The 47,712-nt window shown below is 66.4% G+C and carries 42 protein-coding genes and 1 pseudogene; 9 read left to right on the top strand and 34 right to left on the bottom strand.

Annotated features, from left to right (window positions below; genetic code table 11):
- Positions 1–52 precede the first annotated feature (52 nt).
- The 3 genes from A5636_RS22475 to A5636_RS22465 all read left to right on the top strand — a co-directional run bounded on the left by A5636_RS22475 (position 53) and on the right by A5636_RS22465 (position 3,584).
- Positions 53–1,021: an alpha/beta hydrolase gene (locus A5636_RS22475; protein WP_065160841.1), complete on the top strand. Its 969-nt coding sequence runs from the start codon at positions 53–55 to the stop codon at positions 1,019–1,021.
- 22 nt (positions 1,022–1,043) lie between these two features.
- Positions 1,044–2,006: an alpha/beta hydrolase gene (locus A5636_RS22470; RefSeq protein ID WP_065160840.1), complete on the top strand. Its 963-nt coding sequence runs from the start codon at positions 1,044–1,046 to the stop codon at positions 2,004–2,006.
- A 69-nt stretch (positions 2,007–2,075) separates the two neighbouring features.
- The gene (locus A5636_RS22465; RefSeq protein WP_065160839.1) at positions 2,076–3,584 is read left to right on the top strand and encodes a flavin-containing monooxygenase; all 1,509 of its coding nucleotides are present in this window, start codon (positions 2,076–2,078) and stop codon (positions 3,582–3,584) included.
- Positions 3,585–3,588: 4 nt separating this feature from the next.
- Here the strand turns inward: A5636_RS22465 and A5636_RS22460 are convergent, their stop codons facing one another.
- On the bottom strand, positions 3,589–5,244 hold the full coding sequence (locus A5636_RS22460; protein WP_065160838.1) for a GMC oxidoreductase: 1,656 nt from the start codon (positions 5,242–5,244) through the stop codon (positions 3,589–3,591).
- A 99-nt stretch (positions 5,245–5,343) separates the two neighbouring features.
- Between A5636_RS22460 and A5636_RS25805 the strand changes: the two genes are divergently transcribed.
- Together A5636_RS25805 and A5636_RS22455 are read left to right on the top strand one after the other, a co-directional pair.
- Positions 5,344–6,681 carry an alkane 1-monooxygenase gene (locus A5636_RS25805; protein WP_253900670.1) on the top strand — a complete coding sequence of 446 codons (1,338 nt, stop codon included), beginning with the start codon at positions 5,344–5,346 and terminating at the stop codon, positions 6,679–6,681.
- The gene (locus A5636_RS22455; RefSeq protein ID WP_253900669.1) at positions 6,597–7,103 is read left to right on the top strand and encodes a pyridoxamine 5'-phosphate oxidase family protein; all 507 of its coding nucleotides are present in this window, start codon (positions 6,597–6,599) and stop codon (positions 7,101–7,103) included. Before A5636_RS25805 ends, A5636_RS22455 begins: the two co-directional genes overlap by 85 nt.
- A gap of 5 nt (positions 7,104–7,108) precedes the next feature.
- On the opposite strand, the gene metK is transcribed toward A5636_RS22455, so the two are convergent.
- The 17 genes from metK to A5636_RS22370 all read right to left on the bottom strand — a co-directional run bounded on the left by metK (position 7,109) and on the right by A5636_RS22370 (position 25,975).
- Entirely contained in the window at positions 7,109–8,320 is a 1,212-nt protein-coding gene (gene metK / locus A5636_RS22450) for a methionine adenosyltransferase (RefSeq protein WP_065160836.1), read from the bottom strand.
- Between the two features lie 125 nt (positions 8,321–8,445).
- On the bottom strand, positions 8,446–9,705 hold the full coding sequence (gene coaBC, locus A5636_RS22445; RefSeq protein ID WP_065160835.1) for a bifunctional phosphopantothenoylcysteine decarboxylase/phosphopantothenate--cysteine ligase CoaBC: 1,260 nt from the start codon (positions 9,703–9,705) through the stop codon (positions 8,446–8,448).
- A 17-nt stretch (positions 9,706–9,722) separates the two neighbouring features.
- On the bottom strand, positions 9,723–10,055 hold the full coding sequence (gene rpoZ, locus A5636_RS22440; RefSeq protein ID WP_065160834.1) for a DNA-directed RNA polymerase subunit omega: 333 nt from the start codon (positions 10,053–10,055) through the stop codon (positions 9,723–9,725).
- A gap of 54 nt (positions 10,056–10,109) precedes the next feature.
- Complete coding sequence (gmk, locus tag A5636_RS22435) at positions 10,110–10,703, bottom strand: guanylate kinase (protein ID WP_065160833.1); 594 nt, start codon at positions 10,701–10,703, stop codon at positions 10,110–10,112.
- A gap of 12 nt (positions 10,704–10,715) precedes the next feature.
- Positions 10,716–11,030, bottom strand: coding sequence for an integration host factor, actinobacterial type (mihF, locus tag A5636_RS22430; RefSeq protein WP_036355303.1), 315 nt, complete (start codon positions 11,028–11,030; stop codon positions 10,716–10,718).
- 397 nt (positions 11,031–11,427) lie between these two features.
- Positions 11,428–12,312: an orotidine-5'-phosphate decarboxylase gene (gene pyrF, locus A5636_RS22425; protein WP_065160832.1), complete on the bottom strand. Its 885-nt coding sequence runs from the start codon at positions 12,310–12,312 to the stop codon at positions 11,428–11,430.
- Positions 12,305–15,661: a carbamoyl-phosphate synthase large subunit gene (carB, locus tag A5636_RS22420; protein WP_065160831.1), complete on the bottom strand. Its 3,357-nt coding sequence runs from the start codon at positions 15,659–15,661 to the stop codon at positions 12,305–12,307. Before carB ends, pyrF begins: the two co-directional genes overlap by 8 nt.
- 94 nt (positions 15,662–15,755) lie before the next feature.
- A complete protein-coding gene (carA, locus tag A5636_RS22415) occupies positions 15,756–16,883 on the bottom strand; it encodes a glutamine-hydrolyzing carbamoyl-phosphate synthase small subunit (RefSeq protein ID WP_065160830.1) in 1,128 nt (375 codons plus the stop codon).
- A 204-nt stretch (positions 16,884–17,087) separates the two neighbouring features.
- Positions 17,088–17,585, bottom strand: a complete 498-nt coding sequence (locus tag A5636_RS22410; RefSeq protein ID WP_065160829.1) for a PH-like domain-containing protein — start codon at positions 17,583–17,585, stop codon at positions 17,088–17,090.
- 49 nt (positions 17,586–17,634) lie between these two features.
- A complete protein-coding gene (locus A5636_RS22405; protein WP_065160828.1) occupies positions 17,635–18,939 on the bottom strand; it encodes a dihydroorotase in 1,305 nt (434 codons plus the stop codon).
- Complete coding sequence (locus tag A5636_RS22400; RefSeq protein ID WP_065160827.1) at positions 18,936–19,880, bottom strand: aspartate carbamoyltransferase catalytic subunit; 945 nt, start codon at positions 19,878–19,880, stop codon at positions 18,936–18,938. Before A5636_RS22400 ends, A5636_RS22405 begins: the two co-directional genes overlap by 4 nt.
- Positions 19,877–20,449 (bottom strand): bifunctional pyr operon transcriptional regulator/uracil phosphoribosyltransferase PyrR, encoded by a 573-nt coding sequence (gene pyrR, locus A5636_RS22395; RefSeq protein ID WP_065160826.1) that lies wholly within the window; start codon positions 20,447–20,449, stop codon positions 19,877–19,879. Before pyrR ends, A5636_RS22400 begins: the two co-directional genes overlap by 4 nt.
- 269 nt (positions 20,450–20,718) lie before the next feature.
- Complete coding sequence (locus A5636_RS22390; RefSeq protein ID WP_065160825.1) at positions 20,719–21,144, bottom strand: cellulose-binding domain-containing protein; 426 nt, start codon at positions 21,142–21,144, stop codon at positions 20,719–20,721.
- A gap of 90 nt (positions 21,145–21,234) precedes the next feature.
- A complete protein-coding gene (locus tag A5636_RS22385; protein WP_065160847.1) occupies positions 21,235–22,179 on the bottom strand; it encodes a sulfotransferase domain-containing protein in 945 nt (314 codons plus the stop codon).
- A 50-nt stretch (positions 22,180–22,229) separates the two neighbouring features.
- On the bottom strand, positions 22,230–23,423 hold the full coding sequence (locus A5636_RS22380; RefSeq protein WP_065160824.1) for a type III polyketide synthase: 1,194 nt from the start codon (positions 23,421–23,423) through the stop codon (positions 22,230–22,232).
- Entirely contained in the window at positions 23,420–24,892 is a 1,473-nt protein-coding gene (locus tag A5636_RS22375) for a cytochrome b5 domain-containing protein (RefSeq protein ID WP_155763953.1), read from the bottom strand. Before A5636_RS22375 ends, A5636_RS22380 begins: the two co-directional genes overlap by 4 nt.
- Positions 24,893–25,102: 210 nt before the next feature.
- Entirely contained in the window at positions 25,103–25,975 is an 873-nt protein-coding gene (locus A5636_RS22370) for an LppX_LprAFG lipoprotein (RefSeq protein WP_065160823.1), read from the bottom strand.
- A gap of 370 nt (positions 25,976–26,345) precedes the next feature.
- On the opposite strand from A5636_RS22370, the gene A5636_RS22365 reads away from it, so the two are divergent.
- On the top strand, positions 26,346–27,551 hold the full coding sequence (locus A5636_RS22365; protein ID WP_065160845.1) for a serine hydrolase domain-containing protein: 1,206 nt from the start codon (positions 26,346–26,348) through the stop codon (positions 27,549–27,551).
- Positions 27,552–27,555: 4 nt separating this feature from the next.
- Positions 27,556–28,746 (top strand): FAD-dependent monooxygenase, encoded by a 1,191-nt coding sequence (locus A5636_RS22360; protein ID WP_065160822.1) that lies wholly within the window; start codon positions 27,556–27,558, stop codon positions 28,744–28,746.
- Positions 28,747–28,892: 146 nt separating this feature from the next.
- On the opposite strand, the pseudogene A5636_RS22355 reads toward A5636_RS22360, so the two are convergent.
- The 5 genes and pseudogenes from A5636_RS22355 to A5636_RS22335 form a co-directional block, all read right to left on the bottom strand.
- A pseudogene (locus A5636_RS22355) lies at positions 28,893–31,643 on the bottom strand (aminotransferase class I/II-fold pyridoxal phosphate-dependent enzyme); the annotation flags it as partial.
- A gap of 194 nt (positions 31,644–31,837) precedes the next feature.
- Positions 31,838–32,248, bottom strand: a complete 411-nt coding sequence (locus tag A5636_RS22350; RefSeq protein WP_065160821.1) for an antitermination protein NusB — start codon at positions 32,246–32,248, stop codon at positions 31,838–31,840.
- On the bottom strand, positions 32,245–32,748 hold the full coding sequence (gene nusB / locus A5636_RS22345) for a transcription antitermination factor NusB (RefSeq protein WP_065160820.1): 504 nt from the start codon (positions 32,746–32,748) through the stop codon (positions 32,245–32,247). The genes A5636_RS22350 and nusB overlap by 4 nt, the downstream gene beginning before the upstream one ends.
- Position 32,749: 1 nt before the next feature.
- Positions 32,750–33,313, bottom strand: coding sequence for an elongation factor P (gene efp, locus A5636_RS22340; RefSeq protein ID WP_065160819.1), 564 nt, complete (start codon positions 33,311–33,313; stop codon positions 32,750–32,752).
- 15 nt (positions 33,314–33,328) lie between these two features.
- On the bottom strand, positions 33,329–34,447 hold the full coding sequence (locus A5636_RS22335) for a M24 family metallopeptidase (RefSeq protein ID WP_065160818.1): 1,119 nt from the start codon (positions 34,445–34,447) through the stop codon (positions 33,329–33,331).
- A 33-nt stretch (positions 34,448–34,480) separates the two neighbouring features.
- On the opposite strand from A5636_RS22335, the gene A5636_RS22330 reads away from it, so the two are divergent.
- Positions 34,481–35,266, top strand: coding sequence for a B-4DMT family transporter (locus tag A5636_RS22330; protein ID WP_065160817.1), 786 nt, complete (start codon positions 34,481–34,483; stop codon positions 35,264–35,266).
- Here the strand turns inward: A5636_RS22330 and aroQ are convergent.
- From aroQ to A5636_RS22280, 10 genes are all read right to left on the bottom strand, one after another.
- Positions 35,256–35,693 carry a type II 3-dehydroquinate dehydratase gene (aroQ, locus tag A5636_RS22325; RefSeq protein WP_065160844.1) on the bottom strand — a complete coding sequence of 146 codons (438 nt, stop codon included), beginning with the start codon at positions 35,691–35,693 and terminating at the stop codon, positions 35,256–35,258. The two genes, A5636_RS22330 and aroQ, sit on opposite strands and share 11 nt — an antisense overlap.
- The gene (aroB, locus tag A5636_RS22320; RefSeq protein ID WP_065160816.1) at positions 35,690–36,778 is read right to left on the bottom strand and encodes a 3-dehydroquinate synthase; all 1,089 of its coding nucleotides are present in this window, start codon (positions 36,776–36,778) and stop codon (positions 35,690–35,692) included. Before aroB ends, aroQ begins: the two co-directional genes overlap by 4 nt.
- A complete protein-coding gene (locus A5636_RS22315; protein WP_065160815.1) occupies positions 36,775–37,299 on the bottom strand; it encodes a shikimate kinase in 525 nt (174 codons plus the stop codon). The genes aroB and A5636_RS22315 overlap by 4 nt, the downstream gene beginning before the upstream one ends.
- A gap of 6 nt (positions 37,300–37,305) precedes the next feature.
- On the bottom strand, positions 37,306–38,514 hold the full coding sequence (gene aroC, locus A5636_RS22310; protein WP_065160814.1) for a chorismate synthase: 1,209 nt from the start codon (positions 38,512–38,514) through the stop codon (positions 37,306–37,308).
- 33 nt (positions 38,515–38,547) lie between these two features.
- Positions 38,548–38,970, bottom strand: a complete 423-nt coding sequence (locus A5636_RS22305; protein ID WP_065160813.1) for a prepilin peptidase — start codon at positions 38,968–38,970, stop codon at positions 38,548–38,550.
- 373 nt (positions 38,971–39,343) lie between these two features.
- Complete coding sequence (locus A5636_RS22300) at positions 39,344–40,159, bottom strand: shikimate dehydrogenase (protein WP_065160812.1); 816 nt, start codon at positions 40,157–40,159, stop codon at positions 39,344–39,346.
- Positions 40,137–41,372, bottom strand: a complete 1,236-nt coding sequence (gene mltG, locus A5636_RS22295) for an endolytic transglycosylase MltG (RefSeq protein WP_065160811.1) — start codon at positions 41,370–41,372, stop codon at positions 40,137–40,139. Before mltG ends, A5636_RS22300 begins: the two co-directional genes overlap by 23 nt.
- Entirely contained in the window at positions 41,365–41,871 is a 507-nt protein-coding gene (ruvX, locus tag A5636_RS22290; RefSeq protein ID WP_065160843.1) for a Holliday junction resolvase RuvX, read from the bottom strand. The genes mltG and ruvX overlap by 8 nt, the downstream gene beginning before the upstream one ends.
- Positions 41,872–41,988: 117 nt before the next feature.
- The gene (gene alaS, locus A5636_RS22285) at positions 41,989–44,685 is read right to left on the bottom strand and encodes an alanine--tRNA ligase (protein WP_065160810.1); all 2,697 of its coding nucleotides are present in this window, start codon (positions 44,683–44,685) and stop codon (positions 41,989–41,991) included.
- Positions 44,686–44,802: 117 nt separating this feature from the next.
- Complete coding sequence (locus A5636_RS22280; protein ID WP_065160809.1) at positions 44,803–45,204, bottom strand: secondary thiamine-phosphate synthase enzyme YjbQ; 402 nt, start codon at positions 45,202–45,204, stop codon at positions 44,803–44,805.
- Positions 45,205–45,342: 138 nt separating this feature from the next.
- Between A5636_RS22280 and A5636_RS22275 the strand changes: the two genes are divergently transcribed.
- On the top strand, positions 45,343–45,963 hold the full coding sequence (locus tag A5636_RS22275; RefSeq protein WP_065160808.1) for an antibiotic biosynthesis monooxygenase: 621 nt from the start codon (positions 45,343–45,345) through the stop codon (positions 45,961–45,963).
- A gap of 91 nt (positions 45,964–46,054) precedes the next feature.
- On the opposite strand, the gene A5636_RS22270 is transcribed toward A5636_RS22275, so the two are convergent.
- Positions 46,055–47,410, bottom strand: coding sequence for a replication-associated recombination protein A (locus tag A5636_RS22270; protein WP_065160842.1), 1,356 nt, complete (start codon positions 47,408–47,410; stop codon positions 46,055–46,057).
- Positions 47,411–47,712 lie beyond the last annotated feature (302 nt).

Genomic DNA, 47,712 nt, shown 5'->3' with positions numbered 1-47,712 from the left:
GCAGGCGCCCACCCACCCGACAACCATCAGACGAGATGCGTACGGTACCTGCATGCCCAGTTTGGACAACACCGCCGGTGCGCGCCCAGGAGTCGATCCCATCCTGCTGAAGGTACTGGATGCGGTTCCGTTTCGGCTATCAACCGAGGACGGAATCGACGCCGTTCGACAACGGCTGCGCGACCTGCCGCGCCGGCCGTTGCATCCCGAACTGCGCGTCGAGGACCGCACCATTGCCGGTCCGGGCGGGCCTATCGACATCCGGATCTATTGGCCGCCAACCGCTTCCGAGCAGAATAATCCTGCGCCGGTGGTGCTGTTCTTCCACGGCGGCGGATTTGTGATGGGCGACCTGGACACCCATGACGGCACCTCGCGCCAGCACTGCGTCGGCGCCGACGCCATCGTCGTGTCCGTCGACTACCGGCTGGCTCCCGAGCACCCCTACCCCGCCGCCGTCGAGGATGCTTGGGCCGCAACACGATGGGTCGCCGAGCACGGCCCAGAAATCGGTGCCGACAGCTCCCGGATCGCAGTCGCCGGAGACTCGGCCGGTGGCACCATCTCGGCGGTGATCGCCCAACTGGCCCGCGACGAGGGCGCACCACCGATCGCCTTCCAATTGCTGTGGTACCCCTCAACTATGTGGGACCCGTCGCTGCCGTCGTTCAGCGAGAACGCCACCGCACAGATCCTGGACGCGAGGGCGATTGCCGACTTCTCCCGTTGGTACGCAGGCGAAGTCGACATGTCCAACCCACCGGCAGGCATGGCGCCGGGACGCGCGGAGAGCCTCGCCGGACTGCCCGCCGCGTACATCGCCGTCGCCGGCTACGACCCGCTGCGTGACGACGGTATCCGCTACGGTGAGTTGCTGGCCGCTGCCGGTGTGTCAACTGAGGTGCACAACGCCGAAACTATGGTGCACGGCTATCTCGGTTATGCCGGTGTGGTGCCGGCCGCCACGACCGCGATGGATCGAGGGTTAACGGCGTTGCGCGTTGCTCTACACGGACAGTGACCGGAGTGCGTACGGTATTTGCATGACGGAATCCCGAACCGCCGGCGCGGAAATCGACCCATTCCTGAAGATGTTGCTCGACGCCATTCCGATGACCTTCACCGCATCCGACGGTGTCGAGGTGGCCCGCGCGCGGTTGGCCGCATTGAAGGCACCCCCGGAGTTGTTGCCCGATCTGCGGATTGAGGACCGCACCATCCAATACGGCGAGCATGACGACATTCCGGTGCGAATCTATTGGCCGCCCACCGCGGCCCAGGACGGCCTGCCGGTAGTCGTCTTCTACCACGGCGGCGGTTGGTCACTCGGCAGCCTGGACACCCACGACCACGTCGCGCGCGCCCACGCCGTCGGTGCGGACGCCATCGTGGTGTCCGTGGATTACCGGCTCGCTCCCGAACACCCGTTCCCCGCGGGAGTTGAGGATTGCTGGGCCGCCTTGCGTTGGGTGGGGGAACACGCCGCGGAGTTCGGCGGTGACCCGAATCGCATTGCCGTCGCCGGTGATTCAGCGGGCGGCAATATTTCTGCGGTGATGGCCCAGCTCGCTCGGGACGCCGGCGCACCGAAGCTGGCGTTCCAGCTGTTGTGGTATCCGTCCTGCATCGGCGACCGGTCGCTGCCGTCGTTCACCCAGAATGTGTCCGATCCGATCCTGGATGCCGACGTCATCGACGCGTTCCTGGCCTGGTACATCCCCGACCTCGACCTGAGCGACTACACCACGTTGCCGCCCAATCTCGCACCGGGCAACGGGGAGCTGGCCGGCCTGCCGCCGGCCTTCATCGGCACCGCCGAGCACGACCCGCTGCGCGACGACGGTGCCCGGTACGCGGAATTGCTCACCGCGGCCGGGGTTCCGGTGGAGTGGAGTAACGAGCCAACCATGGTGCATGGCTATGCGAGCTTCGCCTTGGTTGTCCCCGCCGCCGCCGAGGCGTTGAACCGCGGACTGGCGGCGCTGAAGAAAGCGCTGCATCCGTAGCAAATGGCGCCATCCAGCGCGCACGGTCGACGCCGTATCCTGCGGTAAACCGTCTGGAGGAATTCCGCCATGCCTACCGCACCCGACCATCAGGTCGTCATCGTCGGCGCCGGATTCTCCGGCATCGGCAGCGCCATCAAGCTTGATCAGGCCGGGCTCACCGACTACCTGGTCATCGAGGCCGGCGACGGCGTGGGCGGGACCTGGCACTGGAACACCTATCCGGGTATCGCGGTGGACATTCCGTCGTTCTCCTACCAGTTCTCGTTCGAACAGAGTCCCAACTGGTCACGCACCTACGCCCCCGGTGGCGAGTTGAAGGCCTATGCCGAACATTGTGTGGACAAGTACGGCATCCGCTCGCGGATCCGGTTCAACACCAAAGTGATCTCCGCTGAGTTCGATGACGAGCACGGCTGGTGGCGGGTGCGGACGGATCCGGGTGTGGGGGCACCTCCAGGTGGTGGGGAGGTGATCACCGCCAGGTTCCTGATCAGCGCCAGCGGGGTGCTCACCGTGCCGAACCTGCCCGATATCGACGGCGTCGATTCCTTCGACGGCATCACCATGCACACCGCGCGCTGGGATCACAGCCAGGACCTGTCCGGCAAGCGGGTCGCGATCATCGGCACCGGCGCGTCGGCGGTGCAGGTCATCCCGGAGATCGCGCCCATCGTGGACCAGCTCACGGTGTTTCAGCGAACCCCGATCTGGTGCTTCCCGAAGTTCGACGTGCCGCTGCCTGCCGTGGCCCGCCGGGCGATGCGGATTCCCGGTGGCACCGTGCTGCAGCGGCTGCTCAGCCAGGCGTTCGTCGAGTTGACCTTTCCCATCTCGGCCCAGTACTTCACGGTGTTCCCGCTGGCCAAGCGGATGGCCGACGCGGGTCGCCGCTACCTGCGTCAGCAGGTAGACGATCCGGAGGTACGCGCGAAGCTCACCCCGCAGTACGCCGTGGGCTGCAAACGTCCCGGCTTCCACAACACCTATCTGTCCACGTTCAACCGCGACAACGTCCGTCTGGTGACCGAGCCGATCGACAAGATCACGCCCGGCGCCGTGGCCACGACCGATGGTGAGAATCACGAGATCGACGTGCTGATCTTGGCGACCGGCTTCAAAGTGATGGACACCGACAATGTGCCCACCTATGCCGTCACCGGTAGCGGCGGCAGGTCGTTGAGTCGCTTCTGGGATGAGCATCGTCTGCAGGCCTACGAAGGCGTCAGCGTTCCCGGATTCCCCAACCTGTTCAACGTGTTCGGCCCGTACGGCTATGTCGGATCCTCTTATTTCGCGCTCATCGAGACCCAGACGCATCACATCGTGCGCTGCCTCAAGCGGGCCCGCCGCGAGGGAGCCACCCGCGTCGAGGTCACCGCGGAGGCGAACAGTCGGTACTTCGACGAGATGATGCGCAAGCGCCACCGGCAGATCTTCTGGCAGGACAGTTGCCGGCTGGCCAACAGCTACTATTTCGACAAGAACGGCGATGTCCCGCTGCGGCCCACCACGACGGTCGAAGCGTATTGGCGCAGTAGACGATTCGATCTCGACGACTACCGTTTCAGCGCCTGACCGTTCACTTGCGCCCCTGCAGGATTCCCTCGATATTGCGTTCGGCCAGTGCGGTGATCGTCATGAACGGGTTGCAGCCGAGATACCCCGGCAGCAGCGACGCGTCGTTGACGTACAACTTGGGATAACCCTTGACCCTGCCGTAACTGTCAGTCGCTCTACCCCGTACCACCCCGCCCAACGGGTGAACGGTGTTGGGCGCCAACGCTTTCCCTTCGAACAGGTCGTCACGGTAGTCCACACCGTTGGCGTGCGTCACCTTGTCGAAGACTTTTCGGGCCCGGACCCGCAGGTGTTCGGTGTAATCCTCGGGCCAGTCGATTCTGACTGTGTTGGAGGCACGGTTGTAGACGATGTTTGCGCGGTCGCCGGTGCGCACCATCGCGTAGTAACCCAGCGCATAGGTTTCCACCGGCAAGGGTAGCGAGAACATGCTGGCGTACACCGGGTTGTCGGGATCGTCGCGTCCGTCCAGGTTGATCATCCCCATCAGGGATTGCCGGGTCCCGGCGGGATCGCTCGACTGGAGCATATGCGCGACCATGATGTCCCCGTTGTTGCCATAGCCGCGGCCGATCTCTTCGTTCAAATCCGGTAGTGTCCCCGTCTCGCGCGCCCGCAGCAACAGCTCCGTGGTACCGAGCACTCCGGCGCTGAGATACAGTTCGTCGCAGCCGATTTCATCGCGTCGCAGCTCCGTGCCGAACCGGTCGATCACGCGAGTAGACACCACGTACTCGCCGGAGGGCTCACGCCGGATCCCGGTGACTTCCGTCAGCGGCTGCAAGGTGACCTTGCCGGTCGCCAGCGCCGCGGCGATATAAGTTTGATCGACGCTGCCGATTCGGCCGTAGTTGTTGCCGTACTGCTGCTCGAAGTCCAGCGCCGAGCGCGGAACCTGGCCCGTCTCTTCTCGTCTCATGTAGTCGAACGAGTACGCGCTGGCGTTGTAGTCGACGCGGTAGCCAGCTGCTGCCGCGTACTGCCGCCCTACCCGTGCGTATTGGAACCACGGCGTCTGTTCGAACCAGTCCATGTCGCGATAGCTGATGCGCAGCATCGCCTTTGCGCGTTCGATGTATGTGCCGAAGAAGGCGGCGGGGTCGATGTCCGGGAGCGCGGCGCGCATTTGCGCAGCGGTAGGTATAGCCGCAATCGCCGCGTTGACCAGTGATCCCCCACCGACTCCCATGCCACGAAACACGGTGTGCGCGCCGTGCACGACTTTGTCGCAGACGCCGGCCTGGACCGGCAGTTGCGATGGCGCATGCTTGGCCACCTCTTCCATCGACACGCCCCGGAAGGACGGCACCAAACTCGGCGGCACATCGGTGAACCAGCCCGCCCTGTTGTCGGCGGGGAGCATGCGAGAGAAGCGTTTACCGTCGTTGTCGGCGGCATCCCATAATCTGCCCCGCTCCAGAATCAAGGTTTCGATGCCGGCTTCGCCCAGCCGCAATGCGGACACCCCGCCCCCGTAGCCGCTACCGACAACGATGGCCCGATAGTGGGTATTGGGCCGGGACGAGCCCTCGTCGCGGCGCATTCCGAGTTCGATCGCTCCAGCCCCGACCGCACCCGCGGCGATCCCGGCGGCCGCCCCCAGAAAGCGCCGCCGGGAAAAGGTCGTCCGCTGAGGTCCCCGATGCCTCTGGCTCATCTGTCCCACCCCCGAACTAGCCAACTCTTAGTAATCTAACGTAGGTTTAGCCATACCGGAAGTATGGGAATAGCCAGTTTTATGGGTGGGGATACTGCTATGTTACTCAAAGAGCAACCATACGAAAGGCGCGAAGGGCGAGCCGCGCCGACATCACACGAGGGTTGGCGAGATCCCAAGCGGTACCTCTGGCTATTGGCCGCGGCCGTTCCAGGGTTGGTCGTGGTGTCCTGGTTGCTGGTCCGAGCCACCGGACTGGGCGTGTTCTGGTGGACCGGCCCGCTGCTGGCATTCGGGGCGATACCCGTCCTCGATCACCTGATCCGGCCCGATTCCAGCAGCCCTCCGGACACCGTCTTGGCACGGCTGGAGAACGATCGCTATTACCGCTGGATTACCTACCTCTACCTGCCCAACCAATATGGCTCGGTGCTGCTGGCGTGCTGGCTTTGGAGCGGGGGCGGTTGGGTCGCAATGACTTTCGTCGACAAACTCGGTCTGATGTTGACCGTCGGTCTTATCGGTGGGTTGGCCATCAACGCCGCCCACGATCTCGGTCACACCCGCGAGCAAACGGAGCGACACCTCTCGAAGATCGCGCTGGCGCAGACGTGTTACGGACATTTCTACGTTGAGCACAACCGCGGGCACCACGTGCGAGTCGCCACACCGGAAGACCCGGCCAGCGCGCGCTTCGGCGAGAGCCTGTACGCCTTCATTCCCCGATCGGTAGCCGGCGGCGTGCGCTCCGCGTGGCATCTCGAGGCCGGACGGTTGGCCAAGATCGGGAGGTCCCGCTGGAGTCCGCGCAACGAAGTGCTCAACGCATGGCTGATCAGCGCCGTCCTGTTCACCGTGCTGGCCATCTGGTTTCGTCCCGTCGTGCTGCCCTGGCTGTTCGGGCAGGCTGTGGTGGGGTTCGGTCTGCTGGAGACGGTCAACTACACCGAGCACTATGGTCTGCGGCGCCGACTGCTACCCAGCGGACGCTATGAACGGGTGCGGCCGTCGCACAGCTGGAACAGCAACACGGTGATCGCCAATGTGTTCCTCTTCCACCTGCAGCGCCACTCCGACCATCACGCCAACCCGTTGCGCCGGTACCAGGCACTGCGCGGTATGGACGAGGCGCCACAGTTGCCGAACGGCTACAGCGCGATGGTGCCGTTGGCCATGGTGCCGCCGCTGTGGCGGCGCGTGATGGATCCGCGAGTCCTCGACTTCTACCAGGGCCGTGTCGAGTTGGCCGCACTGAAACCGGATCGGCCGCCGGCCAACGCTACGCTCACACGGTGGCGAAGGAATTTTCGCAAATCGACGAGTCGCTCCGCGACTTCATTGCTGAGCAGGCAATGTTCTTCGTGGCGACTGCGCCTAGCGAGGGTGGCCGAGTCAACCTCTCCCCCAAGGGATACAGCGACACCTTCGCCGTACTAGACGACCACACCGTCGCCTACCTCGACCTGTTCGGCAGCGGCGTCGAGACGATCGCGCATCTGCGCGACAATGGCCGCATCACCATCATGTTCATCTCGTTCACCCGCAACTCGCGCATCCTGCGGTTGTTCGGCACCGGCCGGGTGGTCCGTCCGGACGACGACGAATTCCAGCGTGTGCGAGCGCATTTCGAGCGGCTACATCCAGGCGTCCGCGCCGCCATCGTGGTCGATCTGGAGCGAATCGCCGATGCGTGCGGGTTCTCGGTGCCCTACTACGAGCTCGTCGACGAGCGTCCCGTGCTGGACACCTATCACGCCAAGCAGCCCGACGAGGGCTACCAGCGCACCGTTGTCCGCAACCGGCACAGCATCGACGGCCTACCGGGGTTGGACCCGGACCATCCGCTACCGCCCGAGTAACACGCCTAAATGGCGCTCTTGAGGTCGTCGACCTTGTCCAGCTGCTCCCACGGCAGCTCCACATCGGTGCGACCGAAGTGCCCGTATGCCGCGGTCTGCGCATAGATCGGCTGCAGCAGGTTCAAGTCGCGGATGATGGCGCCCGGGCGCAGGTCGAACACCTCGCCGATGGCCTTCTCGATCTTGACCGGGTCGACGGCCTCGGTACCGAACGTCTCGACGAACAGGCCTACCGGCGCGGCCTTGCCGATGGCGTAGGCCACCTGCACCTCGACCCGCTCCGCCAAGCCGGCAGCGACGACGTTCTTGGCCACCCAGCGCATCGCGTATGCGGCCGACCGGTCAACCTTCGACGGATCCTTGCCGGAGAACGCACCGCCGCCGTGGCGGGCCCAGCCGCCATAGGTGTCGACGATGATCTTGCGGCCGGTCAGTCCGGCGTCACCCATCGGTCCGCCGAGGACGAATTTGCCGGTCGGGTTCACCAGCACCCGAGTTGTCGACGAGTCCAGCGTCTCGTGGGCCAGGTCCTGCAGCACCGACTCCAGCACGTGCTGGCGGATATCGGGGTCCAGCGTGTTCTCCAGGTCGACACCGTCGGCGTGCTGCGTCGAGACGACGACCGTGTCCAGCCGGACCGGAACGTTGTCCTCGTAGGCGATGGTGACCTGCGTCTTGCCGTCTGGGCGCAGGTAGGGCAGCGTGCCATTCTTGCGGACCTCTGTGAGCCGCCGCGACAACCGGTGCGCGAGGGCGATGGGCAACGGCATCAGCTCGGGGGTGTCGTTGATCGCGTAGCCGAACATCAGGCCCTGATCGCCGGCGCCCTGGGCGTCCAGCGGGTCGGCCGCGCCCTCGACGCGGGCCTCGTGGGCGGTGTCGACGCCCTGGGCGATGTCGGGCGACTGTGCGCCGATGCCGATGTTGACCCCGCAGGAGGCGCCGTCGAAGCCCTTGTCGGAGGAGTCGTAGCCGATATCCAGAATTCGTGCGCGCACCGTGTTCGTGATGTCGGCGAACGCCTCCTTCGCCGAGGTGGTCACCTCCCCCACCACGTGCACCTGCCCAGTGGTCACCAACGTCTCGACCGCCACCCGGGAGCGCGGGTCGCCCGCCAGAAGCGCGTCGAGGACCGAGTCGCTGATCGCGTCGCAGATCTTGTCTGGATGCCCCTCGGTCACCGACTCACTGGTAAATAGCCGACCCTTCTCGCTCACCCTTTACGTCCTTCCAGATCCTGCCCGCCCAAGATGTTAGTTAGGCGAATTATTTTCTTCAGTCTTACTCAACCGGCTGTGCCTGGTGTTTGCAAATTTGGTCGGGCAACGCTGCCCGACACACGTTATCCGACGTCCCCGTGCAGAAACGTGGAGATCGCATCAACGATACGGCTTGCCATCAGCGTCTTGGACCCGTGCTGTAACGCCGACTCGGTCCCGTCGGCCGAAAGCAGCCAGCCATCGTTGCTGTCCACCTCGAATGCCTTGCCCTCACCGACGGCGTTGACCACCAGCAGGTCGCAGCCTTTTCGCTGCAGCTTGGCGCGAGCGTGGAAGAGCACGTCCCCGTTGGCGTCACCGGTCTCCGCCGCGAACCCGACGATGGCCCGCATGTTGGGCAACTGCCCGTGCGAGCGGGCCTGCACCGCGTTGGCCAGCACGTCGTCGTTGCGCACCAGCTCGATCGGGGGCGGCCCGTCCTGGTTGTCCGGGTTTTTCTTGATCTTGGCGGTGGCGACCTGAGTGGGACGGAAGTCGGCCACGGCTGCGGCCATCACCAGCACGTTTGCCTCCGGAGCATGCTTGGACACCGCGTCGCCGAGCTGCTCGGCAGAGCTGACATGGACGACATTGACACCGGCGGGGTCGATCAGTCCCGCGGTGTGTCCCGCAATCAAGGTGACCTCCGCGCCACGCTGGGCGGCGACCCGCGCGACGGCGTAACCCTGCTTGCCGGAGCTGCGATTACCGATGAAACGCACCGGGTCGATCGCCTCCCGAGTACCGCCGGCGGTCACCAGGACCCGGTACCCCGAGAGGTCGAACGGCAGCGCATCCTGACGCTCGAGCAACAACTGGGCCAGCGTGGTGATCTCCTCGGCCTCGGGCAGCCGGCCAGCGCCGCTGTCGGTGCCGGTGAGACGCCCGGATGCGGGCTCGAGCACCACGGCGCCGCGCCGGCGCAACGTGGCGACGTTGTCGACGGTGGCCGGGTGCAACCACATCTCGGTGTGCATCGCCGGGGCGAACAACACCGGACACCGGGCGGTGAGCAGGGTGGCGGTCAGTAGGTCGTCGGCGCGGCCGGCCACGGCGCGGGCCAGCGTGTCGGCGGTGGCGGGTGCGACCACAACCAGATCAGCCTGCTGGCCCAAGCGAACGTGCGGCACCTCGGGAACGTCTTCGAAGACCCCAGTGCGCACCGGCGCACCGGACAACGCCTCGAAGGTGGCTGCGCCTACGAAGCGCAGCGCGGACTCGGTGGGGATGACCCGCACCGAATGACCGGCTTCGGCGAGCTGACGGACAACGGTGCAGGCCTTGTAGGCCGCGATACCGCCGGAGACCCCGACGATGATCCGCTTAGTGCGCTCACTGTCCATGCCCGCGCCGGACCCTGTTACTCGCCCTCGGTGTGTTCGAGCAGGTCAGAGTGGATTTCGCGCATGGCGATGGACAGCGGCTTCTCTTGCAGCCCCGGCTCGACCAGGGGCCCGACGTACTCGAGGATGCCCTCACCCAGCTGGTTGTAGTAATCGTTGATCTGCCGGGCCCGCTTGGCCGCGTAGATCACCAGCGCGTACTTGCTCGAGACGCGGTCCAGCAACTCGTCGATGGGCGGGTTGGTGATGCCCAGCGGGGTGTCGTAGGCGCTTGCGCCTCCGGCCGCAGGATCGAACTGGTCCACGGCGGGAACGGCGGCCAACGAGGCGTCGGACGGCGAAATACTCACGAAAAAAATCTCCTGGCGGCATAGAGCGGGTTTACGAGTAAGAACCTGAGGGGCTTACGCCGGCTGCGGCGCGTTTCCCACCAGCAAGGATACCAATTCGGCGCACGCAGACTCTAATCGGCGATTTACCACGACCACGTCGAAGTCGTCCTGGGCTGCCAGTTCGATGCGCGCGGTATCCAATCGACGCCGGATGACCTCGGGCGTCTCGGTTCCCCGGCCCACCAGCCTGGCCTCCAGATCCTCCCAGCTGGGCGGGGCCAAAAAGACGCTGGTGGCCGCGGGCATGGCCGCCTTGACGGCCCGGGCTCCGGCCAAGTCGACCTCGATGAGCACCGGAAGACCGGACCCGGTAGCGGTGCGTACCGGCTCCGCCAGAGTGCCGGACCGGTGTAATCCCCCGTGGATGTCGGCCCATTCCAGCAGTTCGCCCTCGTCGATCAACTGCTGGAAGCGGGCCGGGCTGACGAAGTGGTAGTCGACGCCGTCGACCTCCCCCGGACGCGGTGCCCGAGTCGTGGCCGACACGCTGAAGTGCAGATTCGGAATCCGCTCGCGCAGACACCGCACCACTGTCGACTTACCGACCGCGGAGGGACCGGACAGCACGACGACACGTCCTGTGTCCGGTCCCTTGCCGGCGCTCACCGGCGCTCCGGGTTAGGAGCCGAACTTTTCCAGCAGGGCCTTGCGCTGACGGTCGCCCAGGCCGCGCAAGCGCCGGGTCGGCGCGATCTCGAGCTCGGTCATGATTTCCTGCGCCTTGACCTTGCCCACCTTCGGCAACGCCTCCAGCAGCGCAGACACCTTCATCTTGCCCAGGACTTCGTCGCTCTCGGCGTCCTTGAGCACCTGAGTCAGGTTGGTGCCGCCACGCTTGAGCCGATCCTTGAGCTCAGCTCGTGCTCGACGTGCGGCAGCAGCCTTCTCCAACGCGGCCGCGCGCTGCTCGTCGGTCAACTGGGGAAGGGCCACGATTCCTCCGTCTCTCATCGATAACCATCGATCGTTGATTGTCTCGGCCGGATACTCCAGCCAGCGCAGACGACCGTACTCACGCTTCCTGACGAAATCTAACCCGACCCCCCGGTTTCGGGGTCATTTGTCCAGGTGAGTCCCGCGTCGACGCGCTTGGCTACGCGGTTCGGCGGCCCGCCCGGCAACCTCGACTGCGACTCGTCGAGCAGGCGCGCCAGTCCGGCCGTTTCCGGTTTCCCGCTTGAGATAAGCCGCCTATCTGCGGTTTTAGTTACTCACCGGCTGCTGGTGCGGCGGCGGGACCAGTGATCGACGGCGCGAGGGCGGCCCACCGCGGCGGGCAGTGCCACGAATCACGAAACCGCGCGGCGAGTCGCGCGTGTCGCGCGGCGCGTCACGCCAGGTAGGCGACCGCTTCGAGCAGGCGTTGAGCGGCGGCGCGAAGTGCCGGCACGTCCGGTCCGGCCCGCAACACCTCGCGGGCCACGGCCGGCAGCAGCTGCTGGGACGTCGCGCCCCCCAGACCGGCCAGCGCCTCGGGACGGCCGCCCTGCGCCCCCACTCCGGGCACCAGCACCGGACCGGCCAGGGCGGACAGATCGGGGGGATCCAGGACGGTGGCGCCGACGACCACGCCGACGGAGCCGGGCTGCGCAGCCCCGGTGGCCCGCTGATCGAGCGCCTGATTGGCCGCCTGATTGGCCGCCTGATTGGCCGCCTGATTAACCGATGCCACGTGGTCCACGATCAGTTGCGCCACCGTGCGGCCGCCGGTGTCGGCGCGCTGCACCGTCGACCCCTCCGGGTTGGATGTGGCGGCCAGCACGAATACGCCGCGGTTGTGCGCGGCGGCGACCTCGAGCAGCGGTCGCAACGAACCGAAGCCCAGGTAGGGCGAGGCGGTCACGGCGTCCGCGGCCAGCGGCGAGTCGCCGGCCCAGGCGGCGGCGTAGGCGGCCATCGTCGACCCGATGTCGCCGCGCTTGGCGTCGGCCAGCACCAATACACCGTTGGCTTGCAGAGCGGCGATTGTGCGTTCCAGCACCGCCAGCCCCGCCGACCCGTAGGCCTCGAAAAACGCCACCTGGGGTTTGACCACCGCGAAGTCGGCGAAAGCCTGCACGCAGACATCACAGAAGGTCGCCAGGCCGTCAGCGCAGGTCGGGAGGTTCCAGGCCCGCAGCAACTCGGGGTGCGGATCGATACCCAGACACAGCGGCCCCCGGCTCGACCTGGCCTCGGCCAGCCGGGCACCGAAGCTGGGCCCGGAACTAGTCAACGTGCCCGTCTCGGGTGCCGATGGAGCGGTGCAATTCCTGCAGCGATAACACCCCTATGTCGCCACGAATACCCGCCTCGATGCCCTGCACCGCGGCCGAGGCGCCCTGAACCGTTGTGATGCAAGGGATATTCTCGTTCACCGCCACCGAGCGGATCTCATAGCCATCGATGCGCGGACCGGAGTTGCCGTACGGGGTGTTGATCACCATGTCGACCTCACCGGCGCGGATCGCGTCGACCGCCGACAGAGCCGGTCGCCCTTCGGTCGGCGACTCGAAATGCTTGCGCACCTCGTCGCACGGAATACCGTTGCGGCGCAACATCTCTGCCGTCCCCTCCGTAGCCAGAACACGGAATCCGAGGTCAGCCAGCCGCTTGACGGGAAACACCAGCGACCGCTTGTCCCGGTTGGCGACGGACACGAACACGGTGCCCCGCGCCGGCAGCGACCCGTACGCGGCGGTCTGGCTCTTGGCGAAGGCGGTGCCGAAATCACGGTCGATGCCCATCACCTCGCCGGTGGATTTCATTTCCGGCCCGAGTAGTGAATCGATGGCGTCACCGTTGGCGCGCCGAAACCGGTGAAACGGCAACACTGCTTCCTTGACCGCGATCGGCGCGTCCGGCGCCGCGTTCCCGCCGTCCCCGGATGCGGCGAGCATGCCCTCTTTACGCAGCTGGGAGATGCTGGCCCCCAACATGACCCGGGCACAAGCTTTTGCCAGCGGGATCGCCGTGGCTTTGGACACGAAAGGCACCGTGCGACTTGCCCGGGGGTTGGCTTCCAGAACGTAGAGCACATCGTCCTTCAGCGCGTATTGCACGTTGAGCAGACCCACGACCCCGATACCGTGGGCGATGGCCTCGGTCGCTTGGCGGACCTTCTCGATGTCGCTGCGGCCCAGCGTCACCGGCGGCAGGGCGCACGCCGAGTCGCCGGAGTGCACACCGGCCTCCTCGATGTGCTCCATGATCCCGCCGATGTAGACCTCGGCGCCGTCGCACAGCGCATCCACGTCGATCTCGACCGCGTCTTCCAGGAAGCGGTCGACCAGCACCGGGTGCTCGGGTGAGAGCTCGGTGGCCCGGTTGATGTAGCCCTCGAGGGTGTCCTCGTCGTAGACGATCTCCATGCCGCGACCGCCGAGCACGTAGGACGGACGGACCAGCACGGGGTAGCCGATGTCGGCGGCGATGCGCCGGGCCTGCTCGAAAGTGGTCGCCATGCCGTACTTCGGTGCCGGCAGTCCCGCGGCGGTCAGTACGTCACCGAAAGCGCCCCGATCCTCGGCCAGGTCAATGGCTTCCGGCGGCGTCCCGACGATCGGCACCCCGGCGTCGTAGAGCCGCTGAGCCAACCCCAGCGGGGTCTGGCCGCCGAGTTGGACGATGACGCCCACCACGCCGGGGCCACCGGCACCCGACTGGTCCTCGGCGTGGAACACCTCCAACACGTCTTCGAACGTCAGCGGCTCGAAGTACAACCGGTCCGCGGTGTCGTAATCGGTGGACACAGTCTCGGGGTTGCAGTTGACCATCACGGTCTCAAAACCGGCCTGGCTCAACGTGGTTGCCGCGTGCACGCAGCTGTAGTCGAACTCGATGCCCTGCCCGATCCGGTTGGGGCCGGAACCCAGGATCAGCACCTTGGGCTTCTCGGTTTGGGGGGCCACCTCGGTTTCGGCGGCCGGGTCGATCTCGTAACTGCTGTAGTGGTACGGCGTTTTGGCCTCGAACTCGGCCGCGCAGGTATCCACGGTTTTGTACACCGGGTGGATGTTCAGCCGTTCGCGCAGCGACCGAACGCCACCTTCGCCCGCTAATTCCGGTCGCAGCGCTGCGATTTGGCGATCCGAGAGGCCACTGTGCTTGGCGTGGCGCAGCAGATCGGCGTCCAGTACCGGCGCATCGACGAGTTCGGCGCGCAGAGCCACCAATTCGTCGATCTGCGCCACGAACCACGGGTCGACGCCGCTGGCCTGGGCGACCTGCTCCACCGATGCGCCCAACCGCAGCGCAAGTTCGATGTCGTACAACCGGCCCTCGGTCGGAGTCTCCAAGCGGGCCAGCACGTCGTCGACATTGCCGGCCGGGTCCGGTTTGGTCCAGAACCCAGCTCGGGTGGTTTCCAGTGATCGCATCACCTTGCCGAGCGCCTCAACGAAGTTGCGGCCCAGCGACATTGCTTCGCCGACGGACTTCATCGTGGTGGTCAGGGCGGGATCCGCGCCCGGGAACTTCTCGAAGGCGAACCGGGGCGCCTTGACGACGATGTAATCCAGGGTGGGCTCGAAGCAGGCCGGCGTTTCCTTGGTGATGTCGTTGACGATCTCGTCCAGGGTGTACCCGATGGCCAACTTCGCGGCGATCTTCGCGATCGGGAAACCGGTGGCCTTGGAGGCCAGCGCACTCGAGCGGGACACCCGCGGGTTCATCTCGATGACGATGAGCCGCCCGTCGTCCGGATTGATGGCGAACTGGATGTTGCAGCCGCCGGTGTCGACGCCGACCTCGCGCAGGATGTCGATGCCCAGGTCGCGCATCTGCTGGTATTCCCGGTCGGTCAGGGTGAGCGCGGGCGCAACGGTGACCGAGTCACCGGTGTGCACACCCATCGGGTCGACGTTCTCGATCGAACAGACCACCACCACGTTGTCGTGGCCGTCACGCATCAACTCGAGTTCGAATTCCTTCCAGCCGTAGATCGATTCCTCGATGAGCACGTTTGCGCTCGGGCTGGCGGCCAGGCCCGCACCGGCCATGCGTTCGACATCCTCGACCGACCGGGCCATACCCGAGCCCAGGCCACCCATGGTGAAGCTGGGCCGCACCACGACCGGCAGCCCAAGGTCCTCGACCGTCTCCCGAACCTCGTCCATGGTGAAACAGACACGGCTACGGGCGGATTCGCCGCCCACCTTGGTGACGATGTCCTTGAACCGCTGGCGGTCCTCGCCACGCTGGATGGCATCGATGTCGGCGCCGATGAGTTCGACTCCGTGGCGCTCCAGTGCGCCGTTCTCGAACAGGGCGACCGCGGTGTTGAGCGCGGTCTGGCCACCCAGGGTGGCCAGCAGCGCGTCGATCTTGTTGCCACGCTCCGCCTGCTGAGCGATCACCTTCTCCACGAATAACGGGGTGATGGGTTCGACATAGGTGAAGTCGGCGTACTCCGGGTCGGTCATGATGGTGGCCGGGTTGGAGTTGATCAGGCTCACCTGTAGGCCCTCGGAGCGCAGCACCCGACACGCCTGAGTGCCCGAGTAGTCGAACTCGGCCGCCTGGCCGATGATGATCGGCCCAGAGCCGATCACCAGCACGTGGTTGATGTCATTCCGCCGGGGCACTAGCGACGTCCTTTCCGGGCACGAGGGTGCGCAGATGCACATTCGCTACGGCGCGGCGCCGTACCGCTGCGCACGCTCGCGGTGGGGATGGTGATCATTTCTCCCCTTCCATCAGGTCGACAAACTGGTCGAACAGGTAGTTCGCATCGTGCGGGCCCGCCGCTGCCTCGGGGTGGTACTGCACCGAGAAAGCGCGTCCGTCAGTGAGCCGCACGCCCTCGACCACGCCGTCGTTGGCGCAGGTGTGACTGACCGCCGCGGTGCCGAATGGCGTGTCGAAGGACTGACCGGCCTCGCCTTCGAGGGCGAAACCATGGTTCTGCGCGGTCACTGCCACCCGTCCGGTGGCGTGGTCGATGACCGGGATGTTGATCCCGCGGTGACCGAACACCATCTTGTAGGTCGAAAGTCCCAGCGCCCGGCCCAGGATCTGATTGCCGAAACAGATGCCGAACAACGGGATTCCGGCGCCCAGCACCTCGCGGGTAAGGGCGACAATGTGGTCGGCGGTGGCCGGGTCGCCGGGACCGTTGGACAGGAAGACACCGTCCGGCCGGATCTCGCTGATCTGATCGAACGTTGCCGAAGCGGGCAGGACGTGGCTGCGAATTCCGCGACGCGCAAAGTTGCGGGGTGTGTTCGTCTTGATCCCGAGGTCCAGAGCGACCACGGTGAACCGCGGCCGGTCTTGTCCGTCTTCGGGTTCGACAACATAGGGCTCCGGGGTGCTGACCTCGCCGGCCAGATCGGCGCCCAGCATCGGCTGCTGCCCGCGTACCCGCTCGACCAGCTCGTCGGGTTCGGCCAGTGCCGCTCCGGAGAACACGCCCGCCTTCATCGACCCGCGGCTGCGCAGATGGCGCACCACCGCCCGGGTATCGATGCCGGAGACCCCGACGATGCGTTGACGCATGAGTTCGGCCTCCAGCGAGCCGGTGGCCCGCCAGTTGGAGACCCGAGGTGACGGATCGCGCACCGCGTAACCGGCGACCCAGATCTTGTCTCCGCGGCTTTCCGCGTCTTCGTCGTTCCACCCGGTGTTACCGATCTGTGGGGCGGTGGCCACCACGATCTGGCGGTGATAGCTCGGGTCGGTCAGCGTCTCCTGGTATCCGGACATGCCGGTGCTGAACACGGCCTCCCCCAGCGTCTGACCGACCGCCCCGAACGGTGTGCCGGTGAAGACGCGCCCGTCCTCAAGCACCAGCAGGGCCTTACTCATAGGCGCCGCTCCTCCCCATCGCTTCGCTCTGCATCGTCGTGGCGCGACTCATAGGCGCCGCTCCTCCTCATCGCTTCGCTCTGCATCGTCGTGGCGCGACTCATCAGCTCGACTCCTCATCGCTTCGCTCTGCATCGTCGTGGCGCGACTCATAGGCGCCGCTCCTCCCCATCGCTTCGCTCTGCATCGTCGTGGCGCGACTCATCAGCTCGACTCCTCCAACCACTTCGCATATTCGTCTCGGTTGTTCGCCCGGAATCCGGTGCAGATCTCGGTACCCGACGGCAGCCGCCATTTGATCGCCAGGATCCCGTTGCGGGCCGCGACCTTGCCGGCAATGCCGCGTTCGGTGCGGATGTCGGTGATGGATTCCTGAGGGATCCAAATCGGTTGGGCCCCAATCCGCTCCACCAGGATTCCCTCCGTGTAGCGGGTCAACACCGCTTTGCTTCGGTACCCCAGATCACCCACCGCGACCCGGTCGTTCCAGGCCGGCGTGAAGGTGCAGCCGATGTAGAGGCCCTTAGTGATGATTTCCGCGGCGCCGACGTCGACAGGCACCTCCGGCAAGTCGCCCACCAACTCTACCTGTCGCTCTGCGCGGCGCCGCCAGCCGCGCATCATCAACTGGATCGCCACCGCAAGCAACACCACGAGCACGGCCGCGAAGATCAGCGACCCCACCAGCGTGCCCGAATTCATCAGCGCTGCTCCTCCTCATCGCCGCGCTCTGCATCGTCGCTGGCGCGGTTCATGCCGGACTTTTTCCGTCCCGGGCGGTGACCTTGCCGCGGAGCAGCGTTGCGGTCACCCTGGCCGGCAGCGTCATCGATTCGTACGGCGTATTGGCCGACCGACTGGCCAAGTCGGTGCCGGAAACCGTCCAGGTCTCGTCGGGATCGACAACAGTGAGGTTGGCCGGTTCGCCCACTTCCAGCGGACGGCCGTGATCGGGCAACCCGACGATGCGGGCGGGGTTCTCACTCATCACCCGTGCGACGCCTCGCCAGCTCAGCAGGCTGGGCTGCACCATCGTCTGAACCACCACCGACAGCGCGGTTTGCAGTCCCAGCATGCCGGGGCGGGCGGCGGAGAACTCGACACATTTCTCATGCTCGGCGTGCGGGGCGTGATCGGTGGCCACGCAATCGATGACCCCGTCGGCCAGTGCCTGTCGCAGCGCGATCGCATCGGAGGCCTCGCGCAACGGCGGATTGACCCGATTCAACCCGTCGTAGCTGGACAGCCTGCTGTCGTCGAGTAGCAGGTGATGCGGGGTCACCTCGGCGGTAATTGAAATACCTTGCTCCTTGGCCCATTTGACGATTTCGACGGTGCCCGCAGTGGAGGCGTGGCAGATGTGCACCCGGGCGTTCGCGTCCCGGGCCAGCAGGGCGTCGCGGGCGACGATGGATTCTTCGGCGGCCCTTGGCCATCCAGAGAGTCCGAGGCGGGCGGCGGTGGGACCCTCGTGCGCGACGGCACCGGCGGTCAGCCTCGGTTCTTCGGCGTGCTGAGCGATCAGCACACCCAGTCCGGTGGCGTATTCCAGCGCGCGCCGCATCACCAACGGGTCGTGCACGCAGATGCCGTCGTCGGAGAACATCCGCACCCCGGCGGCACCGGCATTCATCATGCCCATCTCGGTCAACTCGACCCCGGCCAGTCCGACCGTGACCGCACCGACGGGATGCACATCCACCAGGCCGATCTGCTGTCCGCGGTGCCAAACATGGTCGGTGACCACAGGGCTGTCGGCGACGGGATTGGTGTTAGCCATCGCGAACACCGCCGTGTATCCGCCCAGAGCCGCTGCCGCCGAACCGGTTTCGATATCCTCGGCATACTCGCGGCCCGGTTCGCGCAGGTGGGTGTGCAGGTCGACGAACCCGGGCAGCAGCACCTGGCCGGTAGCGTCGATGACGTCGGCCATATCTGGAATATCCAGTCCCGCACCGATATCCGCGATCTGGCCGGAGTAGCCGGGCGTGTCGACGAGCACGTCGACCGGCTCGCCTTCGCCGTACAGGCGTACACCCCTGATCAGCACACTCATGCCGCAATTTCCTCCGCACCGACCAACACGTGGAACAGGACCGCCATCCGAACATGCACGCCGTTGGAAACCTGTTGCAGCACAGCCGACTGTGACGAGTCGGCCACCGAGGAGGAGATCTCCATGCCCCGCAGCATCGGACCGGGGTGCAACACGACGGCGTGACCAGGTAGCAGCGCCTGGCGTCGCGCGGAAAGCCCATACAGCGTCGAATACTCGCGCACCGACGGGAAGAACCCGCCGTTCATCCGCTCGGCCTGCACCCGCAGCATCAGAACTGCATCCGCGGCGGGCAACTCCGCGTCGAAGTCATTGGAGACGGTGACCGGCCACCCCTCGACACCGCGCGGCAGCAGAGTTGGCGGCGCCACCAGGACGACCTCGGCGCCCAGGGTGTGCAGCAGCATCACGTTGGAGCGGGCCACCCGGCTGTGCAGGATGTCGCCGACGATCACGATGCGACGGCCCTCGATGCCGCCGAGCCGCTGGCGGATGGTCAATGCGTCCAGCAGCGCCTGGGTGGGGTGTTCGTGAGTGCCGTCGCCCGCATTGATCACCGACGGGCCACCGCTCGCGGCGGCGGTCCACTCGGCCAGCAGCTGAGCCGCCCCGGACGCCGGATGCCGGATGATCAATGCGTCCGCTCCGGCCGCCCGCAACGTGAGCGCGGTGTCTCGCAGGGACTCCCCCTTGCCGACTGACGACCCGCTGGCACTGACGTTGACCACGTCGGCGCTCATCCACTTGCCGGCTACCTCGAACGACACCCGGGTACGGGTCGAGTTCTCGTAGAACATCGTGACCACCGTCCGGCCACGCAACGTCGGCAACTTCTTGACGTCGCGCCCCACTAGCGCCTGCGCGAACCGGTCGGCGTCGTCGAGGATGGCGGTGGCTTCATCGCGGGTCAGGTCGCCGGCGGCGAGTAGATGCCGGCTCATGCGGCACCCTCCCGGTCGATGACTACCCCGTCTCGGCCGTCGTCTTCGCGGAGTTGCACGTGCACACTCTCGCTGCGCGAGGTCGGCACGTTCTTGCCGACATAGTCGGCACGGATGGGCAGTTCACGGTGCCCTCGGTCGACGAGCACCGCCAACTGCACGATCCGCGGCCGGCCGACGTCACGCAGGGCGTCCAGAGCCGAACGCGTAGATCGTCCGGAGTACAGCACGTCGTCGACCAGGATCACCAACGCGTCGTCGATGCCGCGGCCCGGGATGGAGGTCGCCTCGAGCGGACGTGGGGGCTTGATCATCAAGTCGTCGCGGTAGAGCGTGATGTCCAGGGAGCCGTGATCGACGGTGACGCCGCTGTATTCGGCGATGTTGGCGGCGAGGCGACTGGCCAAGGTGACGCCTCGGGTCGGGATTCCCAGGAGTACCACCCGTGTGGCGTCGGGACCGTCCAGCGCGGTCTTCTCGATGATTTGGTGCGCCATGCGAGAAATGGTGCGGCCGACGTCGGCCGCTGACATCAGTTCCCGCGGTTGCCGGTTTGCTGCAGCACCCATGCGAAAATCTAGACCTCCTTCTCCGCCTCTCCGGACGGTCCGTTAAAGGATGTCGACTGCCGGGCAGCCTAGCATGGACCGCTAGTAGCTCCGCTGTCGCGAATCGGGGAATTGGCGTGATGGCAGGCATTTCGCCACACCAGAAACATTTGCCACATCAGCCACTGGCCGAGAGGGTGACTTGTTTGCCCGGCTCTGCGCGACAAGGAGCTAGGCGCGGAGTCGCTGCGCAATAAGCAGCTAGGCGCAGGGGTTGTGGCGTCCAGCAGTTAGCCGCAGGGCTGTCCGTTGATCCGGCAGTTCACCGGCGGAGAGTAGGTACCGCTGAGTACGCCTCTCATCCCGCCTGTCGCTGTGCCACCGGGTGCGATGACGCGATTCCAGTTCGCCGGGCCCACGACAAAGTGCGTGCCGGATTGACTGAAGGCGCTGTTCCACGTGTGCAGGAGGGATTGCCCCACCGGCATGTCGAATTCCAGCCGCCAATCGGCTAGTGGCGCCATGCTCATGTTGGCGACGGTGAAGTTGGCGATGAAACCTGTCTGCCACGTGTGTTCTACCGTCAAGGTCGCCCTGGCCGCGGCCGCATGGGCTATCGGGGTGAAGCCAAGCCCCAGGACGGAAAGGACGACCGCGGCTATCACCGCGTGAAGCGCAGTGCGCCAGCGCTTCTCGCCACGGGTCCGTCGGATCATAGGAACCCACACTATAACCGGGCAGACGCAGTCGGCCCGCGCGTCGCGGATAAGCTGCCGTAACTTTGCGAATCCGAAACCGTCACGCAATCAACGGTTTCGCGTCAGCTCCGGATCGCACCCCCGGCGACCCTCATGCGCCCAGGCCAGCAAATCCGGTGCGCCCAGCTGGTTGATCCGGTGGTTGTAGCGCCGGTACTCGGCGTAGCTGAAGTACTCCTGCCACTCCCCGTTTCCACCCCGGCGGAAGAACTGAGCGTCGCTGTACCAGATGCCGTCGGTGGTATTGGGCGCGACCTGCACAGCGCGAGAACGCATTTCACCGAGTGTCGCGTACCGGGCGAGATCCCGTGCCCGTTCGTGGCTGAGCTCATACCCGAGGACCGCGGCCAGCCGCACCATCTCGCCCACCAGGTCGGCCTGGTAGTCGGCGTAATGGAACAACGCGACGTTGGGCAGGTGCCTGCGCTCCCAGGCCTTGCCAAACTGGTCGATGACGTTGGCCAGCGTGCCGATGCCCTTGGGCGGAGCGAAGCCGACACCCGGCGGCGGCAGGGCCGGTCCTTCCAGCCAGTGCCGAAACTCCTCGATCGGCGGGTAGCAGTTTCCGGGTTCGGGAGCGGGCGGTCCGAGACGATCTCGGGGCGGTACCGCCGCCTCATGCAGAGCCCGAACCCGGTCGTTATCCATGTTGGTGGTCTGGTGCAGCATCGACACCGCGGCATCGCGCGGATCGCGGCCCACACAGATGTAGGTCACGCGGTCGTCGAGGACCAAACCATCCAGCGGCGTGTGCGTCTTGATGAACCGCCGGTGCCGTTGCGCATCGAGCACCGCGACGACTTCGTCGATCGGCCGGATCGTCTGATCGAGCCACGGCGACACCGTCGACAACGGGCCCGGCAGGTCGGGTCCGTCGAAAACGATCAGCGACACCAAACGTTGCGTCCAGGTCATGCCACACTTCGGTGGCGTGGAGATGACGATGTCATCTTCGCGCAACTGCAACGCATCCCAACGCAGGTTGTCGCTCATCAACTCGCGGTACAGCACCCGGTCGGACTCCACTTCGGCGTTCACCTCGCTCACCCCCGGATGATGTCGAAGAGGATGCCCTCGACGGTGACACCCGGCGCGAACGCGAACGCCACACCCGTCGAGATGGGTTTCGTCGGGTCCGCTTGCCGCACCATCTCTTCCAGCACGAAGATCAGCGATACGCTCAGCATGTTGCCGAACCGGGCCAGCACGTCCCAGCTTCGGCCGGCGCACTCGGCGGGCAGACCCAACGAGCGCACCGACTGATCGATGATCTTGGGTCCGCCGGGATGGATGGCCCAGAGATCGATGTCGGCTTTGGTCAACCCGTTGTCGCGCAGCACTTCCGCGACCACTGGTTCGACGCCGCGATAGATGTAGTCGGGAAGGTTCTCGGACAGCTCGCAGGTGATGCCGTCGTGATTGACACCGAGCACGATGCCGTCCTCGGCGGACTCCAGCAACTCGGTGAAGCTGCTTCGGATCACCACGTTGCCCGGAAGCAGCGGCTGGTGCACTTGACTGGCACCGAACACCATCGCCCCGCACCCGTCGCCGAACAGGCTGTGCGTGACGACATCGTTGATGTCATCGGCGAATACCGCGTTCACCGAGCACAATTCGATGCAGACCACCAACGCCTTCATGCTGGGATGGGCACGAACGTAGTTGGCTGCGGTGCGGGTGGCGTTCATCGCTGCCGCGCAACCCATGAAGTTGACTACGACGCGCGACACCGATCGCGACAAACCCAGCTGCTTGACCAGCGCGACATCGACCCCCGGCGCAATGAATCCGGTACTGCTGACGAACACCAGCAACCCGATCTCGTCCGCTCCGTAGGGCAGCCCGGCCAGCGCCCGCCTGCTCACCTCGACCGCCAGCGGCACCGCGTGCTCGAAGAACAGCTTCATTCGATCGCGGATCGTTCCCGGATGCCGCCGGAACGTGTCGAACGCAGGGTCCAGGGGATCGACCGCCATCCGGCGGGTGCTGATCCGCGTCTTCTGGTAGAGCCGCGGAATCCGTTCGCGCTGTTCGGGATCGATGAACAGGGCAGCAACGTGGCCGGCCGCGTCCGACTGCTCGACCACGCGCGCAGGCGATCCCGTCGCGATGCCTTCGATGACCGCGACCGTGGTCGGCGGGGCGGGCGGCAACTGCGACAGGTCGAGCTGAGTTCCGTACTGCGGCACGTCTTCACCCGGAAACACCGGGCCGCTTTCGGTTGCGGTGCTCATACCGAACCGATCCCGACGAACCCGCCCGCCACATAATTGGCGCTTTCCTTCCACGCTGTGAGCGACAGGTGCTCGCGCAGTAAACCCCAATTACGTTGCTTGGCTTCGCGCGAAGGTGACAGCAGGTAGGTGCGCGAGAGCTTGGGCAACCGATCAGTGAAGAAGCTCTTCGCCGGCAACCACGCGACGCCGGACTTGGCGGCCTCTTCCCGCAGCACGTCCTCGGTGACGATGTTGGCGAATCCGCTGCGCTGGAACGGCAGAACGTGATGGACGCGGTGCGAACTCAGCCCGGCCGACAGGAAGCAGTCGACGTAGCGGTTCCCGAACACCTTCAGGTCATTGGCGTGCTGGACCTGATCGACGCCCCAGTCGTCGCCCGCCACCGGGCATCCTTGCTGCTCGTCCTCGAATTCATGGCTGGCTACCACCATGAACGTGCTCAGCCACAGCGTCGCGGCGAACTGCAGAGCCCAGGCCCAGAAGTCACCCGCCGCCACGAAGACGGTCAACTCGGTCAGCAGCAGCAGACGCACCGCCGACGACCCGAGGAAATGGGGCAAGGCGTTGCGCCAGCTCCCGTAGCCTTCCTGGACGCCAACCTTGCGCGTCATGTTCCACACGTCGGCGAGGCGGACTGCCATGCCGGTGACCGTGTGGCCGAACTTGTGCAAGGTATGAACCGGAACCCGATACAGCCGGGGCAGCCGCATCATCATGGTGAACACGTTCTTCTTGATGTCGACGTCGCTGTGGGTGTACGGGTGATGCAGCAACGTGTGCCCGTCCGCGACGACCAACGACAGCGCTATGTAGTTCAGGTCGAAGGCGTTGGCGAGAAAGCGGTTCCAGCCACGTTGTGCCCGGTGCAATGCGTAGTGGCCGTACCCGACCAGCGAGCTGCGCAACACAACCATCGCAATGACGAAGGCCCACAACGGCATATACCGGGGCTCGATCAGCCGCACACCTTGCACCGCGAAGTAGCCGATGGCCAATAGCACGACGACGATGTTGAAAAGCCGGTCCATGCGCTTGATTCGGGCGGCCAGTGCCGGCTCGGTGAGCCGCGCCTTGACCCGGTGCATCAGGTCGTTGTGATTGTCGAAGCGGTACTGGGGGGTGTCACGCCAGCTGTTGAAGTCATCCTTGAAAAGGAACGGCGGCGCATTGTGCTTGGGGTGAATGTCACGCGGAGTGGCCGCGCGGTCCAGCGAGTACCGCCGGTCCAGAATGCGCTCGACTACCGCCGGATCCCGGTGATAGGACGCGATGATCGCCGTGATATCGCGGTTTTTGGTGCGGCCGATGAAAAAGGCGCCGCCGGGATGTTTGGCGATCCAATCGCTCAAGTCGTAGGCCCGACCGTTGTATACCCAGACATCGGACAGCACCGGCGGCCCACCCGGCGGTGGTCCGGGGCGTGGGCCGGGCCCACGCTCCTGGACTTCGGGGAGGTCGTTGGTCATTCGTGTTCCTCCGGGGTCTGATGGGTGAGATCAACTGCCGGCCAATGGTCCCGCCAGCCGGCCCCAAGAGTGCTTGTATGGCCTTGGAGGATTCTCAGAGGATTCTCGAAGGATTCTGGTCGCCGAGTCCTCGCCCACGTAAGCATGATCGGCTTCGCCGTCAAGCGGGTGGGAACCGGCCCAGAGACGGGCCGGTTCCCACCCGTGTCGTCAGCCGGCCGGGTTCGGGACCGTAACGGGCGCACCCCAATTGGACAGGGTGATGGTGACCTGGCCCTGGTCTTTGTTGAGCACCATCCGCACCAGGTACGGACTCGGCGGTGTGCCGGGCGCATTCGGGGCTTTCACATCCACGATGTAAAGCGTCACCGGCAGCGGGCCTTTCGCGTCCTTGCCGATCTGCGGCACCAGCGGATCGACGATCGCCGGGTCGATGGTGCCGGTCACCTTCAGGGTGGCGACGCCGTCGATGGTTTCGTTGCCGGCCGATTGCGCGCCTTTGACCTTGCCGACGACGGCACCGATGCCTTTGTCCTTGTCCAGGACCACACCTGGGTCGTAGATCTTCTCCGCCGGGCCGACCGAAGTGTATTTACCGGACTCGTCTTTGGTGTACATCGTCTTGTTGGACACCAGGAACTGCTTGGGCACCGCGGGAGTCTTAGGCTGCAGCCTGATCATGGCGTCGCCGACGGCCTGTCCGTTGCCTTCGGGCTGGTTGGTCACGTCGGCATTGACCATCTCCATCGGCAGCGTGGTGATGTTGGTGGTCTGCAAGTTGACGTGCAGTGAGTGCAGCCCGGTGGTCGCCTTGGAGGCGTCCGTCAACAGCTGCTGCGCCTCTGGTGACGGGGTTCCGGATGTCCCGGATGCGGCGCCCGAGGTGGGTGAGGCGGCCGAAGTGGCCGAGGAACTGGGAGCTCCCGAACTGGAGGAGCTACCGGTGGAAGACTTGCCGCCACAACCGGTGACGAGCGTGGCGAGAAGTGCTGCCGCGAACACGATCACGGCAGACGCCTGGGTCGAGGGTCGACGGGAGAAGAGTCGATGCGGGAATTTCGCTTGTGAGATCAAGCCATTCATGGCCAGCCTTTGCTGAGTTATCCGACCGGTGGAGTTGAGCTGGAATTGAGCAGCGGGTCGCTACCCTCGTCGTGCAGCGTGGACCGGATCGAGAACCCGGCCCAGCCCAAGATCGCGGGTCTTGGTGGTTGCACACCCGCACCCTGGTTCACCAGCAACGACACGATGCCCAACGCATGCCGCAGCCCTCACAGCCAGTTCCCCAGTTCACATTTGCCAGAGAGCGCGAATTTAGCATGCGGTTGGTGCATTGCAACCCGGTATGGCCACGCGGATGTCGATGATCTGGACGATGCTCGAAACATTTGCAGAATCTTTGCGCGCCGTCGGTTCCGCTGGGCGTCGACCCGGACCGGCTAACCTGAGCCGAGTGAATCTTGACGGCAATCAGACGACCATCCGCGAAGTATGTGCGGCAGGCCTGCTCGCTGGAGCGGTCACCGTGGTCTGGCACCGCGGCGAACTGCTGCAGATCAACGAGATCGGTTACCGCGATGTCGAGGCGGGCTTGCCGATGCAGCGGGACACCCTGTTTCGCATCGCCTCGATGACCAAACCGGTCACCGTGGCTGCGGCCATGAGCCTGGTCGACGAAGGCAAACTGGCGTTGCACGATCCAATTTCGCGGTGGGTACCCGAACTGGCCGACGTGCAGGTGCTGGATGACCCGCACGGCCCATTGGACCGGACGCATCCTGCGCGGCGGGCCATTCTCGTCGAGGACCTGCTCACTCACACCAGCGGCCTCGCGTACGGCTTCTCGGTGTCGGGTCCGATCTCGCGGGCCTACATGAGGTTGCCGTTCAACCAGGGGTCCGACGTCTGGGTGGCCGAACTGGCCGGCCTGCCGTTGGTGCACCAGCCCGGCGAGAAGGTGACCTACAGCCACTCCATCGATCTGCTGGGCGTGATCTTGTCCCGAATCGAGGACAAGCCGCTCTACGAGGTGTTCGACGAGCGCGTGCTGGGACCCACGGGCATGCCCGACACCGGATTCTTCGTCACACCCGAGGCCCGCGGGCGGGCGGCCACGATGTATCGGCACGACGAGCACGACCAGTTGCGCCACGACGTGATGGGGCCGCCGCACGTCAAGCCTCCGCAGTTCTGCAATGCCGGCGGCGGGTTGTGGTCGACCGCCGACGATTACCTCAGGTTCGCGCGGATGTTGTTGGGCGACGGGATGATTGACGGCGTCCGAGTGTTATCGGCGGAGTCGGTGCGGCTGATGCGCACCGACCGGCTGACCGACGAGCAAAAGCGGCACAACTTCCTCGGCGCGCCGTACTGGGTGGGCCGCGGATTCGGGCTGAACCTGTCGGTGGTGACCGATCCAGCCAAGTCCACGCCGTTGTTCGGACCGGGCGGAGTCGGGACCTTCAGCTGGCCGGGCGCATACGGGACGTGGTGGCAGGCCGACCCCAGCGCGGACCTGATTCTGCTGTACCTGATTCAGTACTGTCCCGATCTGACCGTGAATGCCGCCGAGGCGGTCGCGGGCAATCCGGTCCTGGCCAGGCTGCGGACAGCGCAGCCGAGGTTCGTCCGGCACACCTACCGAGCACTCGGGCTCTGAGGGAATGGCGACACCGACCGTCCTGATCAGCGGCGCGGGGATTGCCGGACCGGCCCTCGGGTTCTGGCTCACCCGGCGCGGCTTCCGCGTCGTGATCGTCGAGGTTGCCGACGGCATCCGTCCCGGTGGTCAGACCGTCGACCTGCGTGGCGCGGGCCGGCAGGTGGTGCAGTGGATGGGACTGCTCGATGACGCCCGTGCTCGCAGCCTTGATCAGCGCGGCGTCGCCTGGGTGAAGGCCAACGGCCGGCGCAGGGCCGAGATGCCGGTCACGGCGTTCCACGGAAACGGCATGGTGAGCGCGCTGGAAATTCTGCGCGGCGACCTGGCCGATGTGCTCTACCGGGCTACCGCCGCCGCTGTGGAATACCGGTTCAACACTCGGATCACCCACCTCGAAGCGGCCGAAAATGCCGTCGTCGCAACGTTGTCCGACGACTCGACAGTCCGCGCGGACCTGGTGGTCGGGGCGGACGGACCGCACTCGGCCGTGCGCCGACTGGCATTCGGCCCGGAGGAGAAGTTCGTCCGGCCGCTGGGTGGCTACAACGCATGGTTCACCGCACCCGACACCGTCGGCCTGGACGGGTGGTACCTGATGTACCAAGCGCCGGGCGGACTGAATGTGTCGATGCGACCGTCACATGACCCGTCGAAAGCCAAGGCGGGGTTGGCGTTTCGTTCCGACCCGATCAGCTATGACCGCGCTGACCTTGACGCCCAGCGCGACCTGCTGGCCGCGCGATTCGCCGGCGCCGGCTGGCATACCGACGCGCTTATCGACGCGGCGCGCCAAGCCGACGACTTCTACTTCGACGCATTCACCCAAGTGCACATGGACAAATGGTCGGCCGGCCGGGTCGCGCTGGTCGGCGACGCCGGTTACTGCGCGTCACCGCTCAGCGGGATGGGCACCAGCCTGGCGTTGGTAGGGGCGTACGTGTTGGCCGGCGAACTCGGCAGCAAACCGCTGCCCGAGGCGCTGGCCAACTACCAGCGGGTGATGCGACCCTACGTCGACCGATGCCAGAAGCTGCCCAACGGGATCGACGGATACCTCCCCAAATCGGCATCCGACATCCGCATAACGGCGTTGGTGATGAAATACATGCAGCGGTGGCCATTTCGGCCGATCGCCGAGCGGAAGTGGTTCACCACCGCCGAGGCCGTAGACCTGCCGCACTACGCGCAGTAGCTCTGCGCCCCTTCGGCTCACCCGCGGCGCGCAGGTCCACCGCGGCGGTTGTCGGCACCAGTCGCCGGAACTCAGTTCACCGGGACGGTGTGCTCGTTGGCCACCATCGGCGCCTCGGGCGCCCTCGACGGTTCGGATCCGTTGCCGGCAACCTTCGCGCGGGTCACCGCCTTGCGTTGGGCCTCCATCCGGCTCAGCGCCTCCTGGGTGAACACCGACAAGCCCAACTCGTGGTTGTACCCGTGAATTTCCTTGACGTCGAGCTGCGCCAGGAAGTAGACGATCTCCTTGGAGACGACCTGCCCCGGCACCAGCACCGGGAAGCCCGGCGGGTAGGGCACCACAAACGTAGTGGAAACCAACGTCTTTCCCTCCGCCAACCGGCGCCCGGCCGTGCCGATCAGAATGTATTCGCGGTCCGATTCCTCGTACCCGGCGTAGAACGCCGACCTGGTGTCGCCGTACACACTGCCCTCGGCGGGGCGGAAGGCGACGTCGAACTCGCTGAAATCGGGCAGGTGCGGCAGGTCCTCGGTGATCTCCTCGACCCGACGCTCATGCAGTGCCCAATCCGCCGCGCTGGCGGTTTCCTTCTCCCGGTCGAAGTCGGTGGCCACCCGGCGCAGCACGTCGAGCAGGTGGTGCACGCTCGACCAGGTCACGCCGATAGTGAAAATCAGCAGCACGCTGTTGATCGACGTCTTGTTGATCTGGATACCGAACCGGTCCATCAGGATCTTCTCGCGGAAGTCGTAACCGTTCATGCCCGTCTTGCCCAGAAACAGCGTCACCCGGGTGGGATCCAACACGAACTGGTCGGACCGCCACGCCTCGTTCCACTCGTCCAGCGCACCTTGGCGCACTTCGCGATACGAGCTGACGTGCGATGCGCGGTATTCCTCCGGCACCAGATCGGACTCGTCGAGGATGCGGAACCACTTGCTGATCAACCGGTCTTTACGCACCCGGTGCCGGAACACCAACGCCATGTCGTAGGTCTGCCGAACCAGTTGAAACCCTTCGATGTCCACCTGTCGGCGCGCCAGATCCAGCGAAGCCAGCAGCTGCTGATTGGGCGAGGTCGAGGTGTGGGTCAGGAAGGCCTCGCCGAAGGCGTCGCGGGCGCGCGCGTTGAAGTCCTGGTCGCGCACGTGGATCATCGATGCCTGGCGGAACGCCGAGAGCGACTTGTGCGTCGAATGGGTCGCATACACCCGGATCCGCGCCTTGGCCGGGTCGGGCAACAGCCGGTGGTCCACCCATTCCCAACGCGGAATCCCTTCCATCGACGCGGCCCAATTCCGGTACTCCTGGGCGTATTCCGGCGAAGCGAGCATCTTCTCGAGGCGCTCGGCCGACACCATGGCGGTGCGCTGCCGCGCCCAGGGCACGGCGGTCGCGAACGCGAACCAGGCCTCGTCCCAAAGGAAACAGATGTCCGGCTTGATCGCCAGCACCTCTTCCATTACCCGCAGAGGGTTGTAGACGACGCCGTCGAAGATGCAGTTGGTCAGCAGCAGCATGCGGACCTTGTCCAACTGGCCGGCCGCCTCGAGTTCCAGCAGCGCCTTCTTGATCGTGCTCAGCGGCACCGCGCCGTAAATGGCGAACTCCGGGAGCGCATAGGACTCCAGATACCGCGGGTAGGCGCCGGCCAGTACCAGGCCGTAGTGATGGGACTTGTGGCAGTTGCGGTCGATCAGGACGATGTCGCCGGGCCGCGTGAGCGACTGCACCACAATCTTGTTGGCGGTGGAGGTTCCGTTGGTGACGAAGTACGTGTGGTTGGCGTTCCACGTCACCGCGGCCTTGTCCATCGCCTTCTTGATGTTGCCGTGCGGATCCAGCAGCGAGTCCAATCCCCCTGAGGTGGTGGATGTTTCGGCCATGAAGATGTTGCGGCCGTAGAACTCACCCATGTCCTGCAACGACTTGGAGTTGAAGATACTGGCGCCCCGCGCCACGGGCAGCGCATGGAACTGGCCGACCGGCGCCGCGGCGTAGGCACGCAGAGCATCGAAAAACGGTGTGGAGAACCGGTTTCGCAGCCCCGCGATGACGGTGCTGTGCAAGTCGGTGACATCGTTGAGCCGATAGAAGGTGCGGTCGTAGACGTCGGGTTCGTCGTCATTGCCGGCGGCGATCGACTCGTCGGTGAGCAGATACAGATCGATGTGTGGCCGCAGCTCACGGATCCACTCGCCGCATTCGACCCAGTCGTGCGTGCGGTCCGACACCGGCAGATCGTCGTTGGCGCCGAGCAGCGTGTTCATCAACGGCACCCGGTCCCGCGACCGCAGCGGCAGATCGTGCCGGATGATCGCGGCCTGAATCTCACCGTTGAGCGCCACCGCGGTGATGGCGTCCTCCACGCTTGGCGCGACCAGGATTTCGAACTGGATGTCCTCGGCGGCGTTGCGTAGTTGGCGCAGCGCGTCGACCAGGCAGTCCGGCGCCGTGCACGGCGAATCGTCGGCGAGCAGCACGGTGTAGAACTGCTGCTGTTTGGCCTGGGCCACCAACTCCTGGTCGGCCAACGGCGCCGATAGATCGAATAACGCTGTGCGGTCGCCGTATTCGGACAACAGGCGAACGGCTTGGGACACCTCTTCGCAGAGGCGCACGGTGGACAGACTGTCCAGGTGGGAGCGGAACGTCGCCAAATTGTCCGCGCCCGGATACAGCCAGTACCGCTCGTAGGCGGCGATGCGGTCCATCAACCGCCGCACCTTTGCCAGATCGTGGGCCTTGTCGAGGCCGGCCAGGTCGACCTCGGCGAGGTGTCGGCAGGCGTCGTCGAGCAGGTTCCAGGTGTCGATTCGCGTGTATGACGGGTTCGCCACCGCCGCCAACGCCGAAACGCGAAGTCGTCGCGGGCGGGCCGTGTCTCTACTCATGTCGTCACCCTTCGGCATCGGTGCAGTTCGTCAGCATCGCGGAAAGACGGACATGCCGTCGCGGCGGATGCGAGTCCGGGCGCGGCGTTGAGTGACTTCACGTTCGACAGCTTTCCGTTGGCAACCAACGGCCATTGTGTCGTGCCCGCGGGCAAAGCGCGATGATTTCGGGCGAGGGAGTTCGACCCGGCGGGTCAGTCGTCGTCCGACTCCTCGTCGGGCTCGATGATCTGCTTGTCGCCGCGATTGCCCAGCGAGTTCTCGACCCACTTCAGCATCGGCAGTTGCGGCAGCTCCCAGCGCCGTCCGGGTAAGTCGGTGACGTCACCGAGTGATCGGACCACGCCCTGGGTGAGGCCCATGATGGCGGCCATGACGGGCAGCAGCGGCTGCAACGGCTTGGCCGCGGTACGCACAGTACTGATCCGGCGAGCCAGGATGAGGCGTTCGATCGTGTGATACACCAGCGCGCCCACACCGAGGGCCAGGATCGCCAGCACCGAAGCCATGATGGTCCACCCGAATGCGGCGCTGATGACGGCGCCGACCACCACCGACACGGCCGCCAACACCGCTATGACGACACGTAGCTCCAGCCGGGTCATGAACCCGCTCCACGCACCGCCTGTGTCGCAGCGCGGATCTGCGGGGTCACCAGCATCACCTGACCCAGCACACCGTTGACGAAGCCGGGCGAGTCGTCGGTGGACAGCTCTTTGGCCAGCTCCACCGCCTCGTCGACAGCGACCGGCTCGGGCACGTCGTCGGCATAGAGCAACTCCCACACCGCCACGCGCAGGATCGCGCGATCCACCGCAGGCAGCCGGTCCAGCGTCCACGCCTGCAGGTGGGAGGTGATCAGCTCGTCGACGTGGGCGGCGTGCTCGGTGACGCCGCGGGCGACGCCGGCCGTGTAGGGATGCAGCGGCGCCACATCCGGGTTGGATTCGGCGAGCGCGGTACGCACCTCGACCAAGTCGACCGGACTCATCCCGCGGGCTTCTGCCTCGAACAGCAGGTCCACGGCGCGCTTGCGCGCATTGTGCCGGCCCTTCAGCGGTTGCGACCGCCGGCCCTGTTTTGACGGTTTGGGCTCGTCAGGCATGTCAGGTGTTGACCCGCCCCAGGTAGCTGCCGTCGCGGGTGTCCACCTTGAGCTTGTCGCCGGTGTTGATGAACAGCGGCACCTGAATCTCTGCACCCGTCTCCACCGTGGCGGGCTTGGTGCCCGCGCTGGACCGATCGCCCTGCAGGCCCGGCTCGGTGTGGGAGACGACCAGTTCGACCGATACCGGCAGTTCGAGGTACAGCGGCGCGCCGTTGTGGAAGGCCACCTGCACGGGCAGGCCTTCCAGCAGGAACCGGGCGGCGTCGCCGACCAACTCTTCCGGCAGCGGGTGTTGCTCGTAGTCCTCGCTGTCCATGAACACGAAGTCCGAGCCGTCGCGGTACAGATAGGTGGTGTCGCGCCGGTCGACGGTGGCGGTGTCGACCTTGACCCCGGCGTTGTAGGTCTTGTCGACGACCTTGCCCGACAAAACGTTCTTGAGCTTGGTCCGCACGAACGCCGGCCCCTTGCCGGGTTTGACGTGTTGGAACTCGGTGATAGTCCACAGCTGGCCGTCGATGACCAGGACAAGTCCGTTCTTGAAGTCAGCAGTGGTCGCCACGTTCTTCTACATCTCCTACAGGATGGCCAGTTCCTTCGGGAACCGGGTCAACAATTCCGGGGCCTGCCCGGTGGTTTGCGAGGTAGCCGGCGCCCTGCTTGGCACCACCAGGGTGTCCTCGATGCGGACACCGCCGCGGCCGGGTAGATAGACGCCGGGCTCCACGGTGACCACGGAGCCCGCCAGTAGTGTACCGGCGGAGGTCGCGCCGATGCCGGGCGCTTCGTGTATCTGCAGCCCGACGCCATGTCCCAGCCCGTGGCCGAAGTACTCCCCGTAGCCCGCCTCGGCGATCATCTGCCGCGCCGCGCCGTCGACGTCGCGCAGTTCTGCACCGGGGTGTAACGCTTCCCGTCCCGCACGTTGCGCCGCGGCCACCAACTCGTAGATCTCCAGCTGCCAGTCTGCGGCGTTGCCCAGCACAAACGTCCGGGTCATGTCGGAGTGGTAGCCGGCGACCAGCGCGCCGAAGTCGATCTTGACGAAATCGCCCGACGCCAGCACCGCGTCGGTGGGCCGGTGGTGCGGGATCGCCGAATTCGGACCGGCCGCCACGATCGTTTCGAACGAGATCGCGTCCGCGCCGTGATCGAGCATCAGATTCTCCAGCTCGCGGCTCACCTCGCGCTCAGTCCGGCCCGGTCGCAGTCCGCCGCGCTCGACCAGGTCGGCCAGGGCGGCGTCGGCCGCCTCGCAGGCCAGCCGCAGCAGCGCCAGCTCCCCGGCATCTTTGATCTCCCGCAGCGTCTCCACCGTGCCCGACGCCCGCACCAGTTCGGTGTTGGTCCCCTCCAGCGTTGCGGACAACGCGTCCATACCGTCGACCGTGACCACGTGGCTCTCGTAGCCCAGCTTGGCCACGCCGTCCTGGCCGGCCCGGCCCGCCAGATACCGTCCGACGGCCCGCTCGATGGCGACTTCAAGATCGGGCGCTTGCTGGGCGGCCTGGGTGCGATAGCGGCCGTCGGTGGCCAGCACAGCTTCGCGATCGTCAGCAAACACCAGCAACGCGCCGTTGGACCCGCTGAATCCAGATAGATACCGCACATTTATCAGGTCCGTGACCAGCATCGCGTCTAGTCCGGCGGCACCAATCTCGACTTTCAGCCTGTGTCGACGCTGGGAATGTGTCACGACCCTTGACGGTACTCGCTACGCTGTCTGCCCATGAACAAGTGGATGCTGCGTGGATTGGTCTTTGCCGCCGCGATGGTCGTTCTTCGCCTGTTTCAAGGGGCGCTGATCAACGCGTGGCAGACGCAGTCCGCCCTGATCAGCATTGTGCTCTTGCTTCTCTTCGTGACCGGTGCGCTGGTGTGGGGGCTGCGCGACGGGCGCGCCGACGCCAGAGCCCACGAAGACCCGGATCGTCGAGACGACCTCGCGATGGTGTGGCTGCTGGGCGGTCTGGTCGCCGGGCTGCTGAGCGGCCTCATCGCTTGGATCATCGCGATCTTCTACAAAGGCATCTACACGGGTGGGATATTCAACGAGCTAACTACCTTCGCGGCGTTCACCGCGCTGCTGGTGTTCCTGTTCGGGATCGTCGGCGTGGCCCTCGGCAGGTGGCTTATCGACCGCAAAGCCGACAAGGAACCGGAGCGACACCACGGGCGGGCCAAGGATGACCGAGAGGACACCGACGTGTTCTCCGCCGTTCGCGACGACGACAACCCCACCGGTGAGATCCCCCGCCAGTCAGACGGCGGCCAGACCCAGGAGCGGACGTCGTCGGTGGCCACCGCCGAACGGGAGCGTGACGAACCCACTGAGGTGATTCGCACCGGGGACCGCGGCACCGAGGATAAGACCGAGGTGATCCGCACACGCGACCAAGAGCACAGCGGCGACACCAAGACCGACGCGATCCGCACCGGCGACAGCGGTAGCGACGCCAAGACCGAAGTGCTCAACCTGGACGAGACCAGGCCGCACAAGAAATCTAACGAGTAGCGGCCAGGTAGCGCAGCGCCAGCAGATAGCCCTGGATCCCCAGGCCAACGATGATCCCGGTGGCGATCGGACTCAGGTAGGAATGGCGTCGGAACTCCTCGCGCGCATGCACATTGGAGATGTGCACCTCGATCAGCGGCGCACTCAGTTCGGCGCACGCGTCGCGCAGCGCCACTGATGTGTGGGTCAGACCGCCGGCATTCAGTATCACCGGTTCCCCGGCGTCGGCGGCCCGGTGAATCCAGTCCAGCAACTCGGCTTCGCTGTCACTCTGCCGCACAACGGCTTTGAGACCCAGATCGGCGGCTTCGCGCTCGATCAGGGCGGCCAGCTCGTCGTGAGTAGTGCTGCCGTAGACGGCGGGTTCGCGCTGGCCCAGCCGGCCCAGATTCGGGCCGTTGATCACGTTCACGGTCGAATTGCTCATGGCGCGCACACTCCCGCGTAGGCCGTCACCAGCAGACCCGGGTCGGGTCCGACCAGCCGGCCCGGCTTGGCCAGCCCGTCCAGCACCACGAACCGCAGCACCCCGGCGCGGGTCTTCTTGTCGCCGGCCATGTATTCCACCAATTGCGGCAGCGCGTCGGCGTCGTAGCTCACCGGCAAGCCCAGCGACGTCAGGACGGCGCGGTGGCGCTGCGCGGTGGCGTCATCGAGGCGGCCGGTCAGTCGGGCGAGTTCCGCGGCGAACACCAGGCCCACCGACACGGCGGCGCCATGACGCCACTGGTAGCGTTCCCGGCGCTCGATCGCGTGCGCCAAAGTGTGCCCGTAGTTCAGGATTTCGCGCAGCTCGGATTCCTTCTCGTCGGCAGCGACCACCTTCGCCTTGACGGCGATCGCGCGCCGGACCAGTTCGGGCAGCACCTCACCTGCGGGGTCCAGCGCCGCCTGCGGATCGGCTTCGATGAGGTCCAGGATCACCGGGTCCGCAATGAACCCGGCCTTCACCACCTCTGCCATTCCCGCGACGATTTCGTTGCGCGGCAACGTCTTCAGCGTCGAGAGGTCGACCAGTACGGCCAACGGCTGATGAAAGGCGCCGACCAGGTTCTTGCCGGCGTCGGTGTTGATGCCGGTCTTGCCGCCGACCGCCGCGTCGACCATGCCGAGCAACGTGGTGGGCACGTGCACGATCGGGACGCCGCGCAGCCAGGTGGCGGCGGCGAAACCGGCGACATCGGTGGCGGCCCCGCCGCCGAGGCTGATCAACGCGTCCTTGCGGCCGATCCCGATGCGCCCCAACACTTCCCAGATGAAACCCACAACGGGCAGATCCTTACCGGCTTCGGCGTCGGGGATTTCGATGCGGTGCGCCTCGACTCCCTTGTCCGCCAAAGTGGTTCGGACCTCCTCGGCGATCTGCGCCAGCACCGGCTGATGCAGGATGGCCACCTTATGCCGGTCGGCGAGCAACTTCTCGAGCTCGCCGAGCAATCCACTGCCGATGATCACGGGGTACGGCGGGTCGACGGCCACCTCGACGGTGACCGGCGTGGTGTTGTCTGTCATTTCGCAGCCTCTACCTGAGTGTTCAGCCGCGACACGATGTAGCGGACCACCGCGCCGGGGTTGCGACGGTTGGTGTCGACCCGGATGGTGGCGACGCGGCGGTACAGCGGAACGCGGTTGGACATCAGCTCCCGGAACTTCTCGGCGCGGTCCGGCCCGGCCAGCAGCGGCCGCACGGTATTGCCGCCGGTGCGCCGTATGCCTTCGGCGGCGCTGATCTCGAGGTAGACCACGGTGTGGCCGGCCAGCGCCGCGCACACGCCGGGGCTGGTCACCGCGCCACCGCCGAGGGACAGCACCCCGTCGTGCTCGGCCAGGGCTGAGCGGATCACCTCTTCCTCGATGCGGCGGAACTCCCGCTCGCCGTCAGTGGCGAAGATGTCGGCGATGGTGCGTCCGGTCTGCTGCTCGATGGCCGCGTCGGTGTCCAACATGCTCACCCCGAGGGCCTTGGCCAGCCGGCGTCCGATGGTCGACTTGCCGGAGCCCGGCAAGCCCACAAGTACCGCTTTGGGAGACATCTGCGGCTAGCTTCCGGTGGCCCGGGTGGCCGGCGCCTCCCGGTCGGCGACCGTGCGCTGGTATGCCTCGATGTTGCGGCGGGTTTCGGCCAGCGAGTCGCCGCCGAACTTCTCCAGCACCGCGCGGGCCAGCACCAGCGCCACCATGGTCTCCACCACGACGCCCGCTGCCGGCACGGCGCACACATCGGAACGTTGATGGATGGCGACGGCCTCGTCGCCGGTGGCCATGTCGACGGTGGCCAGTGCCCGCGGCACGGTGGAGATGGGCTTCATCGCAGCCCGCACCCGCAGCGGCTGGCCGTTGGTCATTCCGCCTTCCAGCCCGCCGGCGCGGTTGGTCGAGCGGACGACGCCGTCGGGCCCGGGGTACATCTCGTCATGGGCGCGGCTGCCGCGTCGGCGGGCGGTCTCGAAGCCGTCGCCGATCTCCACACCCTTGATCGCCTGGATACCCATCACCGCGGCGGCCAGTTGACTGTCGAGCCGGTTGTCGCCGCTGGTGAAGGAGCCCAGGCCGACCGGCAGGCCCAATGCCACCACTTCGACGATGCCGCCGAGGGTGTCGCCGTCCTTCTTGGCGGCCTCGATCTCGGTGATCATCGACTCTGCTGCCTTCTCGCCGAATGCGCGGACCGGGCTGGCATCGATGGCCGGCAGATCCTCGGCGCGCGGCGGTGGACCGTCGTAGGGCGCCGAAGCGCCGATCGAGATGACGTGCGACAACACCTCGACGCCGAGCGCTTGCCGCAGGAACGCCCGCGCGATGGTCCCGGCGGCGACGCGGGCCGCGGTCTCGCGGGCGCTGGCCCGCTCCAGCACAGGCCGGGCGTCGTCGAAGCCGTACTTGAGCATGCCCGCATAGTCGGCGTGCCCGGGTCGCGGCCGGGTCAACGGTTCGTTGCGCGCGATGTTCTCCAACTCGGCGGGGTCGACGGGGTCGGCGGCCATGACCGTCTCCCACTTCGGCCATTCGGTGTTGCCGATCTCCACCGCGATGGGTCCGCCCAACGTGTTGCCGTGCCGCACACCGCTCAGGATCGTCACCGCGTCGCGCTCGAATTTCATCCGCGCGCCGCGCCCGTAGCCCAGCCGGCGGCGAGCCAGTTGGTCGGCGATTTCGGTCGACGTGACATGCACGCCGGCGACCATGCCTTCGACCATGGCCACCAGCGCTCGGCCATGGGACTCCCCCGCAGTGATCCAGCGCAACACCGGAACATCTTCCCATGTACGTCTGATCGCCAGTTAATCCAGCAGCGTCAGGCCAGCCGCTGCCGCTGTGGCAATGGACATCGACGGCCCATGCGGAACCGCGTGGGCACGGCACGACACCGCGATCACCGCCGCCGTCAGCAGCGGAGCGCCGATCGCCGCCAGAAACCAGACGTCGACGCCGAAGTAGCCGGCCAGACCGCCCAGGCCGATCGCCAACTTCACGTCGCCGGCACCCATGGCCGTCGGGGCGGCCAGATGCACCACCAGATACGTCGCGGTCAGCGCTGCAGCACCAGCCACCGCCGGGAGGCCGCGACCCATCCAGGCGGCGCCGACCAGGATCACCGTGGCACCGGGCAGGGTGAGCAGGTTGGGTAGCCGTCGTTGCCGGATGTCGTAGCAGCTCAGCACCAGCATCCAGGTCAGCGCCAGGCCGGCCAGCGCAATCCGCATGCGGCGCAGGTTAATCGACTGCTGTGGTTGCGCAAGTCAGCTGCGGGGGTTATCCGGGGGTTTCGCGGGGGCTACGGAGGCCTTCGGAGGCCTTCGGAGGCGTCCAGAGGCGTCCAGAGGCACGAGGGTGCGTGAAATGCCATTCGCCGCGGCGTGTCCCCGTACATCTGTGCACCCTCGGCGGACATCTGCGCACCCCCGCCGGACATCTGCGCACCCTCGCCGGACAGAGGCACGAGGGTGCGTGAAATGCCATTCGCCGCGGCGTGTCCCCGTACATCTGCGCACCCTCGCCGGACATCTGCGCACCCTCGCCGTACACCTGCGCACCCTCGCCGGACAACTTGCGCACCCTCGTCAGCGCGTCGAGCCGCTAATCCAAGGCGCGAATCATCGCCTCGCGCGGCGCCGGCAGCCCGGTGAACTGCTCCACCTGCGCGAACGCCTGATGCAAGAGCATCTGCAGTCCGCTGATCACCCGACCCCCGGCGTGGGCCACCGCATCAGCCAGCGGTGTCGGCCACGGGTGGTAGATGGCGTCCAGCAGCACCGGGATGGGGGCGAAGGTGTCGGCGTAGCCGGCCGCGACGTCGGCGGGGATGGTGCTGACCAGGACCGCGGCGGCGGCCACCTCCTCGGCCAGCCCGGCGTCGTCCAGGCCGCGGTACCGGGTCGCTACACCCACCCTGGCTCCCAGTTCCACCAACCGCGCTGCCTTGTCCGGGTTGCGCGCGACCACGGTGATACCGGCGACGCCCAGGGTGGCGAGTCCGACCACAGCCGCCGGCGCGGTCCCACCCGACCCGCAGACCAGCGCATGACCTCGCTGCGGCCCCAGCGCCCCCGCGACACCGTCGATGTCGGTGTTGTCGGCCCGCCAGCCGTTCGGTGTGCGCACCAGCGTGTTGGCGGACCCCACCTGGTCGGCCCGTGCGGTTCGCTCGTCGGCGAATCGCAGAGCGGCGAACTTGCCCGGCATCGTGACCGACAGACCGACCCACTCCGGGCCCAAGCCGCCGACGACGCCCGGCAACTGCTCGGCGTCGCACTCGATGCGCTCGTAGGTCCAGTCGGTCAGCCCGAGCGCACGGTAGGCGGCCAGATGCAGTAGCGGGGAACGAGAATGCGCGATCGGCGAGCCGAGGACGGCTGCCTTTCTCGCGGTGCTAGCGGGACGAATCGAGGACACCGTTGTGTTTGGCCAGCTCGATGTTCGCCAAATGCTGTTGATAGTCCCGGGTGAACAGCGTCGTCCCCTGACCGTCGATGGTGACGAAGTACAGCCAATCCCCCGGCGCGGGGTGCTCGGCCGCCCGCAACGCGTCGACCCCCGGAGAACATATGGCGGTCGCCGGCAACCCCTCGGCCATGTAGGTGTTCCAGGGCGTGCGCTGTTCGCGATCGGCGTCGGTGGTGGCCACTTCGCGGCGGTCCAGCGGGTAGTTGACGGTCGAATCGAACTCGAGCTTGCGGTGCTCGTGCAGCCGGTTGTAGATGACTTGGGCCACCTTCGTGAAATCGCCGACGTTGGCTTCCTGCTGCACCAGCGACGCCACCACCAGGATGTCGTATGGCGACAGGCCCAGTGCCCTGGCGGTGTCCACCAACCCCGAAGTGAGGTAAGAGCTGGTCGCGGCGCTGACCAGGTTCGTCAGGATCGTCTCCGCCGACGAAGCCGGGTCGATGTTGAATGTGCCGGGCGCGACCAGGCCTTCCAGCCGACGATGGTCACTGCCGAGTTCCCGCACCGGTTCGAGCGCCCAATCCGGTACCTGCAGCGCTTCTGGCGTGCTCTTGCTGGCCGCGGCGCGCAGGTCGGCGACGGAGACGCAACGCTGGTTGCCGTCCAGGTCCACACAGGTGGCGCGGGAGATCAGGGTCAAGATCCCGGGCGTGGTCTTGTTGGTCTTCATGTCGGTGGTGTCGTCGAGCTGACGCCCTTCGGGAATGACGAGCCTGCCTACCCTGCTGTTCGGGTCGATCAGCCGCGCGACGGCCTTTGCGGCCGGGATCTCGGTGCGCATCCGATAGAACCCGGGCTGAATCGCGGTGATCGCCGCGTTTCCGTGGGCGGCGTCGACGAATGCCCGCACGGTGCGCACCACACCACGCTGCAGCAGTGTCTGCCCGACCGCGGTGGTCGAGTCGCCGGCCTGGATCTGGATCACGACGTCACGCTTGCCGTCACCGCTGAAGTCGTCCTCGTTGCTCGACATGACGTGCCACAGCTTCGCGCCGACGACAACCGCGGCCACCACGACGAGGACCAGCAAGCCGACCGCGAAACCGCCGGAGGCCCACCGTCGGCCGTTAGTGCGCTCGGCCCGTTTGCGATCCGTCCGCTTTTTGCGGTGCCGGCTGGGGCCGACGGCCACGGGTTTGGCCTTTTCACGCTCAGACATTGGCAGCTTCCGCGCCCGGTCCGCCGATCAGAGCGCGACGCTGATCAAGCCAGCCCTGCAGGATCCCTACCGCAGCGGCCTGGTCTATCACCGACCGTTGCTGCCGGGATCGCACACCCGCCGCGCGCAGCGACCGCTGCGCGACGACGGTGGTCAACCGCTCGTCGGCGAGCCGGACCGGGACGGGAGCGATGCGTTCGGCGAGTTCGCCGGCTAACTCGATCGCGTCCTCGGCCGATTGGCCGATACGGTCAGCCAGCGTGCGGGGCAGCCCGACGATCACCTCCACCGCCTCCACCTCGGCGGCCAATGCGGCCAGTCGGCGCACGTGCTTCCCGGACCGGTCGCGGCGCACCGTCTCCAACGGGGTGGCCAATATGCCGTCCGGGTCGCTGGCCGCCACACCGATGCGCACGGTGCCCACGTCGATACCGAGGCGGCGGCCCCGGCCGGGGTCGGAATCGTCCGGTCGGTCAGGCTGACCCTGCGGCGATCGCAAGGGCGGCGAAGCCGGTCGCAGCGGGTCGCCGCCCTGTGAGTCCTGCGGCGATCGCAAGGGCGGCGAAGCCGGTCGCAGCGGGTCGCCGCCCTGTGAGTCCTGCCGTGATCCGACCACTCAGCTGACCCGCGCTATCTCTGCCCGGACTGCATCAAGCGCGGCATCGATACCCGTCGGGTTCTTGCCCGAGCCCTGGGCCAGATCGGCCTTGCCCCCGCCGCGGCCATCGACGGCCGTCGCGAGCTCCTTGATGAGTTCGTTAGCGCGGATCCCGAGGTCCTGGGCTGCGGGATTGGTCGCCACCGCGTAGGGAACGGTCTGGCTCTCCCCTTCGGCGATCAGCGCCACCACCGCGGGATCGCTGCCGAGCTTGCCGCGGATGTCGCCGACCAGCGAGCGCAGGTCCGCCGCCGTCATCCCGCTGGACATGCGCTGAACCACCACCCGGACGTTACCGATGCGCTCGGCGCCGGCGGCAGCGTTGGTGGCGGCCGCGCGGGCATTGGCCAACCTGGCCCGCTCGAGTTCCTTCTCGGCCGCCTTGAGTCGTTCCACCAGGCTCGCCACCCGGGCAGGCACCTCCTCGGAGGGCACCTTCAGCGACGACGCCAACCCGGCCATCAGCGCGCGTTCTTTGGCCAGGTGACGGAAGGACTCCAGCCCGACGTAGGCCTCCACTCGTCGCACTCCCGAACCGATCGACGATTCGCCCAGGATGGTCACCGGGCCGATCTGTGCGGAATTGTGCACGTGGGTGCCGCCGCACAGCTCCAAAGAGAACGGTCCGCCGATCTCCACCACCCGCACCTGGTCGGGATAAGCCTCGCCGAACAACGCCATCGCGCCCATGGCTTTGGCCTTGTCGAGTTTTTCGAGGAACGTGTGCACTTCGAAGTCGGCTTGCACCGCCTCGTTGGTGACCTCCTCGATCTGGGTGCGCTGGTCCTCGCTCAACGGCCCCTGCCAGTTGAAGTCGAAGCGCAGATAGCCCGGACGGTTCAGCGAGCCGGCCTGAACTGCGTTGGGCCCCAACACTTGCCGCAGCGCGGCATGCACCATGTGGGTGCCGGAGTGCCCCTGAGTGGCGCCCTTGCGCCAGCCCGGGTCAACCGCGGCTACGACCGTATCGCCTTCGACGAATTCGCCGGACTCGACGTTGACCCGGTGCGCGTGCAGGGTTTTGGCGATTTTCTGCACGTCGGTGACCGCGGCACGCGCGCTGGCTCCCGAACCGGTGCCGTTGATGCTGCCCGCGTCGGCGATCTGCCCGCCGGATTCGGCATACAGCGGCGTGCGGTCCAGGATCAACTCCACCCGGTCGGCGTTCACCGCATCGGAGTGCGCCACCACCGGCACCCGCTTGCCGTCCACGAAGATGCCCAGAATCTTTGCTTCCGAAGTCAATTCGTCAAAGCCGGTGAACTCGGTCGGACCGGCGTCGACCAGCTCGCGGTAGGCGGACAGGTCGGCGTGCGCGTGCTTGCGTGCGGCGGCGTCAGCCTTGGCGCGGCGGCGCTGCTCGGCCATCAGTTCGCGGAATCCGGCCTCGTCGACGCTGAGCCCGGATTCGGCCGCCATCTCCAAGGTGAGCTCGATCGGGAAGCCGTAGGTGTCGTGCAGGGTGAACGCGTCCGAGCCGGAGACCACGGTGGCGCCCGAGGACTTGGTGGTGCCGGCCACGTCGTCGAACAGCTTGGAACCCGAGGCCAGGGTGCGGTTGAACGCGGTCTCCTCGGCGACCGCGATGCGGTTGATGCGATCGAAATCGGTGACCAGTTCGGGGTAGGACGGACCCATGGCGTCGCGGACGGTGGCCATCAGGTCGCCGACGATCGGGCTGTCGATACCGAGCAGCTTCGCTGAGCGGATCACCCGGCGCAGCAACCGGCGCAACACGTAGCCGCGACCGTCATTGCCGGGGCTGACGCCGTCGCCGATCAGGATTGCGGCGGTGCGACTGTGGTCGGCGATGATGCGGTAGCGCACGTCGTCAGCATGGTTGCCGACGTCGTAGCCACGGGGTGCGCGCGACGCCACCAGATCGATGACCGGGCGCAGCAGGTCGGTCTCGTAGACGTTGTGCACGTTCTGCAAAACCAGCGCGATGCGCTCCACACCCATCCCGGTGTCGATGTTCTTGCGGGGCAGCGGTCCGAGGATCTCGTAGTCCTCTTTCGACGTGCCCTCGCCGCGCTCGTTCTGCATGAAGACGAGGTTCCACACCTCGAGGTAGCGGTCCTCGTTGGCGACGGGTCCGCCGTCGACGCCGAATTCGGGGCCGCGGTCGTAATAGATCTCCGACGACGGCCCGCACGGCCCGGGGATGCCCATCGACCAGTAGTTGTCGGCCATGCCGCGGCGCTGAATCCGCTCGGCAGGCAACCCGGCGATCTCGCGCCACAGCTGCGCAGCTTCGTCGTCGTCCAGGTACACCGTGGCCCAGAGCTTTTCCGGATCCAGGCCGTATCCGCCGTCGTCCACCGAATTGGTCAGCAGCGCCCACGCGAGCTCAATTGCCCGGCGCTTGAAGTAGTCGCCGAACGAGAAATTGCCGGCCATCTGGAAGAAGGTGTTGTGCCGGGTGGTGATGCCCACCTCGTCGATGTCCGGGGTGCGGATGCACTTTTGGATGCTGGTGGCCGTCGCGTACGGCGGGGTGCGCTGCCCCAGGAAGAACGGCACGAACTGCACCATGCCGGCGTTGACGAACAACAGGTTGGGATCGTCGAGAATCACCGAGGCGCTGGGCACCTCGGTGTGGCCTGCCTTCACGAAATGATCAAGGAACCGCTTCCTGATCTCGTGTGTCTGCACTGTCCTTCTTCCTTAGTTCCGGTCCCGATATCCCCGCACCTACGCGCGCGAGCGCTACCAGCCTATTCGCCGCAGCGTGGCTGCCGAAGTCGTATTCTGGCCCGCTTAGCCTCGCACTTAGCCCTGCACGAAGCTCAACCGGACCGATCGCTGCGGGTTGTCGCGGTTCAGGTCGACCAGCACGACGCTCTGCCAGGTGCCCAGCTGCGGCTCACCCGCGGTGACTGGGATCGTCACCGACGGCGAGACGATTCCCGGCAGGACGTGGTCGGCGCCGTGACCCGGCGAGCCATGAGCGTGCCGGTAGCGATCGTCGCGGGGCAATAGCCGCTCCAAGGTGTCCACCAGGTCGTCATCGGAACCGGCGCCGGTCTCGATGATGGCCACCCCGGCGGTCGCGTGCGGAACAAACACGTTGCACAGGCCGTCGCCGAGGGCGGAGCAGAAATTGCGCAGTGAGTCGGTGAGATCCACGATGCGGCGGCGCGAGGTATCGACATCAAGTACGTCGGTCTGCATTCAATCCAGCCTACGACCAGATGGCCCTTGGCGATGTGACCATTGCCACACTCGACCACCCGGAGGAAGGTGAAAGGTGGGACCGCGCGGCGCCCTTACCCATCCCGCGGCGCCGCTCCGACACAGGAGGCGTCGGCCGTGTACGCACGCTCAACCACAATCCAGGCACAGTCCTCATCGATCAACATGGGTATCGCCCACGTTCGCGACGTGGTGATGCCCACCCTCCGGGAAATGGAGGGTTGCGTGGGAATCTCGCTGCTGGTCGACCGCGAGTCCGGTCGCTGCATCGCCACCAGTTCCTGGGCTTCCGAGGCAGCGATGCAGGCCAGCGCCGAACGGCTGTGGCCGGTGCGATACCGCGCGGTCGAGGTCTTCGGTGGCAGCGCGGTAGTCGATCAGTGGCGGATCGCGTTGCTGCATCGCGACCACCACTCCGGACCGGGCGCCTGCGTGCGGGCCACCTGGCTGCGCGCGCGTCCCGAGCAGTTCGAGCGTGCCATCGACTTCTACCGGTGGGCCGTGTTGCCGGCGGTCGAGGAATTCGACGGCTTCTGCAGCGCCAGTCTGCTGGTCGATCCCACGTCCGCCCGGGCGGTGGCCTCGGTGACCTACGACAGCCTCGAAGCGATGGAGCGCTGCACTGACTCCGCCCGCTCGCTACGCACGGCGATGCTGCGCGACCTGGGCATCGACCAGGACGACGTGGGCGAATTCGAGCTGGCACTGGCTCACCTGCGGGTGCCGGAGCTGGTCTGAGGCCGCTCTGGCTGCCGGCCGTGCGGCCAGCTTCACGTTCGGCGCCGACCGCGCGGCCAGCTTCACGTTCGGCGCAGTGCTCCCAGATGCTTCACGACCGCGCCCGCTTCCCACGGATAATCGCGCGCAGCCGGTCCAGGCGGCCGGAGATCTCCCGTTCGGCACCGCGGCCGGTGGGCCGGTAATAGTCCACCCCCACCAGCTCATCCGGCGGATACTGTTGGGCAACAACGCCGTCCGGGTCGTCGTGGGAGTACCGGTAGCCCTGGGCATTGCCGAGCGCCGCGGCACCGGAATAGTGCCCGTCCCGCAGATGGGGCGGCACCAGGCCGGCTTTGCCCGCCTTGATGTCGCCCATCGCCGCGCCCAACGCCGTCGTCACCGCATTGGACTTGGGCGCCGTGGCCAGGTGCACGGTGGCGTGCGCCAGGGTCAGCTGCGCTTCCGGCATGCCGATCAGCGCCACCGTCTGCGCCGCGGCCACCGCCACCAGCAGTGCGTTCGAATCGGCCATGCCGATGTCTTCGGAGGCCAGGATCATCAGGCGGCGCGCGACGAAGCGCGGGTCTTCACCGGCCACCAGCATCCGGGCCAGGTAGTGCAGTGCCGCGTCCACGTCGGAACCGCGCACCGACTTGATGAATGCGCTGACGACGTCGTAGTGCTGGTCGCCGTCCCGGTCGTAGCGGACCGCGGCCCGATCCAGGGACTGCTCAATGGTTTCGACAACCACGTGATCCGAAGCTTCGGCAGCCACCTCGAGGGCGGTCAGCGCCCGCCGCGCATCGCCGGCCGCCAGTTGCACCAACAACTCGACCGCATCCGGGGACACGGTGACCCGGCCGCCCAGTCCGCGCGGGTCGTCGATCGCCCGCTGGACCACGGTGCGGATGTCGTCTGGGGTCAGCGGTCGCAACTGCAGGATCAGGGAGCGCGACAACAGCGGGGCCACCACTGAGAAAGAGGGATTTTCCGTCGTAGCCGCCACCAGCAGCACCACCCGGTTCTCCACCGCGGCCAACAGCGCATCCTGCTGGGTTTTGGAGAACCGGTGCACCTCGTCGATGAACAACACCGTTTGCTCGCCGGACAGGAGAGCGGTGCGCGCTTTGTCTATCACGGCCCGAACATCTTTGACACCGGCAGACAACGCCGACAAGGCCTCGAAGCGACGACCGGTGGCCTGCGAGATCAACGCCGCCAGCGTCGTCTTACCACTTCCGGGCGGCCCGTAGAGGATGGCCGACGCCACGCCCGAACCCTCGACCAGGCGGCGCAACGGCGACCCGGCCCTCAGCAGGTGCTCCTGCCCGACAACCTCGTCCAGCGACGCCGGACGCATGCGGACCGCCAGCGGCGCCTCGGCACCCGAAACGCTCAAGCTGTGGTCGGTCGATTTCGGAGCGCCAGGCAGGTCGAACAGACCGTCGGACACGCCTTCAGGCATACCACGCGCGCCAGCCGCACCGGCCACGTGAACGCGGTCGCACATTATTGCCCTGCCACTAGCCCGCCAATGCGCGCGTGTTGGGCACATCTTTGCTAAGTTCCCGTTTGCTACGCCCCGATCGGGAGCGAACTACGAGGCAACTAGGACAGCAATGAGCCAGCCGCCAGAATATCCAGGCAATCCGGCCGACCCTCAGGGCGGCTATCCCGGCTACCAGCCGCCTCCGGGGCGGCACAACGCTCCTCCGCCGCCACCCGGCTACGGCGCACCCCCACCCCCGCCACCCAACTACGGTGCAC

The organism is Mycobacterium asiaticum, from assembly GCF_001673315.1.
Classification (GTDB): Bacteria; Actinomycetota; Actinomycetes; order Mycobacteriales; family Mycobacteriaceae; genus Mycobacterium; species Mycobacterium asiaticum_B.
Note: the sequence above shows the minus strand (reverse complement) of the source record. Positions and strands in the feature narration are given on the sequence as shown.

Coding starts and splice junctions, on each gene's coding strand:
- A5636_RS22475 (WP_065160841.1), top strand. CDS start 53: ATGCCCAGTTTGGACAACACCGCCGGTGCGCGCCCAGGAGTCGATCCC.
- A5636_RS22470 (WP_065160840.1), top strand. CDS start 1,044: ATGACGGAATCCCGAACCGCCGGCGCGGAAATCGACCCATTCCTGAAG.
- A5636_RS22465 (WP_065160839.1), top strand. CDS start 2,076: ATGCCTACCGCACCCGACCATCAGGTCGTCATCGTCGGCGCCGGATTC.
- A5636_RS22460 (WP_065160838.1), bottom strand. CDS start 5,244: ATGAGCCAGAGGCATCGGGGACCTCAGCGGACGACCTTTTCCCGGCGG.
- A5636_RS25805 (WP_253900670.1), top strand. CDS start 5,344: ATGTTACTCAAAGAGCAACCATACGAAAGGCGCGAAGGGCGAGCCGCG.
- A5636_RS22455 (WP_253900669.1), top strand. CDS start 6,597: ATGTTCTTCGTGGCGACTGCGCCTAGCGAGGGTGGCCGAGTCAACCTC.
- coaBC (WP_065160835.1), bottom strand. CDS start 9,705: ATGGACAGTGAGCGCACTAAGCGGATCATCGTCGGGGTCTCCGGCGGT.
- carA (WP_065160830.1), bottom strand. CDS start 16,883: ATGAGTAAGGCCCTGCTGGTGCTTGAGGACGGGCGCGTCTTCACCGGC.
- A5636_RS22410 (WP_065160829.1), bottom strand. CDS start 17,585: ATGAATTCGGGCACGCTGGTGGGGTCGCTGATCTTCGCGGCCGTGCTC.
- A5636_RS22405 (WP_065160828.1), bottom strand. CDS start 18,939: ATGAGTGTGCTGATCAGGGGTGTACGCCTGTACGGCGAAGGCGAGCCG.
- A5636_RS22400 (WP_065160827.1), bottom strand. CDS start 19,880: ATGAGCCGGCATCTACTCGCCGCCGGCGACCTGACCCGCGATGAAGCC.
- pyrR (WP_065160826.1), bottom strand. CDS start 20,449: ATGGGTGCTGCAGCAAACCGGCAACCGCGGGAACTGATGTCAGCGGCC.
- A5636_RS22390 (WP_065160825.1), bottom strand. CDS start 21,144: ATGATCCGACGGACCCGTGGCGAGAAGCGCTGGCGCACTGCGCTTCAC.
- A5636_RS22385 (WP_065160847.1), bottom strand. CDS start 22,179: ATGAGCGACAACCTGCGTTGGGATGCGTTGCAGTTGCGCGAAGATGAC.
- A5636_RS22380 (WP_065160824.1), bottom strand. CDS start 23,423: ATGAGCACCGCAACCGAAAGCGGCCCGGTGTTTCCGGGTGAAGACGTG.
- A5636_RS22375 (WP_155763953.1), bottom strand. CDS start 24,892: ATGACCAACGACCTCCCCGAAGTCCAGGAGCGTGGGCCCGGCCCACGC.
- A5636_RS22370 (WP_065160823.1), bottom strand. CDS start 25,975: ATGAATGGCTTGATCTCACAAGCGAAATTCCCGCATCGACTCTTCTCC.
- A5636_RS22360 (WP_065160822.1), top strand. CDS start 27,556: ATGGCGACACCGACCGTCCTGATCAGCGGCGCGGGGATTGCCGGACCG.
- A5636_RS22350 (WP_065160821.1), bottom strand. CDS start 32,248: ATGACCCGGCTGGAGCTACGTGTCGTCATAGCGGTGTTGGCGGCCGTG.
- nusB (WP_065160820.1), bottom strand. CDS start 32,748: ATGCCTGACGAGCCCAAACCGTCAAAACAGGGCCGGCGGTCGCAACCG.
- A5636_RS22330 (WP_065160817.1), top strand. CDS start 34,481: ATGAACAAGTGGATGCTGCGTGGATTGGTCTTTGCCGCCGCGATGGTC.
- aroQ (WP_065160844.1), bottom strand. CDS start 35,693: ATGAGCAATTCGACCGTGAACGTGATCAACGGCCCGAATCTGGGCCGG.
- aroB (WP_065160816.1), bottom strand. CDS start 36,778: ATGACAGACAACACCACGCCGGTCACCGTCGAGGTGGCCGTCGACCCG.
- A5636_RS22315 (WP_065160815.1), bottom strand. CDS start 37,299: ATGTCTCCCAAAGCGGTACTTGTGGGCTTGCCGGGCTCCGGCAAGTCG.
- A5636_RS22305 (WP_065160813.1), bottom strand. CDS start 38,970: ATGCGGATTGCGCTGGCCGGCCTGGCGCTGACCTGGATGCTGGTGCTG.
- mltG (WP_065160811.1), bottom strand. CDS start 41,372: ATGTCTGAGCGTGAAAAGGCCAAACCCGTGGCCGTCGGCCCCAGCCGG.
- A5636_RS22280 (WP_065160809.1), bottom strand. CDS start 45,204: ATGCAGACCGACGTACTTGATGTCGATACCTCGCGCCGCCGCATCGTG.
- A5636_RS22270 (WP_065160842.1), bottom strand. CDS start 47,410: ATGCCTGAAGGCGTGTCCGACGGTCTGTTCGACCTGCCTGGCGCTCCG.